This window comes from Microcoleus sp. Pol10D4 (genome assembly GCF_036701555.1).
Classification (GTDB): Bacteria; Cyanobacteriota; Cyanobacteriia; order Cyanobacteriales; family Microcoleaceae; genus Microcoleus.
Map to the genome: position 1 here is coordinate 1 of NZ_JAUBRA010000043.1, position 57,671 is coordinate 57,671.

General features: G+C 45.5%; 34 protein-coding genes, 1 pseudogene and 1 riboswitch (1 of these 36 running past the window's edge). Of the genes and pseudogenes, 11 read left to right on the top strand and 24 right to left on the bottom strand.

What is annotated here, in order from left to right; translation table 11 throughout:
* Positions 1 to 122 (top strand): annotated as a pseudogene (locus tag QUA36_RS20015) (IS630 family transposase); the annotation flags it as partial.
* A gap of 47 nt (positions 123 to 169) precedes the next feature.
* Here the strand turns inward: QUA36_RS20015 and QUA36_RS20020 are convergent.
* Positions 170 to 1,246, bottom strand: a complete 1,077-nt coding sequence (locus QUA36_RS20020) for a metal ABC transporter solute-binding protein, Zn/Mn family (protein WP_333458839.1) — start codon at positions 1,244 to 1,246, stop codon at positions 170 to 172.
* A 90-nt stretch (positions 1,247 to 1,336) separates the two neighbouring features.
* On the opposite strand from QUA36_RS20020, the gene QUA36_RS20025 reads away from it, so the two are divergent.
* Positions 1,337 to 2,056: a metal ABC transporter ATP-binding protein gene (locus QUA36_RS20025; RefSeq protein ID WP_333454593.1), complete on the top strand. Its 720-nt coding sequence runs from the start codon at positions 1,337 to 1,339 to the stop codon at positions 2,054 to 2,056.
* A 112-nt stretch (positions 2,057 to 2,168) separates the two neighbouring features.
* The gene (locus QUA36_RS20030) at positions 2,169 to 3,005 is read left to right on the top strand and encodes a metal ABC transporter permease (RefSeq protein ID WP_333458840.1); all 837 of its coding nucleotides are present in this window, start codon (positions 2,169 to 2,171) and stop codon (positions 3,003 to 3,005) included.
* A 157-nt stretch (positions 3,006 to 3,162) separates the two neighbouring features.
* On the opposite strand, the gene QUA36_RS20035 is transcribed toward QUA36_RS20030, so the two are convergent.
* The 4 genes from QUA36_RS20035 to QUA36_RS20050 all read right to left on the bottom strand — a co-directional run bounded on the left by QUA36_RS20035 (position 3,163) and on the right by QUA36_RS20050 (position 7,200).
* Positions 3,163 to 4,245: a WD40 repeat domain-containing protein gene (locus QUA36_RS20035; protein WP_333458841.1), complete on the bottom strand. Its 1,083-nt coding sequence runs from the start codon at positions 4,243 to 4,245 to the stop codon at positions 3,163 to 3,165.
* Positions 4,233 to 5,204, bottom strand: a complete 972-nt coding sequence (locus QUA36_RS20040; RefSeq protein ID WP_333458842.1) for a GTP-binding protein — start codon at positions 5,202 to 5,204, stop codon at positions 4,233 to 4,235. The genes QUA36_RS20035 and QUA36_RS20040 overlap by 13 nt, the downstream gene beginning before the upstream one ends.
* A 182-nt stretch (positions 5,205 to 5,386) precedes the next feature.
* On the bottom strand, positions 5,387 to 6,421 hold the full coding sequence (gene cobW, locus QUA36_RS20045) for a cobalamin biosynthesis protein CobW (protein ID WP_333204858.1): 1,035 nt from the start codon (positions 6,419 to 6,421) through the stop codon (positions 5,387 to 5,389).
* Between the two features lie 368 nt (positions 6,422 to 6,789).
* Positions 6,790 to 7,200 (bottom strand): DUF1636 domain-containing protein, encoded by a 411-nt coding sequence (locus QUA36_RS20050; protein WP_333458843.1) that lies wholly within the window; start codon positions 7,198 to 7,200, stop codon positions 6,790 to 6,792.
* A gap of 22 nt (positions 7,201 to 7,222) precedes the next feature.
* Positions 7,223 to 7,369, bottom strand: a riboswitch (cobalamin riboswitch).
* Positions 7,370 to 7,640: 271 nt separating this feature from the next.
* Between QUA36_RS20050 and QUA36_RS20055 the strand changes: the two genes are divergently transcribed.
* Both QUA36_RS20055 and QUA36_RS20060 read left to right on the top strand, forming a co-directional pair.
* Positions 7,641 to 9,689: a serine/threonine-protein kinase gene (locus QUA36_RS20055; RefSeq protein ID WP_333458844.1), complete on the top strand. Its 2,049-nt coding sequence runs from the start codon at positions 7,641 to 7,643 to the stop codon at positions 9,687 to 9,689.
* Between the two features lie 198 nt (positions 9,690 to 9,887).
* Positions 9,888 to 11,162 (top strand): protein kinase domain-containing protein, encoded by a 1,275-nt coding sequence (locus tag QUA36_RS20060; protein WP_333458845.1) that lies wholly within the window; start codon positions 9,888 to 9,890, stop codon positions 11,160 to 11,162.
* 15 nt (positions 11,163 to 11,177) lie between these two features.
* Here QUA36_RS20060 and QUA36_RS20065 read toward each other — a convergent pair whose 3' ends face one another.
* The 3 genes from QUA36_RS20065 to cynS all read right to left on the bottom strand — a co-directional run bounded on the left by QUA36_RS20065 (position 11,178) and on the right by cynS (position 13,886).
* A complete protein-coding gene (locus QUA36_RS20065) occupies positions 11,178 to 11,780 on the bottom strand; it encodes a type IV pilin-like G/H family protein (RefSeq protein ID WP_333458846.1) in 603 nt (200 codons plus the stop codon).
* A gap of 55 nt (positions 11,781 to 11,835) precedes the next feature.
* Positions 11,836 to 13,215 carry an ATP-dependent protease ATP-binding subunit ClpX gene (gene clpX, locus QUA36_RS20070; protein WP_333458847.1) on the bottom strand — a complete coding sequence of 460 codons (1,380 nt, stop codon included), beginning with the start codon at positions 13,213 to 13,215 and terminating at the stop codon, positions 11,836 to 11,838.
* 227 nt (positions 13,216 to 13,442) lie between these two features.
* Positions 13,443 to 13,886 carry a cyanase gene (gene cynS / locus QUA36_RS20075; protein WP_333458848.1) on the bottom strand — a complete coding sequence of 148 codons (444 nt, stop codon included), beginning with the start codon at positions 13,884 to 13,886 and terminating at the stop codon, positions 13,443 to 13,445.
* Between the two features lie 439 nt (positions 13,887 to 14,325).
* On the opposite strand from cynS, the gene QUA36_RS20080 reads away from it, so the two are divergent.
* The 4 genes from QUA36_RS20080 (at position 14,326) to QUA36_RS20095 (ending at position 20,493) form a co-directional block, all read left to right on the top strand.
* Positions 14,326 to 14,670, top strand: coding sequence for a slr1659 superfamily regulator (locus tag QUA36_RS20080; RefSeq protein ID WP_333450956.1), 345 nt, complete (start codon positions 14,326 to 14,328; stop codon positions 14,668 to 14,670).
* A gap of 147 nt (positions 14,671 to 14,817) precedes the next feature.
* The gene (locus QUA36_RS20085) at positions 14,818 to 16,956 is read left to right on the top strand and encodes an ATP-binding protein (RefSeq protein WP_333458849.1); all 2,139 of its coding nucleotides are present in this window, start codon (positions 14,818 to 14,820) and stop codon (positions 16,954 to 16,956) included.
* Positions 16,957 to 17,500: 544 nt separating this feature from the next.
* On the top strand, positions 17,501 to 17,776 hold the full coding sequence (locus QUA36_RS20090) for a hypothetical protein (protein ID WP_333458850.1): 276 nt from the start codon (positions 17,501 to 17,503) through the stop codon (positions 17,774 to 17,776).
* Positions 17,777 to 17,907: 131 nt separating this feature from the next.
* Entirely contained in the window at positions 17,908 to 20,493 is a 2,586-nt protein-coding gene (locus QUA36_RS20095) for a PAS domain S-box protein (protein ID WP_333458851.1), read from the top strand.
* Between the two features lie 93 nt (positions 20,494 to 20,586).
* Here QUA36_RS20095 and QUA36_RS20100 read toward each other — a convergent pair whose 3' ends face one another.
* From QUA36_RS20100 to QUA36_RS20155, 12 genes are all read right to left on the bottom strand, one after another.
* A complete protein-coding gene (locus tag QUA36_RS20100) occupies positions 20,587 to 21,048 on the bottom strand; it encodes a VOC family protein (protein WP_333234346.1) in 462 nt (153 codons plus the stop codon).
* 489 nt (positions 21,049 to 21,537) lie between these two features.
* On the bottom strand, positions 21,538 to 22,023 hold the full coding sequence (locus QUA36_RS20105) for a glutathione peroxidase (RefSeq protein WP_333246317.1): 486 nt from the start codon (positions 22,021 to 22,023) through the stop codon (positions 21,538 to 21,540).
* 290 nt (positions 22,024 to 22,313) lie between these two features.
* Complete coding sequence (locus tag QUA36_RS20110; RefSeq protein WP_333458852.1) at positions 22,314 to 23,207, bottom strand: DUF2382 domain-containing protein; 894 nt, start codon at positions 23,205 to 23,207, stop codon at positions 22,314 to 22,316.
* A 221-nt stretch (positions 23,208 to 23,428) separates the two neighbouring features.
* Positions 23,429 to 24,292: a DUF2382 domain-containing protein gene (locus QUA36_RS20115; protein WP_333458853.1), complete on the bottom strand. Its 864-nt coding sequence runs from the start codon at positions 24,290 to 24,292 to the stop codon at positions 23,429 to 23,431.
* A 396-nt stretch (positions 24,293 to 24,688) separates the two neighbouring features.
* Positions 24,689 to 25,204 carry a DUF1499 domain-containing protein gene (locus QUA36_RS20120; protein WP_333458854.1) on the bottom strand — a complete coding sequence of 172 codons (516 nt, stop codon included), beginning with the start codon at positions 25,202 to 25,204 and terminating at the stop codon, positions 24,689 to 24,691.
* Between the two features lie 68 nt (positions 25,205 to 25,272).
* Positions 25,273 to 26,931, bottom strand: a complete 1,659-nt coding sequence (locus QUA36_RS20125; protein ID WP_333161375.1) for an adenylate/guanylate cyclase domain-containing protein — start codon at positions 26,929 to 26,931, stop codon at positions 25,273 to 25,275.
* Positions 26,906 to 29,476, bottom strand: coding sequence for a response regulator (locus QUA36_RS20130; protein ID WP_333458855.1), 2,571 nt, complete (start codon positions 29,474 to 29,476; stop codon positions 26,906 to 26,908). Before QUA36_RS20130 ends, QUA36_RS20125 begins: the two co-directional genes overlap by 26 nt.
* Entirely contained in the window at positions 29,473 to 29,865 is a 393-nt protein-coding gene (locus QUA36_RS20135) for a response regulator (protein WP_333161371.1), read from the bottom strand. The genes QUA36_RS20130 and QUA36_RS20135 overlap by 4 nt, the downstream gene beginning before the upstream one ends.
* Positions 29,866 to 30,074: 209 nt before the next feature.
* Positions 30,075 to 31,499 (bottom strand): response regulator, encoded by a 1,425-nt coding sequence (locus QUA36_RS20140; protein WP_333458856.1) that lies wholly within the window; start codon positions 31,497 to 31,499, stop codon positions 30,075 to 30,077.
* A 7-nt stretch (positions 31,500 to 31,506) separates the two neighbouring features.
* The gene (locus tag QUA36_RS20145) at positions 31,507 to 35,451 is read right to left on the bottom strand and encodes a PAS domain S-box protein (RefSeq protein WP_333458857.1); all 3,945 of its coding nucleotides are present in this window, start codon (positions 35,449 to 35,451) and stop codon (positions 31,507 to 31,509) included.
* A 450-nt stretch (positions 35,452 to 35,901) separates the two neighbouring features.
* Positions 35,902 to 38,670, bottom strand: coding sequence for a family 10 glycosylhydrolase (locus tag QUA36_RS20150; protein WP_333458858.1), 2,769 nt, complete (start codon positions 38,668 to 38,670; stop codon positions 35,902 to 35,904).
* A gap of 342 nt (positions 38,671 to 39,012) precedes the next feature.
* A complete protein-coding gene (locus tag QUA36_RS20155; RefSeq protein WP_333161363.1) occupies positions 39,013 to 41,751 on the bottom strand; it encodes a DEAD/DEAH box helicase in 2,739 nt (912 codons plus the stop codon).
* 231 nt (positions 41,752 to 41,982) lie between these two features.
* On the opposite strand from QUA36_RS20155, the gene QUA36_RS20160 reads away from it, so the two are divergent.
* A complete protein-coding gene (locus QUA36_RS20160) occupies positions 41,983 to 43,116 on the top strand; it encodes a succinylglutamate desuccinylase/aspartoacylase domain-containing protein (protein WP_333458868.1) in 1,134 nt (377 codons plus the stop codon).
* 69 nt (positions 43,117 to 43,185) lie between these two features.
* On the opposite strand, the gene QUA36_RS20165 is transcribed toward QUA36_RS20160, so the two are convergent.
* The 3 genes from QUA36_RS20165 to QUA36_RS20175 form a co-directional block, all read right to left on the bottom strand.
* The gene (locus QUA36_RS20165; protein WP_333458859.1) at positions 43,186 to 43,368 is read right to left on the bottom strand and encodes a hypothetical protein; all 183 of its coding nucleotides are present in this window, start codon (positions 43,366 to 43,368) and stop codon (positions 43,186 to 43,188) included.
* A 155-nt stretch (positions 43,369 to 43,523) separates the two neighbouring features.
* The gene (locus QUA36_RS20170) at positions 43,524 to 45,656 is read right to left on the bottom strand and encodes a phosphodiester glycosidase family protein (protein WP_333458860.1); all 2,133 of its coding nucleotides are present in this window, start codon (positions 45,654 to 45,656) and stop codon (positions 43,524 to 43,526) included.
* A gap of 114 nt (positions 45,657 to 45,770) precedes the next feature.
* Positions 45,771 to 51,263, bottom strand: coding sequence for an AAA family ATPase (locus QUA36_RS20175; protein ID WP_333458861.1), 5,493 nt, complete (start codon positions 51,261 to 51,263; stop codon positions 45,771 to 45,773).
* A gap of 1,164 nt (positions 51,264 to 52,427) precedes the next feature.
* Here QUA36_RS20175 and QUA36_RS20180 point away from each other — a divergent pair.
* Positions 52,428 to 57,242, top strand: a complete 4,815-nt coding sequence (locus QUA36_RS20180; RefSeq protein WP_333458862.1) for a glutamate synthase-related protein — start codon at positions 52,428 to 52,430, stop codon at positions 57,240 to 57,242.
* Between the two features lie 82 nt (positions 57,243 to 57,324).
* Here QUA36_RS20180 and QUA36_RS20185 read toward each other — a convergent pair whose 3' ends face one another.
* A protein-coding gene (locus tag QUA36_RS20185) for an IS1 family transposase (RefSeq protein WP_333458869.1) crosses the window boundary here: on the bottom strand, positions 57,325 to 57,671 show its 3' end. The gene runs 391 nt beyond the window's last position; the window shows 347 of its 738 coding nt (coding positions 392-738); the start codon falls outside the window, past its right edge; the stop codon is at positions 57,325 to 57,327.

Consider the following 57,671-nt stretch of genomic DNA (forward strand, 5'->3'; position numbering starts at 1 on the left):
GATTATTTGAATCCCTTGAAAAACTAGAAGCACTGTTACATAAACTTTTAAATGAAGGAGGACTAATTATAAAATGGGACCGAAAAATAAAAAATAAAGGTAACTTAGTTAATGCAGTTTAGATGTCGAACAGCTTAAGATGCTTGCTAGTAGGGGAACTTTAGAAAGTCTATGGTTTGGGAGTTGGTGCAGTTTCTCCTGCAAAGGAAGTACAATTGCCACCGAGGCCAGAAATAATCGCGCAAGTATTAGTTTTCAGCATTCCCTGATATGTATCAGCACCTGTGCCAGGGCCGCCTAACTCGTCGCTGTAAAGTTCCTTGTCGGAAATTTCGACATTTGCCTCCCTCGCCACAGTCTCCATCAACTTCGGATTAGTTGTAGTTTCGGCAAAAATTGTTGGCACTCCTGCCGTCTTAATTTCTGAAGATAATTCGGCAATTCTTGCTGCCGTGGGCTGTTCCTCTGTTGTCACACCCTGCAAAGCTCCAGCCATCTCCAAACCGTAAGCATCGGCATAGTAACTCAGAGCGTCATGAGTGGTTACTAACTTGCGTTTTTGGGCTGGAATTGTCGCAATTTGAGCTTTTATCCAAGTATCTATTTTTTGCAACTCATCTGTTAAGCTGGCTGCATTTTTTGTAAAAAGTTGAGCATTGGTGGGGGAAACTTTGATCAATTCATCCCGAATTGTTTCTACCATACGGATGCCATTTTGAGGGTTATGCCAAACGTGAGGGTCAGGGACTTTTTCGCCTTCTGCATGGGGTTGGTTTTCCCCTTTCTCTTCGCCGTGTTCGTGCTCGTGTTCGCCTATCAGCGGTTTGGGAACTGCGAGTTCGTGTACGGCGATTTTGGGTGCGGAATTACTGCTAGATTCAATTAACTTAATGATGCTGGGTTCGTGGTTGTAGCCGCCGTATAAAATCAGATTTGCGGTTTCAATCGCTTTGCGGTCTTCCGGCTTGGTTTGATAGGCGTGGGGGTCGTCTCCCGGCTTGATGAGGCAGGTGGTGTCGATCGAACTTTGAGCGATTTCTTTAGTTATGTCGCAGATAACGCCAGTCGTGGCGACGACTTTGGGCAAGTTGGCGGCCCGACTGGCTGGAGTTTGAGTTGCGGCCGGACTCTCTGGCGTCCGATTGCTGGCGTTCTGTCCTCCACTGCACCCAACCAGTCCGCAGCCAATTGCCAAAACAGCCGCACCGCACAATCTGCCGCTTTTTCCAGCCCAGTTCTTTAACATTTTCACCTTTGGAACGATAATCGTTATTGCTTTTTCGAGTTATCCTATTCTAGTAGCTACGAACAAGAATCGTTCTCAAAAGCTTGAATTATGTTAGAAGTGCAAGACTTAGCTGTTAATTATCGAGGCATTTCGGCCCTCAACAGCGTGAATTTCCAGTTAGAATCGGGGCAATTAACCGGTGTGTTCGGCCCCAACGGCGCGGGGAAAAGCACGATGGTGAAAGCGATGCTGGGATTGATCCCGGCCTGTCGGGGTTTGGTGAAATATCAGGGACGGTTGTTGAAGCAGCAGTTGTCGCGGGTGGCTTATGTGCCGCAGCGATCGCAAATTGACTGGGATTATCCGATTACTGTGTGGAATGCGGTAATGATGGCGCGAACTGTCCAGACTGGTTGGTTTCGCAGCCCCTCGAAGCAGTCGCAAGAATTGGTGAAGGCTGCTTTGCTGCGGGTGGGAATGTGGGATTTGCGCGATCGGCAAATTGGCGAACTGTCTGGCGGACAGCAGCAGCGGATTTTCTTAGCAAGGTCGATCGCCCAACAAGCCGATTTATTCTTCTTCGACGAACCTTTTAACGCGATCGACAAAGCAACCGAAGAAATTATTTTCGATATTTTTGCCGAGCTCAAAGCCGCAAATAAAACATTGCTAGTAATCAGCCACGATTTAGGCGAAACTTTAAAACAGTACGATAATTTATTGTTGCTCAACAAGCAGTTAATTGCGACTGGTTCCTGCCGAGAAGTTCTCACCGCAGCCAATATTCAAAAAGCCTATGGATACGATTTAAGTTTAGTGTCAGCGTGAGTAGAAAAGATTTATTTTTAACCGCCGATGGACGCAAATAAACGCAGATAATTATCTTCTATCTGCGTTTATTTACGGTTAAAGCAATAAGATTATTGAGGTCAGTAATTAAATGTTAAATTTGCTAATTGAGCCGCTCAAATTCGAGTTTATGCGAAATGCGATCGGCGTCGGCGTTTTGCTAGGAATTCTCTGCGCCGTTGTCGGCTCCTATTTAATTGTACAGCAAATGGGAATGATGGTTGACATGATTGCCCATTCAGTATTAGCAGGATTACCGGTGGCTTTTTCTTTAGGTTTCAATATTTCGATCGGCGCGTTTATATCGGGAATTACCAGCGCTGTTATTATGGCGTGGATTCAATCACAATCTCGTCTAAAAATTGATGCTGTAATGGCATTAATTTTATCTACATTTTTAGCAATTAGCATCACCTTAATTAGCGTTTTGCGTACAACAAAATTAGACTTAGACGGTTTTTTATTCGGGAATATCTTGTCAGTTGCACCTGCTGACGTGCAGCAGACTTTGGCTATAACTTTGATAATTTTGGCGACAGTTAAAATGTTTTATAAAGAACTGCTATTTTATACTTTTGATCCTTTGGGGGCGCAAGCATCTGGTTTGCCTGTAAAATGGATTTATTTGGGGATGATTTCAGCGATTACGCTGACGATTGTTGCGAGTTTGCAAACTGTGGGAGCCCTGTTAGTAATTTCGCTATTAGTTGGACCGGGAATAACGGCGTATTTGTTGGTAAAAGAGCTACATTTAATGATGGGATTAGGAGCTTTTATTGGGATTATAGCTAGCGTAACTGGTATGTATCTCAGCTATTATTTGAATATGCCGTCTGGTGCGGCAATTGTATTAGTTGTTTTTGGGTTATTTTTAGTAGCTTTGCTGTTCAGTCCCAGTCAAGGGATTTTGACAAGAAAGAGGGGATAACACTCCAGGACACACTTCGACACTGAGAAACCGGGTTTTTTACTCGATACGGTCTCCAACGAAGTAGACGCTGGAAAAACCGGGTTTCTGGGTTCCGTGGGTAAGTCCTAAAGTTTTCAATTGTATATGTTTTGGTCAAGCGGGTGCGTATGCGAACTTAGCGTCGCCCGAAGCCTTTGTCGCGCCTAGACTTTGACCAAACAAGCAATTCGCCTCCACAGCCGCCAGCGGCGAGAAACTGGCCTTCGGGATGCCATGCGAGACAGGAAAAACCGCCCTCTGCACCTTCTAGAATTTGCAGCAATTGTTCTGCTTCGTCCCACAAACAAACTTGACCATCTGCGGCTGCGGAAGCTAATAAAAATGTGGTAGGTTGAAAGGCGATCGCATTTACAACTTTTTCATGCACTTCTAACCCCCAAGAATCCCAACCGACACTTTCATCAGCGTGTTTTTCCCACACTGAAATGCCTTTAGAACTCACAGCAGCTAACAAAGGCGCACCCAAGGAATTAGTTTTATCCGACCAAGCTAACTGCCGAACTTTGCCCGGAAAACCCTGCATTACCCACGGTTCAAAATTGCCCCATTCATTAACAATTAGAGTATTGTCCATATTGCCGCAAGCTAAATATTCCCCTTGTGGCGACCAAGAAACTGCACCTGTTGCAGAGGGTACTGATAAAATTTCCGGGTCTTCGTCCCAGTCTTCACCATGCCAAACTTTGACACCTTGATAGCCGCTAACTGCCAGATATTGAACCATCGGATGCCATGCTAAATCGAGGATAGATGATGACTCAAAATTCAGCGTTACTTCAACAACATTATCCTCAACATTCCAGACTTGAACGTAGCGGCCCATACTGAAAGCTAACTGGTTGCAGTTGGGACTCCAAGCTAACTTATCCACCCAGACACGCTGGTTATCCAAATCAGCAATTAATTCCCCAGAATTAACGCGCCAAATTCGCACTTTTCCATCTTGTCCGCCAGCAGCTAGGAATTGACTGTCGCGGGAAAAAGACAAGCAATCGGCTGATTTATCCGTAGCACTTTGTAGCGTTTGCAAGGACAATTCATTAACTGCCCCTACTGCAGCCAGCATCACTTCGCCCGCAGCAGAACAGATTGCTAAAGTTGTGCCATCCGGCGACCAAGTAACAGCAGTTACGTAGTCAGACAGCATGGCTTCGGCATGAAACTCCAGGGTTAGTTCGCTACTTTTTAAACCAGACATTTACGAAAATCCTCTCGCAATTGATTTTCGTTTAAGTTGCGACCGATGAATACAAGCTCATTTTTCGGAGTTTCGGTAGCTTTCCAAGGTCGATCTGGCCGGCCATCAAACACCATGTGTACTCCTTGGAAAACAAACCGCTTGTTGTCTCCGGCGACATTCAAAATGCCTTTTGTCCGAAAGATATTCGGGCCTTGAATTCGCAACAATTCCTCCATCCAATCGCTAAATTTGTTGCGGTCAATAGCGCCGGATTCTACTATGGCTACGGAGGTAACTGTTTCGTCGTGTTCGTGAGTATGTTCGCCCAAAAAGTCTGGTTCGATTTCTAATGCCCGGTTCAAATCAAATGCTTTGACGCCCAACAAAGCATCCATTGCTAATTCAGCGTTCCGGGTACGGTGAATTTTTGCCATTGCATTCATGGCACGAATTCGCTTTTCTAATTCTGCCAATTCTTTCTCAGTCACTAAATCAGTTTTGTTGAGCAAAACTACATCGGCGAAGGCAATTTGTTCTTGAGCTTCGTCTGCGTCCCAGTGCTGCCCGATGTGCTTGGCATCGACTACAGTGACAACTGCGTCTAGCAGCAATTTGTCCCGCATATCTTCGTCTACAAAAAATGTTTGAATTACGGGTGCGGGGTCGGCTAAACCTGTGGTTTCGATGACTATGTGATCGAATTTGTCTCGCCGCTTCATCAAGTTGCCGATAATCCGAATTAAATCGCCTCGGACTGTACAGCAAATGCAGCCGTTGTTCATCTCGAAAATTTCTTCATCGGCATCAATTATCAGTTGGTTGTCGATGCCTACTTCGCCGAATTCGTTGACGATGACTGCAACTTTTTTGCCGTGTTCCTGTGTTAAAATGCGGTTCAGTAGCGTGGTTTTGCCTGCACCCAGATAGCCCGTGAGAACGGTAACAGGAACTGATTCGATCGCCCCAGCAGTCACCATACTTGACCTCGATTATTGTACAATGATAACCATTATCGCTATTGTACACCAGACTTGCTGGCAGCGCCCACAATATTAAATAATGTTAATAAATTGTTCGTGAGAGCTTGTCGGGGCGAGTTTTACCAATAATATTTGCTGCAATTCAAAATATCGATAAACCCGCCCCTCTGAGAGGACAATTAGTTGTTAATCATAGCTGCAATTCGATCGCGCTCTAACTCTCGACCGATCAGCACTAATTTGGTTTGGCGGAGTTCGGAAGGTTGCCAAGGGCGATCGTAAAAATATTCTATGCGCGAACCCACACCTTGCAACACCATCCTCATCGGTTTCTTGGGAACCGCCACAAACCCTTTAATCCGATAGATTTCCTCCTGCTGCATCAAGGATTGCAGTTTTTTCACCAATGCTTCAGGTTCAAATTCGCGATCGGCAATAAAGTAAGTCGAGTTAATATCATCATCGTGTTCGTGTTCCTCCTCAGTGTCGTGGTGACTCGGACGAGACTCCAAATCATCCTCAACCGCCGCATTAAATCCCATTAGCACATCGGGGTTAATTTCGCCACCTTTGCAAGGCACAATTTTCACACTCGGACGCAACTCTTGCTGCAACCAGCTTTGGACTTTCTTGTGAGTTTCCGCATCTACGCGATCGACCTTCGTTAAAAGTACCATATCGGCACAGGCTAACTGGTCTTCAAACAATTCCTCGATCGGAGTTTCGTGATCTAAACTATCATCTGCTTGTCGCTGTGCCATCAAAGCATCGATATCACCGACAAAAGAACCGCTAGCAATAGCTTCGCAATCGACAACAGCAACAACACCGTCTACTGTAGCACCGGTGCGAATTTCCGGCCAGCGAAAAGCTTGAATCAAAGGTTTAGGAAGTGCGAGACCCGAAGTCTCAATTAAGATACAATCAATTTGTTCTCGGCGCTTCAACAATTCCTGCATAGTCGGCAAGAATTCCTCTTGAACAGTGCAGCAAAGACAACCATTTGTTAGTTCTACAATATTGCTGCTAACATTTTCTTCTTCGTCGCAAACTTGGCAATCGCGCAGCAGTTCTCCATCAATTCCGATTTCGCCAAATTCGTTCACCAGAACAGCAATGCGGCGACCTTGATTATTTTGCAATAAGTGGCGAATTAAGGTAGTTTTGCCGCTACCAAGAAAACCAGTGATGACAGTAACAGGGATTTTGTGCATTGATAATTTTGTGCTTATTTGATGGTGGGATATCTCGTTCCCAAGCTCTGCTTGGGAATGCTAATCTAGAGGCAGAGCCTCGCTGGAATAAACGAGCGCTTTTAATACGAGGCAGAGCCTCTGCATATGTGTTACCAGACCGAGATCGTAGGTGACAACTTAAGACTGAAATCTACAATAAAAGTCGCTTTTAAGCGAAGTCTAGATCCCCCTAAATCCCCCTTAAGAAGGGGGACTTTGAGAATATTTCTTGTCCCCCCTTTATTAAGGGGGGTTAGGGGGGATCTAGATTTCGATAACAACAAGAGAGACGATCGGTTTGACGTTAAGTTGTCACCAATGGGCAGAGCATGGTAACGAGAAAGGCTCTAATTTGCGAGCGGAGGAATCTTTGCTAAAACGCCTTTTTTCAGAGCTTGAGGGCGCTCAGACCAAGGCAACAAACCGTCCGGTTTAGAATAGTATTGACCCGCGCATTCGAGTACAGCCTCGACGCTTTCCAACTCATTTGCTGGTAAATCACCAAACAGATAAGTATACTTTCCAACAGCAGCAAAAGACACCGCACAAGAGTGACTGCAAGCACTCATGCACTCAACCTCTTGAATCTCAAACTTATCAGAAAACTCCCAATCTTTAGCGAGTTGGGACAAATTTTCCATAAATTGTTGACCGCCGCTTTTACCTTCGCGCTTGCCGTTTTTCCAAACACTAGCGCAAGCCGTGCAAACAAATAAACTGTGCTTTGTGCGTACAGCCGTGTTAATTCCATCCATCATCCGTACCTCGCAGATGCGTTCAAAAGTGAGTTAGATATCGGCGGGCATTCTGACTTGAGAAACCACAACGGTTTCATTACAGTTGCGGGACAGCGCCGGACTTGCACCGAACTTTCCCCGTTTCCTCTAACGGCTGCTCCCCGCTAGAACCGATCGCGAAATCACATCATACCGCACTTGCCGCCTTTTTGGAAAAAAGTTATGTTGGTAATGTCGATCCATCCCAAAAAAAAATAACTCTTTGTGGAACAGGCATCTTGCCTGTTGCTGACAGGATATAACCCATCTAAAAAAACTTCACTGTTTGTGTAACAGATATCTTGCCTGTTAATGACAGGATAGAAACCCATCAAAAAAAACTTCACTGTTTGTGTAACAGATATCTTGCCTGTTAATGACGGGCTCGAAGCCCATCCCACAAGAACATTACTACAAACTATATGAACCCCTTCCCCGATTTTTCCACTCACGGCTATCAGATTGAAAAAGAACTCGGACACAACAGTCTCGGCGGCCGAGTTACATACTTAGCGAAAAATACGAATACTCAAAAATTAGTTGTAATTAAGCAATTTCAATTCGCTCAATTAGGTGCTAGCTGGACAGAATACGAAGCTTACGAACAAGAAATTAAAGTTTTGCAAAATCTGGATTTTCCGGGCATTCCCCGCTATCTCGATTCTTTTCAAACGGACAGCGGTTTCTGCATGGTGCAGGAATACAAAAATGCCGAATCTGCTGTCGCGCGGACTTTTGCGCCGCCGGATATCAAGCAAATTGCGATCGCAACTTTAGACATTTTAGTTAACCTGCAAGCTCAGAAACCGCCGATAATTCACCGCGACATTAAGCCAGAAAACTTGTTAATAGATGACGAACTCAATGTTTATTTAGTAGACTTCGGTTTTGCTCGGCTAGGAGGTGGAAATATAGCGGCTAGCAGCGTCGTCAAAGGCACGATGGGATTCATGCCACCGGAACAAATGTTCAACCGAAAATTAACAAAAGCATCCGACCTTTACGGCTTGGGGATAACGCTGATTTGCTTGTTAACTGGGACAAAATCGGCGGATGTCGGTAATTTAGTTGATGCCAATTATGGCATTCATTTCCGGCATTTAGTACCGCCGTTGCAGCAGGGTTGGATGAATTGGTTGGAAAGGATGGTAGCGCCGAGAATTCAAGACAGATATCAGTCGGCTGCGGATGCTTTAACTGCGCTACAATCTTTGGATGTCCGCAGCTTGCCGAAAGTGAGAATTGAGCGCGATCGCATTCAATTCACCGCCACACAATATGGAGAAATCTTAACACAAACTATTGCCATTAGCAACCCAATTCCCGATACAATGCTTTGTGGCAGGTGGGAAGTCGCGCCCCATCCGAACGATCCGCCCCACACGCCCTACGACCACTCTTGGATCTCCTTTGAACCGCAGGCATTTGAAAGCAATAATATCGAGTGCACAATCGCAGTCGATACGAGTAAATTGCTGGCAAGTCAAACTTACAACCGCCAAATCATCTTGCGCGCAAACTCTGAACCCGAAACTCATACAATAGAATTGCAAGCTACAACAGCCCCGCTGCCCGTACCGCAAAAAACTAATTTTTTGTCGGTATTCAGGCTGACTTTTAGGTGCTGTTTGATCTTATTAGCAACTTTTATGTGCTGTTTGCTGTTCACACTTTTGATAGTTTTCTTGAGTGAAATTCCTACTTTTTTCTCTCCGATGGGTGGCTTCTTTTGGCATTTTGGGACTACTACTATCATGCTTCCCATCAGTGTTACGAGTGGCTTCTTGGGATTTTCAGTCGCCGAAATCGCCATTGCAGCCAAATTAAACAAATATGATTTTAATTGGTTTTTAGCTTTATGTGGAGGGTTAATAGGATTGATATTTTATAGTGTTATTAGCAGCAGATTAACCAGTATTCTTTTTGATATCGCGCAGGGTACGATCGATTATAAATTAATGAGATTTGTGTATGCTGGGTCAGTGCTGGTTTCGCTAGCAGTAACTTTACTGGGAGCCTTAATACTAGGAAGGATTACAAATGTTACGCTCAAAAATGTTACGATAGTAGCAGTTATTATGCTGCTTTTATCATTTTCATTGTATGCTGATAGCTTCTTTATAGTCTTCTGGATTCTAACGCTGGCATCCATAATTTACAACATAGTCAATTCGGTATTTAACAAGCTGATTGACCAGCAGATAGCCAGACAAATTCTTGAAGTAGATGCTACCAAAAGAGCTTTTCTTACTCCCGGATTTTGTATGAGTTTGTCAGTAGCATTTATAAACTTTTTAAACTTTAAATCTCAATTAGAATGGGTTGAACCAAGAGAAATATTAGTTGTAGGAGGAACGATAATGACATCTCTAGCCGTCACTGGAATTCCGTTAATTGACTCGATCGTTTTTAAACCAAAAAGAATGCTGGCCAACTATCGCAAATCCCGACCAAATTTAATTAAACCGTAAAAACTTGTTCGCAGCAAGGACTTTCAACCTCAATGACTGAAGTCCTCACGAAAAACCTTACCAAACATTAACCGTCTGCATTCCTGCCTGTTGTTGGCGGATTGTTTCGAGAGTTCGCTTTAAATCCAAATCTTAAAAACCTCGCTATTAACTATCACAACTCTCAATCACTAACTATAAACTATCAACTATTTACCTATGAATGCTTTTCCTGACTTTTCCAACTATGGCTATCAAATAACCCGCAAACTCGGACACAATCGCGCTGGCGGTAGAGTTACTTATCTCGCTACCGAAATTAATACCAAACGTTCCGTCGCCGTCAAACAATTTCAATTTGCCCAAACAGGCGCTAATTGGGCTCAATATCAAGCGTGCGAACAAGAAATTCGGATTTTGCGAGAACTCGACTATCCTAGCATTCCCCGCTATTTAGATTCCTTCCCAACTGCATCGGGTTTCTGCATGGTGCAAGAATACAAAAATGCCCCTTCCTTGGCAAATTCTCACCGCTGGAAGCCCCAACAAATCAAGCAAATTGCTATCTCTGTTTTAGAAATACTCAAATACCTGCAAAATCGGGTTCCGCCAGTCATCCACAGAGATTTAAAACCCGAAAATATTTTAGTAAATGACCGGATGAATGTCAGCCTTGTCGATTTCGGATTTGCTAGAATCGGCGGGGGAGAAGTGGCCGCCAGCAGCGTTGTTAAAGGCACTTTGGGCTTTATGCCGCCAGAACAAATGTTCAATCGGCAGCTAACTGTTGCATCGGATTTATACAGTCTCGGCGCGACGCTAATTTGCTTGCTAATCGGCATCAATTCTACCGAAGTTGGCAGTTTGATGGACGATACCGGGCGGATTAATTTTAAACATCGCTTGCTGCAGCTAACTCCCGAGTTTCTTGACTGGCTGCAAAAAATGGTAGAACCTAATTTCAAACACCGCTATCCTTCCGCAGATGCGGCCTTAAATGCTTTGATTCCCCTAGAGGTAGTTCAGCAGCGTAACAAGTCAAAACTCGCACTCATATCAGTCGGATTATTAACAGCAATTGCTGCTATTTTTATTCCTTTGCTCTGGAAATTTACCGAACCTCAAACAGCAGTCGATATCAAACCAGTAATCAACGCAGTAAAGTTAAATCCTCACACTCAAGAGATGTTAACTGACGAACTAGAATCGACAAAAACTAGAGATTTTTGGTCTTTGAAGCAAAACAAAAAAGTCTATTTTGCTGTCAGTGGTACTAAGTTGCCAAAAGGAGAATATAGAAGTTATTGTAAGGTTGTCAACCCTCAAGGACTATTCGCAGCCCAGAGTCAATCTTATTTAAAAACGACGGGCGATCGATTAAATACTTGGTGCTGGTACAATTTTAAACAAGATGACAAACCTGGCAATTGGCAGTTTCAATTTTACTTAGACGGTCAAAAAGTGACGCAAAAGAGTTTCAAGGTTTTACCTTAACGTTCGGGCTGGCAGTTAACGCTGTAACAACGTTGTTCCGGGCTGGCAGTGAATTTCTTTGCCGTCAAAAGTTGGCGGACTCCAAGTTTCTGCATAACTTGCGTTCTCCCGATCGCTCTCGCATATAGCACTAATAGTTCTTATTAGATTGCTACCCTTTTCTTTGTAAGCAAATACTGCGCCAGTGTAGGATTTCTCGCGGGGGTTCGTCTCCGTAGGTTTGGCGATCGCGATCGCGATCGCGCTTTCAAATTGTGCTGGTTCGCGGTGATTGTGCCTAGTTTGAACCGGGCCCATTGATGAGACGATCGTGTAATGATAGTTCTTGGTCTGTTCTTTAATTCCCAGACCCAATTCTGCAATGGAATCGCTAAATTGACCGTACTCTGCATAGTAAGCTTCCTGCCCTTTATTGATGGCATTAATATATTGTGGGTTTTCTGAATATCTCTTACCGCTTGACGAGCCGATCATATTGAGTTGGAAATCGTAAAATGACGCCATGATGCCAGCCACAACCGCGCTGTAAATTGCAATCCTCGGCAGCAAACTGGATACTGGCAATCTCGATTTTTTACTGGCTTTAGCTACATTGACTGACATTTTTTTAACTGTCATAAAGTAAATTTGCCAAGTTTGTAGGGTGCGCCACAAGCACCCTACAGATTACAAATTAAGCTGTTTCGTGCTTCCGCCATGCGGGATGCCACAGCAATTCAGCAGTCGATCGCTTCTCGACCATTTCGGGAGTAATCATACAGTTAGCCACATCCTTGCGAGAAGGCAACTCGTACATCACATCCAGCATTAACTCCTCTAAAATGCTGCGGAGAGCTCTCGCGCCAGTTTTGCGACGATAGGCCTCCTGGGCGATCGCCCGTAGCGCATCCGGCTCAAATTCCAACTCCACACTATCCATCTTCAACAGCTTCTGATACTGCTTCACCAGAGCATTTCGGGGCTCGGTCAATATCTGCATCAAAGCTGCCTCATCCAGCGGCGAAATCACCGTCACCACTGGAATCCGCCCGACAAACTCAGGAATCAAACCAAACTTAACTAAATCATCCGGCTGTACCTGCTGCAAAATATCAGCCGCCCGCTTATCCTTCGCCGGCAAAGTCGAGTTGCTTTCGGTTTCTGTTGGCTGAATAAAGCCCAAGGATTTTTTACCCAAACGCTGTTCAACTATTTTTTCTAAACCGACAAAAGCACCGCCGCAAATAAATAGAATCTTGCTAGTGTCAACTTGAATAAAATCTTGGTAAGGATGTTTGCGGCCACCTTGGGGAGGCACATTAACCACCGTTCCTTCCAACATTTTTAGCAGCGCTTGCTGCACTCCTTCTCCCGATACATCTCTGGTGATCGAAGTGTTTTCACTTTTGCGAGCAATCTTGTCAATTTCATCAATATAAATAATCCCGCGCTGTGCCGATTCCACATCAAAATCAGACATTTGCAACAGCCGCAGCAAAATATTTTCTACATCGTCGCCGACATATCCAGCTTCTGTCAGCGTCGTCGCATCGGCTACCGCAAACGGGACTTCGAGCATTTGCGCCAAACTTTGCGCTAACAAAGTTTTGCCACAACCTGTCGGCCCGACTAGCAGGATGTTGGATTTTTGCAATTCTACATCACTGTCAGGGGAAGACTTGTCGCTATCTTTAGCTTGGTCAACACTCAAGCGCTTGTAGTGGTTATAAACTGCTACAGAAAGGACTTTTTTTGCTGAATGCTGGCCGATGACGTGGTTGTCTAAATGCTGCTTAATCTCTGTCGGTTTTGGAATTTGAGCTAAAACAATTTTCGATTTGTTCGATCGACCTGGGCGCCGGGTTCCTTGTCCCTGAGACTCTCGCACCTCTGATTGGGGAATCTGTTGACCAATTGTTTTACTGGAGTCAAAGAACTCCTCCTCTAAAATTTCATTGCACAGTTCCACGCATTCATCGCAAATGTATACGCCGGGCCCAGCTATTAACTTGCGGACGTACTCTTGCGACTTGCCGCAAAAGGAGCATCTCAGATGGGAGTCATATTTTGACATATTTGCCTCTTAATTTACGGTTGCGGTTGCTTGTTTCGACTGGGGAAGTTGCCGCGGGAGCGACCTTAGCTTTGCCCTAGAAGGGTTTCCCGATCGGACACCCAAGCCAGTCAAGCTTCGCGATCTCTATTTCTAAGTTAACACTTTTGAGGCTTTAGTCATTAGTCATGAGTCATTCGAGCAAATTTGAATTTTTCATTTTCACTTGAAAATAAAGTGGCACGGGCTTACCATTTTTTGTATTCCAAAAATTTTCCAGACATAATTATTTTCACTCGATCGCCTTTTGGGTCTGCTTCTTTCTCCACATCCAAAGTAAAGTCGATCGCGCTCATAATCCCGTCACCAAATTTTTCGTGAATCACTGCTTTGAGTGGCATCCCGTAAACCTGCATAATTTCATAGAAACGATAAATCAGGGGGTCAACCGGGACCGAAGCCTCCAAAGAACCTTTTAACTGAGGTTCACAGAGAACCGAGGCCGTCTCGCTATCTAGTCCCAAAGCCGAGACAATTTTCTCCGCTTCATCTTCAGATGCGGTAGCTTGACGGTAAATAACCGCCGCAATCCAAACTTCGTCGCGCCCCAAAACTTTTTCCAAATCTGCAAAACTAATCCCCTTTGCTTTTTTAGCCGCCAAAAGCTTTTCTGTAATTCCTGAAATTGCCATTAAATATTCTCCCCTTCACTTCAGTGTCAGATGTGAAATATGTCTCACATTGTGGGGATTTTGTCAATACCAAATTGAGAAATAAAATCGAATTGATAGCTCGGAACTTCAGCAAAACCTGGTCTCGTTAACCCCCACAACTCATACAATTTGAGATTTGAGATTTGAAACGTTAGATTAGCAATGACTGATGACTACCAGGGTTGAGAGCTAGTCAACAGTTGCATTCTTTTTGCCAACTGGTATCACAACTGCTAAATCCTAAAATAACTCATAACTGCCCTGCGGCAATGGTACAGTTGGCAGTATATGTAATAAAAGTTACACACGCAAAGGCCTTCGGCATTCGGCTGAATTTTGATCGTGCTAGCCTGAAGCTCGATCCTCGCTCACGCAGCAAAAGCCCCTTTACCACTCAAAACCGGCAACTGACAAAAGTATGGAGATTCAGACCAAAGATTACACGATCCAGTACGATCGGGCTACGCAAACAGTCACCTGTAGCGGAGCGTTCCGACTCAGCCAGGTGGAAGAATACGCACCGATCGTCGATCTGCTCAACGAAGTGGCTGACTCCTGCCCAAACACGGTGACTCTAGACTTGCGAAAGCTAGAATTTTTAAATAGTTCTGGAATTAATATTGTCTCAAAATTTGTGATCAAAGTGCGCCAGCAAAAAAATATTCAAATCGCCATCAAAGGTTCTAAACAGATCCCCTGGCAGATAAAATCCCTGAAAAACTTGCAGCGGCTGATGCCTTCCTTGCACTTAGAATTGGAATAGTATCGAAAAAGGTAAACAGGAATCCGCTGCTAAGTCCGAGAACCAGGACGAGGGTGGCTGAAGTTAATCGGAATAAGTCATAGTTAAACTAGCACAAAACCCTAAAAAACTTCAGAACCGACTAAAAATTACCAATTTTCTATTGCTATGCAGGAAGAACCATCGACAGAACAGCTACTTTTCGACGTTCAGCGCCTGAGTGCGGAACTTGAAAACTTGAAGCGCGAAAAGGTTGACCTAGAACTTTTGCTGGAGACTACCACCGAACATTCAGATACGATGGAAGCTCACTTACTGAGCAAAGCTCAGTTGGCGCTGCGTTCAAGCGAAGAGCAGTTTCGGGCGATCGCCTCGGCAACTCCCGTGCCGATATTAGTTTCTCGCCTCTGTGACGGCTTAATTCTGTATGCGAACGCTCAATTGGCTTCTCTCCTGAACATACCCCTAGAAAAATTGATCGGCTGCAGCACTCCAGACTTTTACTTCAACCCCGCCGATCGCCCAAAGGTACTTGAGGCACTTGCTAAAGAGGGATACCTCCAAAACTACGAAATCCACTGCAAAAAATCAGACGGCACCGCTTTCTGGGCGATGATCTCGGTTCAGTCGCTGGTGTTTAACGGCGAGCCGACAGCATTGTGCGCCTTGTACGACCTCACCCAGCGCAAGGAAGCAGAACAAACCCTCCAAGAGAGCGAAAAGCGGCTCCGCCGCCAGAGTTTGGCTTTGTTGCAGCTAGGTCGCCAGAGGACTCTCAACAGCGGTGCGCTGAATGTGGGAATTCGCGAAATTACCGAAGCTGCAGCCCGGACTTTGGATGTGGAAAAAGTCAGCGTCTGGCTTTACAACCATGGAAGATTTGGAACTCGCTACCCCAGCGATCCCCAGCTAAATTTTACGGAGAGAGTGCTCGCCCAAAACCAAACAGAGGCACTCGATACAGAGACCGCTGCCCCAGAGCAACACGAGGGGGTGAATCATTCTAAGTTGAAAATCCCCAACCTCAAATTAGTTTGTCTCGACGTGTACGATCGCACCCAGGAGAATCATTTGAGCCGGGAGTCCATACCGGCAAGCGATTTAAATTTATCAATTTTAGATGTTGAAGGCGACGCACCGGGCGAAAATTTGCGATCGGACAATGGTTTAGAACCGACGACAAAGACTCAAAACTCTCTACAAACGAATTTGTCCCACTCATCTTCCCTAGCCGCAAATTCCGGTGTGCTGCCAAATGCCAGCAAGCCGAATTCATCCATATTAAATGTAGCAATTAGGCTCGGCGGCCAGATCGTGGGCATCCTCTCTCTCGAACATATGGGCGCGCCCCGCCAGTGGGCTCTAGAGGAGCGCACCTTCGCCGATTCTTTGGCAAATTTGGTAGCGCTGGCGATCGAAGGATTTGAGCGCCAGCGGGCTCAGGAAGCCCTTTCCAAAGCCAAAGCGCAGCTAGAAATGACCGTCGATCAGCGCACCGCTCAACTCACCGCCGCCAATAAGCTACTCCGCATCGAAATTGCCGAGCGCAAAAGAGCCGAAATAGCCTTGCAAGAAGCCTTACACAAAGCTGAAGCAGCTTCGAGAGCTAAAAGCACTTTTTTAGCCAATATGAGCCACGAGCTGCGGACGCCGCTCAACGCGATTATCGGTTACAGCGAAATGCTACAAGAAGAAGCACGGGAATCGGGACTCGAAGAGATCATTCCCGATACCCAAAAAATTTATAACGCCGGCAAACACTTGCTGACTTTAATAAACGATATTCTAGACCTTTCTAAGATAGAAGCCGGTCGGATGGAGCTTTATTTAGAAAAATTTGACCTCAGTAATTTAATAGAAGAAGTTGTTGCAACTTTGCACCCTTTGGTCGAAAAAAATCACAATCAATTGCAGGTTTCTTGCTCTGAAAATTTGGGAGTGATGTATGCAGATTTGACTAAAGTCCGGCAAATTCTGTTCAATTTGCTCTCGAATGCCCTGAAGTTTACCGAAAGTGGAACCGTTCTGTTAAGCGCGACTCGCGAACCAGCAGGCGACAGCGATTGGGTTTATTTGCAGGTATCTGATACGGGGATTGGAATGTCGGCCGAACAGCAGCAGGGTTTGTTTCAACCTTTTATTCAAGGGGACGCTTCGACTACTCGCAAGTACGGTGGCACCGGTTTAGGATTGGCCATTAGCCGCTTGTTTTGCCAGATGATGGGCGGCGATATCACTGTTGAGAGTGAGTTGGATGTTGGCTCTACTTTTACTGTTCATTTAAAGACAAAAGTTGAGATTAGTTAGAAGTAAGTTGAGCAACTAGCAATGTAGGGTTTTTAAGGGATTTAACGGGTGGGGGTTTTGCCAGGAATTGTGTACCGGATTTAACGGATTTAACGGATGGTAAAAGATGGAATAATTCCCCGATTACCCATTCCCCAATTACCAATTACCTATTACCAATTACCCATTCCCTTTTTTATTGTGACACCGATCGCGATCAACCTCTGTTGTCGATCACACAGTAACATTTTTTTTCAGCCTAGAATACCTATATTATTCCAAGATTGTCCTGCAGGCACGATCGGGCGCCTCGCTGCATTCACAAGTCCCACCTCAACCTAATTAAGGCGGTGGGGGGTTGCTTCCAGAAAGGCAATTTGGTAAAAGTAATGCTATGGTCGCGAAGCAGTAGAAGGGAAAAGTTAACAGGAAATCAGGAAGTTTCAAAAGTCTCAGGACGCAGAAACACAATTCTGCTTTTTACCTTCATACTGCTTCTACGGGCGAGATAGCACTGCTGCTGAAAGCAATGCACAATTTCTCAGAATCAAAGGAGTGCATCTACATGATTAAACCTTGCAGTCAACCGCTAAAAATAAACCCTTTTACTTGTTATCGCGATCCGGCTACAGGCAGGTGGACTACTGTAGTTACAAGTGTTCCAAACACTTGCGAAACAGACTCTAGTTTAAAAGCAGAAGCCGAAGGCGAAAACGAAGGTAAAGCAGAAAGGATCGTTTCTGCTTCGCCTGCTGTCTCGGTGTCGAAAAAAGTCCTTTCTTTCTCCGTGCCTCCGTTTAAACACCGTGCCCAAAAATCTGCTGTTAGTGTCAGCAGGTAGCTATCGCAGGGGTCTAATCTAGTTTCCACGGTTAGTCCCCGGCGCTCGTCAAACCAAACAAAACAAACTTATCCATAGCCTAAACTGCCAAAAAGCGATATACTGGCAGCAAACTTTCTCCTTCAATATCCGTGAAGTATTTGCTCGATCGCTGCCTCCACTTTGTATGGACAGACCGACCAATTCGCCAGCGGGGAACAATCATCGTTGCTATCCCCATTATTTTTCTGTTTGCTTCGCTGCTAGCAATTGCAGGCCTCCGCGATAGTACCCTACAGATAAGAAAGCGAGCAGATACTAATAAGGCAATACTTCAGGAAACTAACCGCTTGTTAACCCTCGTGGTGGATGCGGAAACGGGCCTTCGGGGTTACGGGTTGACAAAGCGCCGCGAATTTCTATCACCCTACTTAGAAGCCAAGAAGAGTTTGCCTGCGCTGCTGGCTAAACTCAAGGTTATGGTTCAAGAAAACAAACAGCAAGCTCAGCGATTTGCAGCTATAGAAAAAAGTACCGAACAGCATATAAATTTCTTGCAAAACACTTTGAATAAGCTCGATAGTTCGGCAACAAGCGTGCAGTCGCCGGAAATAATTGAGGTGTTCACTCAAGGCAAATTGAGGAGGGATAACCTTCGGGCAAAAATTAATGTGTTTGCTAATGCCGGCGAAGCCTACCAGAAAGCTGTTGATCGGAAAATACAGGAGTTGATAGATTTCATTAATTTCGTGCAATTTGCTGGTTTGCTTTTCGGGTGTTTGGGCGCAGGGGTTTCCTGGTATTTATTTGATAGTTTAGAGAAGGAATTGAGCAAGCGGGAAGCTGGCTTGGAAGAAAGTAAAAGTCGCATTCAAGCTGTGGTAGACAATGCGGCTGACGGTATTATTACTTTGGACGCACAGGGAAATATTGAGTCTTTTAATAGGGCAGCAGAAAAGATTTTTGGCGAGAAAGCCGATCGAATAATTGGCTCGAACCTGCGACGGCTGATAGCTCTACCGCAGCCGTACAGCAGCGCGGGGGATTATTCGATCGAATATTTTGTGTTAAATCCCAATGCTAAGCTGAAGGCTTACCAGCAAGAAACAGTTGGAGTTCGCAACGACGGAACTAAGTTTCCGATGGAGTTGGCTATCAGCGAAATGCGTCTGGCAAATCAACACTTGTTTATTGCGATTTGCCGCGATGCCAGAGGACGGAAACAAGCCGAGGAAACTCTGCGAAAGCAAGCGCAAATGCTGGATTTGGCGAACGATACGATCGCCGTACTAGACTTGAACGGGGCGATTTCTTATTGGAATTTGGGGGCGAAGTGGCTCTACGGGTGGCGGAAGTCGCAAGCAATAGGAAAAAATATTCACGAGCTTTTACAAACAGAATGGGCCCAACCTTTGGAGGCAATTCAAAAAGTGTTTTTCGAGAAAGGTTATTGGCAAGGGGAACTGGTACGCACCAAGGCAGATGGCACAAAAATAACGGTGGCAAGCCGATGGACTTTGCAGTACGACGATCAAGATCAACCGGTGGCTATTTTGGAAATTAGCAATGATATTAGCGATCGCAAGCGATCAGAAATTGCTTTAGCCCAAAGCGCGCAGCGGTTTCGCGCTACTTTTGAGCAGGCGGCCGTCGGCATGGCCCAAGTGACTGTGGAAGGCAAGTTTCTGTTAGTTAATCAAAAACTTTGCGAAATTTTGGGCTACAGCCGCCAAGAATTGGTGGAAAAAAGATTTCAGGAGATTACTTTGCCCGATGATTTGGAAAGCGAACTGAAATATTTGCGCCAATTGTTAGCAGGAGAAGTTGAAAATTACTGTATGGAAAAGCGCTACATCCGCAAAGACGGAGAGTTGGTGTGGGCAAACTTGACGGTTTCGCTGCTGCGAGAACAAGATGGCAGTCAATTTCTGATGGGTGTGGTAGAAGATATTAGGGAACGCAAACAAGCTGAGGAATCGCTGCGGTTGCACACTCAAGAATTGACTTGGACGGCGCAGATGTTGGCTCAAACGACGAATGTTTTGAGAAAGCGGAATCAAGAATTAGACCAGTTTGCTTATGTAGTTTCTCACGATTTGAAAGCGCCACTCAGGGCGATCGCAAATCTCAGCAGTTGGATAGAAGAAGACCTCAGCGAGTCGATGACAGAGGATACTCTGCACCAAATGAACCTGCTGCGCGGCAGAGTTCACCGCATGGAAGGTTTGATTGAGGGACTGCTGCAATATTCCCGCGTCGGACGGATTCAAGTCCCTTCAGAAATGGTAAAAATTGAGAATTTATTAGCAGAAATTATTGATTCGTTGGCGCCGCCGTCTGGATTTGAGGTGAAAGTTGAACCGGGAATGCCAACTTTTGTGACCGAAAAATTGCCGCTACAGCAGGTTTTTTCTAATTTAATTAGCAACGGAATTAAGCACAACCGAGCTGAATCGGGTCATATAACAATATCGGTTAAAGATTTAGATGATTTTTACGAGTTTTCTGTAGAGGATGACGGGCCGGGGATTGCTCCTCAATATCACGATAAAGTTTTTGTAATTTTTCAGACCTTGGAAGCTCGCGATAAAGTAGAAAATACTGGCATTGGTTTGTCGCTGGTGAAAAAAATTGTCGAAGGTCAAGGGGGCAGTATTTCCCTAGAATCTGCTGAAGGTGAGGGAGCAACTTTTCGGTTTACTTGGCCGAAGCAACCTATTAGCAAAGAGGGAAAATAAAACAAATTTAAAGGTAGGATGTTTAGGGCTCACCGCGCTCCAAAGAGTAAATGTAGGGTACACCCAAACTACCAAGAACCCGATAGCGACGGTTTAAACTGCATCACAACGGATTTCGATGATAAATCCATCAGGATCGTAAAAGTAAATGCCGCGTCCTGTAGCGCGAGTGACGGGGCCGCTGTCGATCGCAATTTGATTTGACTTTAGCACTTCCAGAGCGCGATCGAACAAATCCGGCTCGATATCGAAAGCTAAGTGGTTGGCGCGGGTAAAAGCTTTCTCCGGGTCGGGGTTGGGCGGTTCCAAGTCTGGCTGCCAAAATAAGTCAATCACAGTGCCGTCTGGGGTAACGAAATTAGCGACTTTACCAGCGGCTACCATTTCTGTTAAAGTTGCAGGAATTTCTGCACCTGTTAGTTCGTGCAGGCCGAGAATTGTACCGTAGAAGTGGCGGGAAGCTTTCATGTCACGCACGTTTAAAGCGATATGGTGAACGCGGCGCAAATTCCCCGGCGCGAGGGCAATTTTGACGTTGTTTTCCGTAGTTTGCATGATTGTCAATTGCGAATGTTAAAATTGAATGCAGTTTGATTTATTCAGATGGTGTCCTGTAAAATAAGCATTTTAAGTGGGGAGTCAGGACGGCAGACCTCCGATTTCTAGGAGAACTGAAGTCCTCACTACCAAGACTTTTATTCGGGTCGTGCGATCGCACATCATATCGATTAGTATTATTTTTCTTTAGGAAACGATGCCATGCCTACAAATAGCATGGCCAGACCACCTGCCAGAATTGCGAAGGCAAGTAAACCTACCACTAAATCTAATCCCGATGTATTTTCCATTAAATTAAACTGTTCTCCAATTAAATACAATCATCGGTATTTGTTCAGGGTCGAGTGTTTGCAAACAATGGGGAAGAGCAGAAAAAAATTAGATATCAACTTATTCTAAAAAAAGCATAATTAATTTTTTCCCTCTTCCCTAAACCGCCTCCGTTAAATCCGTTAAATCCTGTAGACAGCTTAATTGACGAACTTCTTATTTTGCCAATTCTCGATCGATAGCAGCGATCAGTTCGGGCGAATCGGGGCCAACACTGCTACGGAATCGGGCAACCACTTCACCCTGTTTGCTAACTAAGAATTTCTCAAAATTCCAGGAAACCTCACCCTTGGGATCGACTGCACTCGTAAGCTTAGCGTACAGCGGGTGCTGCTGAGTGCCTTTAGCGCGTACTTTGTCAAATAATTCAAAGGTGACGCCGTATTTGGTAGTACAGAAATTGACGATTTCTGGATTACTTCCGGGTTCTTGACCTCCGAAGTCGTTGCAGGGAAATCCTAAAACACGGAGTCCAGCCGCGCTGTACTTCTGGCTTAATTCTTCGAGTCCTTTGTATTGAGGTGTATAGCCACATTTGGAGGCTACATTAACTATCAAGAGTACCTGGCCAGCGTACTCTCCTAGCTGCTTGTCTTCGCCTGCGATCGTTTTTACTTTAATGTCGGAGATTGTGCTGGGCATTTCCAAATACTTTTAAATTTGACCACCACAATTTTACCGCAAGTCGGTACAATTTTGTCTAGAGGTCGATCGCTAAAAATATCACTATCCCGGTCGGGGCGGGTTTACGGATCTCGCGCTTATATTATAGATATTGGTTAACCGGCCGGTACCCAAATTACGGTTAATTTACCGAACATGATGTTAGTAGATGGCAATGAACTTTCTCCCCAGCAGGACTCGCCACAGTCCGCTCTTAGATTTAAGTTTCTCGCTAATAGCTAAAATATACACCGAAAAGGACGAATATTTTAACTCTCTGAGTGGTGTTCCGTCATCCATTTTTGGTAAGTATCCTCAAGTTGCTTGTCTTCGAGAACGAGTTCGAGGCGGACTTTGACGCAACCGTGACGGGGTTGAGATGCGATCGAATTTAAGATCTTGCTAGCTTTCTGCACAGAGGTAAATTCAGCCTTAACTGTCGGTTCTTGGCGATCGGTCTTAATCTCCGTCAAATCTATACCGGTGATGTTTCCCTCGCCTAAATCTATTTGTGCCAACACCTTCGGATCGTCGCCAACTTGTTCGACAATCAGCTTTTCCCACTGGATGGGTACTTGTACCATCCGAGTTTCAATTTCTTTACGCACTATGACTTCGCCGACTTTGCGCTTGCTGCGATTGATCACCAATCGTTCTTCTAGGAGGCGAATTACTTCTTGATCGACAATATCCAAGTTTTCCTCATCCTGATCAGGCTCCCAATTTGCATCTGTGCGATCGGCATCTGTTAGATTTGACATAACTGTTGAGGGATTTGTTAATTCACTGTTGCTAAATTCATTATCCGATTCCGAGGCATTTTCTAAATAAGGATGCTCGCCATTTGCCGAAACTACCGGCAGCATATCGACTTGAGCCGAATTAATAGTTACAAACAGCGCTTTTTGGTGATAATCGACTTTTTTGAGCAGCTTAACACTTAATAAAAAAATGCGGGGGTTTTCGCTCCCTAGCCCGGTCACCACAAAGTTTAACTGACCGTTAGCATCAAAATAGACATCTCTAACTTTGCCGACTAAGTGACCTTGGTTGTCTTTGACGGTAAAACTTTTTAGCTTAGTTCTGACTTTTTCAGGCACCCGGTTGAGACGGGTTATTGATTTGGCAGTTGCTATTTTTTCTGCGGATGCTTGACCGTTCATTTTTTAAACTTTCCTGCTTAGGGATTTTTATTATGAATTGGTAAGGGGAAATTGGTAAAGGCGGGGAAAGTTCATAAACGTTGCCAAAACTAGACAAGTTTTGTACCCCCCCCGCCGCTCACATAGGAATTGCACGATCGCTACCAATCCAATCAAACCTGCGCGGCGACAGAATTATGTCATTAAGGCGCAATTCCTATGCAATAGCTGTTGCGGTTGGTTTAGATTTTTTTATTTCTATTATTATCTACAACCGCAGTTCCATCAGTCTTAACGTCTAATTCTTCACGACGCAAGGTTTCTTCGCCTTCAACCGTGCTGCGAACAACTTCTTTTCTGACGTTGACTTCTTCCCGGACGAAAGCTTCCTTGTGAATGTCGGCAGTTTCTTCGTAGACTTCCATGCGTGCAACTTCCCCTGATTGGAAGTCAGCCTCACCGACTGAAACTACTCGACCCGCTTCTACCGGGGTTACTCGATCGATTACGACTCGTTCTTTTTCAATGGGTACTGAAGCTCGCGCTGTTTCAGTTTCCACGCGCTTGCCAACTGCTACTTCGCCTGTTTTTGCGCGGTGTTTGTTGGCAATCAAGCGTTCTTCATAAAGCTTGAGATTTTGGTGCTGCTGTTCGTTGGTTTCGTAAAGGGGGCGATCCATATCGTAGTTGTAGCTGCCGCGATCGTAGCTAGCAGGAGTTGCAGTGCGGGCAGCGGCAGTTCCTTGATTGCGGTAAACGCCTCTTACTTGTTCTTCGCGATCGTAATCTACTGGTTCTAAATCATTGTAAGCCGGCAATTGTTCTGCTTGAGCTTTGTTGCGAAGGCCTGTTGCGTATACCCGATGAGATCCATAATCGAAGCGAGCAGAACCGATTGGCAACAATACTTTTTTGCCAAAAATCCAAATACCGGTATCAATTACCAGATAGCGGAAACGACCAGTGTCATCAACCAAAGCGTCATAAACCGTGCCTACTTTTTCATCAGAGTCGCCAGCATAAACATCAAATCCCTTGATGTCGTCTCCAGCAAAGATTTCTTCCTGATAATTCGGATAAAAGTCTGCTAATTTTTGAAGTGCCATGTGTTTTTTCCTCTTTGCTCTACTTACATTAATAGTAGAAATTAATTCGTTCAGTTCCCTCTCCCTAAAGTCAGAAGTGTATAATTTAGGGTGTTTAATACTATAGGAATACTACGCCATCTCTTCTTCTGTGCTAGCGCGCTCAGCTATTTTAAAGATTGTAAAACTCTACAATCGTCAATCTTATAACAAGTATTAAAACTCAAAGCCAACCGTAGGGACACAGCAATGCCGTGTCCTACTCCCCTTGCAGGACACTCCTTTTCCTTTGCGCTGTACCTACTGTTAATAATTGTTAACTAGGTGGTGAAAAATCAACATTACATAGTAATAAACAAATATTAAAGCCCCTCATCTTGTAGGAGAGGGGCTTCAGGAAAGCTAGAAATTTTAAGTTCAGAGTTGATTGAATTGAGTTCTGATAGCTTCTATCCGACTGCGGTTAACTCCCAAATCCGACTGTCCCAGACGCGAAGCCGATCGCACATGGATGACTTTTGCTTCATCATCTACCAAAAATTCAACGTCATCAACAAACCCCATCAAAGCACTGGTAAACTCCGCATAGAGGTAATTATCAGTTGCAGTGATAATTTTAGTTTTTTTCAACGACTCGATCGCCCCTTTGAGCTTTGCCATCGCTTCACTCTGGGACGAAGTGTATACCAAAGGCTCAATTTTGTGTTCGGCATCTTGACTGAAGCTGCTGACGCAGTTGGGGGAACTCGGGCACGCTGCGAGTTTTCCTGACTGAATTCCGATATTGGCAGGTCTGGTTCCAGCAAACATTGTTTTTTCTCCGGGTATAGCGATAAAACTAGCGATCGACAGTACCGCTACTGCTAGCAGTGATATTAAAATAACCAGGACTTTTTTCCATACTGTCGGCGATTTTGTTTCAACTGTTTGCAAAGGATTAGCCCTCCTGAAAGTATAAATGCGGTCTACGTTTCATATTAATTGAAATTTACATAAAAATATTAAAAAGATTTCTTTTGTTCTTCAATTAACCAGTAAGTCAGCATTTTTCCTTTACCTTTAATCGGGATATGACCCCGTTCTTCCAAAACAAACTGCTCTTTCAAAAGCTCGTAAGTCGCCGCCGTTACTTGAATTTTACCAGGCAATCCGTTAGACTCCATGCGTGAAGCAACATTAACAGTATCCCCCCACAAATCATAGCTAAATTTACTAATCCCAATAATTCCAGCCACTACCGAACCGCTGTGAATTCCGAGTCGCAATTGAAAATTTTCTCCCATTTTGGCATTAAACCTCCTCAAAGCTGCCTGCATCTCCAAAGCTAAAAGTGCGATCGCCGAGGAGTGATCTTCCCGCGCTGTCGGCAAACCCCCAACCACCATGTAAGCATCCCCAATCGTCTTAATCTTTTCCAACCCGTGCAATTCAGACAACCTATCGAACTCCGAGAAAATTCCGTTCAAAATTTCTACCAACTGCGTCGGACTTTTGTGAGCCGAAAACTCTGTAAAACCCACCAAATCAGCAAACAAGACGCTCACCTCATCAAAATGATCCGCTATCAACTTTTGCTCTTTTTGCAAGCGATCCGCAATAGGTTTCGGTAAAATATTCAGCAGCAATTTCTCAGTTTGTCCTTGCTGCACTTTCAGCGCTGCTTCAGCTTGTTTCCGCTGAATCAACGAACCTAGCTGCGTAGCAACTGCGCTCACTAATTCCAACAAGCGAGGCTGACATTTAAGAACTTTTTCGCGATAAAAAATCAAAATAGCTAACACTTGATTATCCGCCAAAATTGGCACTCCAAAAGCAGCTTTTAAGCCCACACTTACCGCAATTTCCGCTCGTAAGAAAACTTGTTCCGGTGCAGTAGAAACATCATCTATCCATTCAGACTGCTGCGACTGCCAAATCCTACCTGGGAGTCCGACACCGGGAGCAAAAATCAACTGCCAACTTGTTTGTCGGAATTGGGCAAAACTAGAGTCACTGACGTACCTGCCGGTAGCGCATTTTAAAAACCCCTCACTGCAAGGAATCCAAGCTTCGCCCAGATTCCATTCAATAGTTTTGCAAATTAAACCTAAAATCACATCTATAGCCGACTCAAAATCCTCAGATTTGCTAATAGCTTGAGTTGCCTGCAGCAGCAATCTTGTTTCCATTTCCACCTGATGGCGTTCAGCTATCTCCTGGTGCAACTGGAGATTTTGAACGGTCAATTTTTGATTTTTCTCTTGCAATTGCATTTGCAATGAACGCACAGTAAGTTGATTGCTCACTCGCGCCAATACTTCTTTTACCTGAAAAGGTTTGGTTATATAATCCGCTCCGCCCACTTCAAAAGCTTTGGCTTTATTTATTCCTTCTTCTAGCGCACTAAGAAAAATGATGGGAATTTCCCTAAATTGTGACTGTGCTTTTAATCTTTTACATAGTTCGTACCCGTCAATATCCGGCATCATAATATCGAGTAAAATCAAATCTGGTGCGCTAGATTGAATTGCCTCTAACGCGGAAAAACCATTAGTAACTGGTCGAACTTTATAGCCATTCTTTTGCAAAATTCTAATCAACAAACGCAGATTGTCTGGCGTATCGTCAACTACTAAAATATCTGCTTGATAGTTTTCAGTTTGTTCCGCCTTCATCTGCATTATCTGATTCCTCTGCCTCGGCAATTACATTGAGAATTTTCTGGTAATCAAAATTATCGAGATGACCCTGGAGGATTTCCGCCAATTCAGGATGAGGCTCCCTTATTTCGTCGATTGTCCTGACAATTAAGTCAAAATCAGCACTGCGGATTACCTGCTTCATGTTGTCTATCCATTCTGCGGGAAGTGTAGATAAATAAGCTAGGGCAGCATTAGGGAGGGAGCCAGATAAATTATTTCGATCGCCTATTGAGATAAAGTCCGTTGAGTTAGAGTAGAGATACTTCACGCCCAAATGTTTGGTGATGGTATCAAATATATCTGTTTTGCGGAAAGGTTTGCTAATAAAATCGTCGCAGCCGACCAATAAAGCAAACGCTTGCCTCCCTTCAATTGTACTAGCTGTCAAAGCAATAATCTTTGGAATCGGGGAGTCGGGATGGGACATATTCTTTTCCCCCTTTCCTTGCTGCTCTTGCTCTCTCTGCTTGATTCTAGCCTTAATTTGTTTAGTAGCTTCGTAGCCGTCCATTACTGGCATTCGCACATCCATCAAAATTAAGTGCGGATGCCAGTTTTCCCACATTTCTATTGCTTCCTGGCCGTTGGTGGCTTGTTCCACCCCGAAACCCAAAGGAGAAAGCATTTTGACTAAAAGTTGGCGGTTGTCTTCGCGATCGTCCACAATTAAAATCCGATAGCACGGTTGATTGGGTTCCAACCCACTAACTTCGCGGTTAATTTCCGGATCTGGAAGCTCAGCAGGATAAACCGCACCGACTGGAATTTCAAATTTAAAAGTGGTACCGAGTTCCAGTTGACTTTCTACGACAATTTCTCCTCCCATCAGGCGGACAAATTGACGGCTGATCTTCAATCCTAAACCCGTGCCTTTCTGATGTTTTTGACCGGAAGCTGTTTGGACAAACGCCTTAAAAATATTGCCCAATTCTTCGGGAGCAATGCCAACTCCTGTATCTTCAATTTCAAATACAAGGAACAAACCCGGCATAGTTAAATCATCAACATCATGGCTGCATTCAACATTGGCAAAATCACTGCTAGTTCTCGAAAAATCCCGAATACTTCTTGTGGTATCAAAGCAAGCTTTCGGACTATCCAATAAATCCAAAAATGCCGATTTTTCTAACTTTATAGCTCTTAAGATAATTTCGCCTGTTTGGGTAAACTTAATCGCATTACTCAGAAGATTAATCAGCACTTGCCGCAGTTTAATATCATCGGTTCGCACGTACTGAGGAACGTCAGCATCGCGCTGGAAATGCAACTGCAATTCTTGATTATGTACTCGCAGTTGAAACATATCTTGCAAATCGTCAAGCAAGCGGTAGAGATCGAAGTTTTTTGGGTTGAGTGTCATCCGCCCCGCTTCGATTTTTGACAAGTCTAAGACTTCATTGATCAACGCCAGCAAGTGTTCGCCACTACGGCGAATAATTCTCATATTTTCTCGGTTTTCGACCGTCAGATCCGGGCTGGGTTCCATGATTTGTGCAAAGCCGAGTATAGAATTGAGAGGGGTGCGTAACTCGTGGCTCATATTGGCAATAAACGTGCTTTTAGCTTTGTTTGCTGCTTCAGCAGCTAAGGCGGCTTGTTGCAGTTGTTCTGTGCGTTCGTCAATTTGGGCTTCTAAGGTGTGGTGGTATTCTGCTAGTATTTTTTCGGCTTGTTTGCGATCGCTAATATCTTGAAAAGCTGCGATCGCATAAACAATATTTCCGCTAGCGTCAAAAATCGGCGTGGTATTGATCTCGATCGCAATTTTTTTGCCATTTTGACGGATTTCTACATCGTCAACCTTAACAGATTCTCCTTTCAGTGCCCGCAAAATTGGCAGATTATCCGGCGGGTACAACTCATCAGTATTGGCAACATAAAGTTGATAAGTGGCAGCTAATTGTTCCGCAGTGCTTTCCGGGATCGTGTCTGCACCCAGCAAATCCCGCGCTGCCTGGTTGAAATAGGCGATCGAGCCATCGGGATGATAAACAGATACCCCCACTGGCAAAGCTTCTAAAAATTGACTCAGGCGGCTTTCACTCGCAGACAGCGCCTCATTTACTAGCTTTAACTCCTCGTTTACTTCTTGGCGCTTATGAATTTCATCAGTTAACTTTTGATCTTGCAAATAACTGTGAACTGCTTCTACTACCGTTAATTTTAAATCTTCATTTTGCCAAGGTTTAGGAATATAACGGTACAATTTAGCATACTTGATAGCATTACTCAGGGCTTCCAAATCGGCTTGCCCCGTTAGCATAATGGTCAGCGTCTCCGGCGAGCTTTCGTGAATTCTTCTGAGCAGTTCATCCCCTTTAATATCCGGCATGATATAATCGGAAAGCACCAAAGCAATCTCATATTCATCTGCCTGCAAATCGGCCAGCAAATCTAAAGCATCAGCCCCCCCTTCAGCGGTTTCAATTATACACCGATCGCCGATCGCCTTTTTCAGTTCAATCTTTAAACTATTCAAAACGTCAGGTTCATCATCAATACAAACAATCACAGGTTTTTTCATAACTTAGCCAGCCCAGATTTTATAGTCTCTATTAAGTCTTTGCTTTGCCAGGGTTTGTACAAGCAACAGTATAAATCTGCTTCTTCTACTGCCCGCTGAACAGCCGCTGCATCGGCTTGTCCAGTCAACATCACTTTAATAATTTTAGGATATTTTTGGTGAACTTTAATTAAAAGTTCGTCACCTTTAATTCCCGGCATCAGCCAATCAGAAACAACCACAATCACCTGAGCTTTTTCTTGAAAGTCCTCCAATAAATCTAAAGCTTCCTCACCACTTTCAGCTAATTCATAAAAGTAATCATTTTTAAATTCCTTTTTGAGCTGAATCTTGAGAGTATTCAAGATATCAGGCTCATCATCAACGCAAAGAATTACAGGCTTATTCATCTTTTCCTCTCTGCTTAAATTTTAGTAGGTTTACCGACATGAGTTGCTTTTACGTTATTGATTTCGGGCAAGGATGCAGGATATCTGTTCCTATCTTATTTTAATAGGACTTCCGAAGATAAACCCAGTTTCTTGTAATAAATCTTGTATTTGTCAGAGAGACAGCGACGAGTGTCACCGGGAATCAGCCCCCTGCAGGTAAGTTGTGTTTAATAAATTGGCAGCGAGACGGTAAAAGTTGTCTGCCCCGGTACAGAATCTACAGCAATTGTGCCTTCGTGCTTTTCCACAATTTTTCTCACAATATCCAATCCCAAACCGCTACCTTCGCCCGCAGATTTAGTCGTAAAAAAGGGCTGAAAAATTTTAGGAATAATTTCTGAGGGAATACCTTTACCGTTATCAGTAAACTTGAGAAAAATCTTTGCCTCTTGCTGCCGAGTTTCAATCGTCAAACTACCTTTATAATCCATTGCTTGCAGGGCATTATGAAGGAGATTCGTCCAAACTTGATTTAAGTCATCGGGATAGCACATAATTTGGGGTAAATCTCCATAATTTTTTACTATTTCTATACCGTGTTTCAGTTGATTTTGATAAAGAGTTAACACCGTTTCAATGCCATCGTGTAAGTTCGCCGGGACTTTTTCTGGTTGGCTATCAAAATGAGCGTAGGTTTTTAAGGCAAATACTACTTTCCCAGACTTCGCTGTTGCTCGTTGGATCAGGCTAATACTTTTTTTAAAGCTCGCAAACTGGTAAGCACTATTTAAAACTACTTCCCAATCTGGCGATTTAAAAAGCGGCCATAGCTCTTCTATTTGTTCGTAAATTTCCATGTCAACTAAAGTATCCGCAATTTCCTCAGAATTTTCAACAGATTGTGCCATCAAATCCGCCGTCAACTGGTGCTTAAACTTGCGTTTCTCTCTGCTTGTGAATAAAACTTTTTGATGGGTGGCTCTGTACAATAAAGCTAAAAAATAAGCTTTGCTTTCCTCAGAAAGTTGTTGATAAATTTCAGGAAACTTTTCTAAAAACTCGTTGGAAAAATTAGCTATATTATTAATAGAAGAACCTATAATGCCCAGGGGGGTATTGATTTCGTGAGCAATACCGGCGATCAGTTGTCCCAGAGCTGCCATTTTTTCAGATTGAATCAAATGCTCTTGAGTGGTTTGCAGTTGGTAGAGCGCCGTTGCTAAATCTTGATTTTTTTCTTGCAAAGTTTGTTGCAGTGAACAAATTTTCAAATGAGTTTCTATCCGGGCCAAAACTTCTTCAACCTGAAACGGTTTAGTAATAAAGTCAACTCCGCCAACTGCAAAAGCTTTAACTTTATCCAGCACGTCATTGATCGCACTAATAAAAATAACAGGAATGTCTTTGGTAAATTCAGAAGCTTTGAGTTGCTGGCAAACTTGATAGCCGTCCATTTCCGGCATCATAATATCCAGCAGCACTAGATCCGGGGGTATTTTTTGAGCTGCAGACAATGCTAGCTTGCCATTGGGTACGGGGCGAACTTGATAGCCTTTTTCGCTCAAAATTCCGACCAGCAGCCGCAGGTTTTCTGGCGTATCGTCTACTACTAAAATATTAGCTCGATTGGTTTTAGGTGAAGTTGAAGTCATCGGGTATTTACTGTTTCTCGCTGAGTTCGATTATGTTCAAAATTCTGTCATATTCAAAATTATTAATACAATCTTGAAGCTTGCCCGCAAGAGAGGGATTGACAGTGTAGATTTGTGCGATCGAAGTTGCGATCGCCTCCATGTCTACACTCAAAATACTTTGCTTGAATTGGGCCATCCAGTCTGGAGAAAGAGAGGTGAAAGCCTCCGGTGTCAGCACCTCCTGACTTGACTCCTCTAAACCTGCGGCACTTACTGCGGTTGGATCTTCATAAATATAGCGTACTCCTAAATGTTTTCCCATTGCCACAAAGATATCCTCCTCTCGAAACGGTTTCCGCATAAAATCATCACAACCCGCCGAAAGAATCACCGCCCGTTCTTCCTCCAAAACGCTAGCAGTTAGGGCCACAATCGCCGTTGCTTGCCCGCCAGTTGTAGTTTTAATCTGTTTCGTTGCCTCATAGCCGTCCATGACAGGCATTCTCATGTCCATCCAAATCAGATGCGGTTCCCACTCCATAAAAATATCAACCGCTTCTTTACCGTTATTCGCTTCTCTCAACTCAAATCCGAGTGGGCTGAGAAGTTTTACTAACAGTTGGCGGTTCAAAGGTTTGTCGTCCACAATTAGCAAGCGATAACTCGGCTGATTCGGTTCGAGGGCAACAACTCGGCGTTGACTTTTTTTGCTTTCAATATCACTAGCTTCAACCAGATGAACTTGGATGTCAAACTGAAATACTGCCCCCTTTCCGATCTCGCTGCTAACAGTAATTTCACCTCCCATTAATTGCACAAACTGGCGACTAATAGCTAAACCTAAACCAGTTCCTTCCTGAGAATCTTTACCTGTCTTCGTCTGCACGAATGCTTCAAATAACTGATGGAGTTCCTCAGCAGCAATGCCTGCACCAGTATCTTGAACTTCAAAATGCAGCCAGTAGCGACCGGGCAATTGGTCAGTGCTGTTTTTATGTAGATTCCGCCTTCTTCCTTTGACTTGCACCGACACTCCCCCTTCTGAAGTAAATTTAATTGCATTATTGAGCAAATTAATTAAAACTTGTCGCAATTTAACTTCATCAGTACAAATGTAATGGGGAACTTCTGCGTCTCTGTCGAAGATTAATTGCAAATTTTTCTGCTCAGCTTTGAGAGCAAACATATCTTCTAAATCGTCGATTAGTTGGTGCAAATCGAAGCTTTTTGAATTAATAGTCGTGCGTCCGGCTTCGATTTTTGACAAGTCTAAAACTTGGTTAATTAAAGCCAGTAAATGTTCGCCACTCCGCAGGATAATTCCGACATCTTCTTGATTTTCCTGAGACAACGTTTTACTGCGAATCATGACTTGAGCAAAACCGATGACCGCGTTCAGGGGCGATCGCAATTCGTGGCTCATGTTGGCGAGAAAGGTACTCTTCGCTTTGTTTGCTGCTTCGGCCGCTTCTTTTGCCTGCTGCATTTTAATTTCCGCTTGTTTATTATCAGTAATGTCTTTAATAAAACCTTCGTAGTAAAGTAGAGTTCCTGCTTCATCGCAGACAGCGCGACAATTTTCCGAAATCCAGATTATGCTGCCATCTTTGCGGTAAATTTCCGATTCAAAGTTTGATAGTATCCCGTACTCGTTCATCAGCGCTGCAAATTCGTCGTGGCGGTTGGATTTCACGTAAAGCTGATTATTGAAATTCGGCTGTACTGCCATTAATTCTGCAGGCGAGTCGTAACCGTAGATGTTAGCTAAAGCGGGGTTAGCGCTGATATATTTCCCGTCAATAGCAGTTTGAAAAATTCCATTCAAAGCATTTTCATAAATATTGCGGTACTTCTCTTCTGCTTCCCGGAGTGCAGTTTCTGCTTTTTGCCGCTCAGTAATATCGCTAGAAATCGACAAAAAACAAGCTTCTCCGTCAATATCGATGGTTTCTATCGACAGCAGTGCCGTTCTTTCTGTACCCTTTTTATTGCGAAACCTCAGCTCATAATTGTGAAGAGCCGTCTTATTTTTTAACATTTTAATCATGCGATCGCGCTCTCCCAAACTAGCCCAAAAATTAAGTTCTACTGCTGTTTTTCCAATAATTTCTTCGTGACTGTACCCCATCATCCGACAAAAGCTCTCATTGGCTTCTATGTGGCGGCCATCGCTAATTCTAGTCAGGGTAATCGCATTAGGACTTAAACGGAAAGCTTTAGAAAACTTTTCTTTTGCCTTGGCAAGATCGGCGGTACGTTCTGCAACTTGCGCTGCTAAATTGTCGTTGTATTCCTTTAATACTTTCTCGGCTAGTTTGCGTTCTGTAATATCTTGAAAAGCGCACATCCCGTAGATAATATTTCCTTGAGCGTCATAAATAGGAGTTCCCCAAACTTGTAAGGGAACAGTTTTGTCAGTCGATGAGATTTCAATGTCATCAACAGTTACACTTTTACCCTGCAAAGCATTTAAAATTGGGTCGCGATCCGCCGGGTAAATTTCCTGAGTGCCCGCTAAATAAACTCGGTAGGATTGACGTAAACTTTCGGAATCGGCTGGTACAATTCCTTGAGATAAAAGTTGCTCTCCGGTAGGGTTAATGTAGTAAGGTTGACCGTTGGTTTCTGCAATAAAAATCCCTAGTGGTACTGCATTGAAAAATTGTTTTACTCTGTTTTCACTTTCCGAGAGAGAAGTAAATGAATGCTGCAATTGCTCGGCCATGCTGTTAAAAGCAGTGGCAAGTTCTCCGAGTTCATCTTCGCGATTCAGAGTGAGCTTTGTATCCCATTCATTCCGCGCCAAAGCTTTAGCCGCAGCATTCAATTTTAAAATAGGCTGAACTACCCATTTAGCAGTAAGAATCCCCAGAATTGTCGCCCCCATCAAGGCTGCAATCGACAGTAAAAAAGTCGTGCGCGTGTTGAGGTTAATTTGCTCCATAAAGTCAGACTCGGGTACAACTACTACAATCAGCCAATCCAACCCTCGATCGTCTTTAAAAGGAGCTACCTGAACAAAATTTCGCTTGCCATCAACATCAAAAGTAAGTTGTTGAGAATTAGTGATTTTAGCTAAGCTATTGTAGGATTTATCTAGATGCTGTGCAGTTTGGCGAATTACCGGATTCTCGCTTTGTGAAGCTTTAATGCGCCTTGTTTCTTTACCTTCCACCAGGAATTCTGGACTCGCCGTTGAAGTGGCAATTAACATCCCCGATCGCTCCATGACAAAAGTTTGTCCTGATTTGCCAATTTTGAGGCTAACCAGAAATTCTTTGATGCGGGAAAACAGCAAATCGCTGCCAGCTACTCCTAACAATTTGCCAGCATCGTCGTAGATAGGCAAAGCAGCAGTAATTGCCAGTTCCCTAGTCAAAAAATCTGTATAAATAGGAGTCCAAATAGGTTTTTTTCCCGCAGCCGCAGCTATGTACCAAGGACGAGTTCGCGGGTCGTAAATATTGGCTGAAATTTGCACTAATTGAACGCGGTTCCCCTGCGAGTCCGCAGTATATCGAGCTAATTTATTGCCAGTAGAGCTGTCAGCAGCCGATATCAAAATCCCCTCCTTAGTGCGGATTGCTCCCGAATGTTCTCCATTTTCTTTGCCTGTGTAAATGATGCTGATAGAATCAAAATATTGAATTTGTTCTAGGAAATGATGTTCTAGTTTTTGCTGGTTTTCTAGGTTCAACTGCCCCAATTTTATGCCTTGAACGTTCAGGTGATTGACAATGTGGGGAATTGACATATAATGTTCCATGCGGTCTTTGATGCGATCGCTAATTTCTCCCCGCAACTGAGCGGCAACATCGTTGACCGCCCGCTGACCGTTTTGGAACGACAGCCAACCTACAACTCCTACGATGCCGACAATTTGCACTAAAAAAGGAACCACTAGCACCGTTTGTAATGGAGCTTTGCCGATAATTTTTGTAGCCAAACGATTGAGTGGTTTAGGAAACATATTCATCCTCAGAGGAATTGGGCATTGGGAATTGGGCATTGGTAATTGTTGGGAGTTTTAAGTGTAAATTATGTTCCCTTTTCCCTTCCTTTTCTCCTTATGCTGTAGTTTACTGACGACAGTACCGTCGATCAATTCATATCAAAATAGCGTATTTCTACTCAGAGTTTTTTCGTAACTATTGATACAGATCATTGGGCGCGATCGACCTAAGTCGAAATCATCTGATCTATTGCACCATTCTCAATTACTTATTTAGGAACAGGCTTTTCGGCCTGTTCCACAAGAGATGAATTTTATTGTGGAACAGGCAAGATCCCTGTTCCACAACAAGTACATTTTATTGTGGCGTGGGCATCCTGCCCGCCCAGGGAAGGGTTATTGAGAATGGTGCAACATCTCAGTTTGAACAAACAGTAGCTAACAAGCACACACCCAAAAAATCTGTATTTACCTGCGATTCAACTCCATCCTTTCGCCGTAACGTAAAAGCATATCCAAACTCTCCAAACGATTTTGCCAAGTTTGCACCTGATAGCTATTTTCGGCAGAATGCAAGCGCATCGAAGATTGAAATTGAGATTGAAAACTCCCCAACAATCTTTTAGCAGTTGCTAAACTTTCTCTAGAAGGATTTGCCGCCAACTTGCTCAAAGCTTGCGCCAATTCATCCGCCCGACTTTGCAAAACTTTCAGTTCAGATTCCGACACCCGCAACTGATTGTTAGCCAACAAAAAACTCCATTCCTGCTTGAGAGCAGTATACCGCGAAGCCGCCGCCGCAAACGGCTGTCGGTAAGGAATCGGCTCCGCAGCAGAAGTGGAACGCACTGGCGTGCCTTGAGTGCGGTTAAAAAACCCCTGCATCCCGCTGCTGATACTTTCCACCGCAAAAATAGCATAGCCCCCTGTCGGCAAATCGCGCAAAGCTTGAATTTGGTCGATCGCCACAACTTCCGGGAGAGTCAACAACTTAACCGCCGGAGAAATCAAAGCCGAACCCAGAATTTGTTCATTTACCAGCGGTTCGGTGATGCGCTGAAGTCGGTTCGTATCCAAAGCATAAGTCATCGGCACAATCAAATCTACAATGCCTTGACGAGCCCAAACTTCCCAATTTTGCTGGATTTTGTAAATCCGCTGACTTTCCGGGTGCGGAAACACTGCCACCGAAAGAATTGTGCGCGGATAATTCTGTCGCAAAAGCTGAGAAACTTCAGCTACAAAACTATTAATTTGATTAGTTTTAAACTCAACCCACTGCCGCCACAAACTGCCGTTCCTAGGGGAAATATTCACCGGGTCTGCACCAGTCAACTGCTTAAATTGCTGCCTCCCCGCAATACCGTAACCGTAAGTAAAATTCGCATTATCATCTTGAAAAGGATAGCGAATATAGTCTAACTGTACCCCATCTACTTTGTAGTTATTGGCAATTTCGCTGACGATTCGCAGCAAATAATTCCGCGCTTCCGGGTTCGCTGGATCTAGATAAAATTTACCATCGTTAGGATTTTGCGTGCGTCCTTTATTGTCAATATTTGCCCACTGTGGATGAGCGGAAAGCACTGGGCCGGGATAAGAACTAGGCTGGCCAATTAAAGTATTGTGGCGCTTATTTCCTGTGGCAAAAACCCAGACCCAAGCGTGCAGTTCTATGCCTCGCTCGTGGGCTAATTTAACCGCAGATGCTAGCGGGTCCCAGCCAACAGTCAGGGGATTTTGTTGCGGTGCAACTTGACTGGGATAAATCGTATATCCGGCATTCAATGTTTCAAAGAAAACAGTATTGATACCGGCGGCGGCGAGTCGATCGAACACTGCGGCCAAACCCTGTTCTGATCGCGCTGCGACGATCGTCCCGCGATCGAGCCAAACCGCGCGAATTTCCGCCCCAACGCGCTGTCCTTCCTTCGGGTAATTTTCCCACAGCAACTGCCGCGCTTCCACCCACTGCGATCTCGCCTCCGCGTAGTTTTTCTCTTGCAGGAGTTGGTCGAAAGTTTGCAAAACCTGCCGCGCTTGGGCGATCGCCCGTCCCCTGATCGCTTGCAGAACAGGGGGGCGGCTGGCTGCCGGGCCGCCTCCGCCCTGTTCTGCCGCCACCAGTTGAGGGGAGCTAGCAACATTGAGATTGATGGCGGTATTGGCTGAATTAGATGCTGTTAGGGCGCTTTCAAACCGGCCGAGGAGGTTAGTGAGTTCTTGGCGCATCAAGTACGCTTCAATGCTGACGATCGGCTTATTGGAATTTGGCTGCACGTCCAAACCCGGTGGCGCCGACTGATCCGAAGGGTCCGTAAAAGTTGCAGGAACTGAATCGGGAAGCGATCCAGATGGAGAAACTCGGCTCAGTGGGGTACTGCGCGGTGAACTAGGGGTGTTTCTAGTGACTCTGGAGGGGGGATTTGGTAGCGGGGTCGCGGCAGCAGTGGGCGGCGCTACAGGCCCAGAAGCAATTGTGCCTCCCCAGCGGGCGATCGAGGCTTGCAGCCAAGCCTTATCTAAATTTGCCGAACCGTCGCTACCCCAGCGCCAGCCGAGATAGGTAGCGCGATCGGTGGCGATGGCTGCGGAGGAACCTGAACTATCTTTCCAAGTAGCAATAGTTTGACTGTTCGCATCAGCCGGAATCAAGACACCGCCTTGGACTGAGGCATTTTTTTGTTCTGGGGGCATCCAACTGCTAGAAGTAGTGCAAGCCAGATCCCGACAGCGGCTGCGCGGTTGCGGGGTTGCCAGTTGGGTTAACGGAAAAGCCCAATAGGCCCCAAGGAGCGATCGCAAAGATTGACGCACCAAGGCCGGGGAACTGCGGCCGACGGGGCCCGAAGCAATCAAGCGGCCACCCTGGGAGGCCCAAGCTTCTAAAACTTTAATTTGTGCCGGAGTCAAAGTTTCAATGTTGGGCAAAAACAGCACGTTAACGCCTGTTAAATCCGCCGTACTTTTGATTTCTTCGAGATTGATTGGTTTGTAAGCAATGCCGCTTTCCCAGAGGCGCGTGGTAATCTTTACCCAGTCGGGAGAATTCTCGGAACTGCGAACAACGCCCAGAACTACTTCTGCGAAACTCGGAGAGGGAAATAGGATGAAGAGATTGAGTAATGTACTCGCTAGAGTTCCAATTAAGACTCTTTGCAAGAAAGTGAAAAAGCGCAATTTTTTAGCCTGGGAGCAGGCATCCGGCAGTTGATCAGGCTTATTGATTTGTTGCATAAATATGAGAATTACTCACCACACCGCTAAAGAAAAATTTAATAACAATTAAGAGCGAGCGATCCGCACCATACAATTGTCTATCCTGCCCTGCAACCTGAATCAGGAAAAAGTGCGATCGATCGATTTTAGATTTTGGATTTTAGATTTTGGATTTTGGATTTTAGATTTTGGATCTATTCCTCATGACAGTTGACAGTTGACTGTTTGGACATTTTGGCATTTGAACAATACCGATGCCACCGGAAACGATTTTAGATTACAAACCTGGGTGCATTTGGGTTGAAAAACCAAAAATACAATTTAGATGCCAACAGCCAACAGTCAACAGCCAACAATTTTCTAAGTTGCAGCTTCATTCACCGGGAATCTATCGATTAACTGCATCGCCCGACAAGCATTCCTCCGCAAAGAATCGGAAACATGAGGAACATGAGGAATCTGAGACAAGAAATCCAAAGTCCGGCGCAAAATCCGCACCACATCCCCTTCATCCAAACTCGTATGGCTAATCAGTTCCAGCCATTCAACGCCTAGAGCCCACTGCTCGACTAAAGTCACTAAATCCCGTTCCAGCCAAATCGGGATTGCAGAATCGTGCTTGCGCTGCACTTGAAACAATCGGCGGCGCAAGCCTTTTTGCAGATTGTCCAAAGGTGCCAAAACTTCTGGCGACAGCGAGTAGTGAGTCCAACTGTCGGGCCGAGAAACTTCTGTAACTAAGGCCGCGCAAGCAGCAGCGAGGTGGTGGGGGTCGAGTTCGTCAAACTCTGCAGACATCAGGGACAAACCCAGCCACAGTTCGTTATCGCCGCGAATGGCGGCGCAAGCTTGGCCCAAGATTGTGGGTACCAACCTGCCGGAGGAGTCATCTCGCTTTACATTTGCCGAAACTACTCTTTCCAAGCAGCCGAAATTCAGCAGGATGTCGATTAAGTTGAGAAATTCCTCCCAGTAGCGAGCTCTCTGCTTTTCTAAGTCTTCTTCGCTTTTGCGGATTTCTTTTTTCAATTCTTCCCGGCGGCGCTGGCGTTTGAGCAAAGTACCGGGATTGCCCCATTCTAAAACCGGGTGAGTTTCTAGCTTAGCTTCTACGGCTGCGATTTTCCGCTGTTGCTCGATCGCCTCTGGGCTCGGTTCCGGTGTCGGCAATTGTGGGATCGATGCAGCAATTGAAGCAGTTTCTTCAGTTCCCAAGCGGCACTGGCCCAGTCTCAGGGGCATTTCCGACGGCGGGTTCAAGGTATCTGCAACGCTCAAGCGGGGTAATTCGGCGTGCAGGCTAGCGACATCGCTAATGGCGACGACATACCAACGGTTATCTTTGCCCAAGCACACCAAATTTGGTGCTTGGCCGGAACCTGCGATTTTGGCAACCAGTACGGCGGGTACAGGATTTGTGTGCGATCGTTTAGCTGTCGGAACGTGCTTACCTTTGAGACTCAGAACCGTGCCGAGCACTGCAAAAGCCACAGCTACTGACATTTCCTTAAATCTGGCTTCTTCAGCTTGCTGCAATAAAGTTTTCAGCAAACGTTTGTCTTCTTTGAGTCTTCCCTGCAATTTTTCGTAATGGGCGAGCTCTTTTTCCAGGGTGGAGACATTTCCTCCTGCCGCCAGGGACTTTTCCAGCACCGCCAATTCTGTTTGCAATCGGTCTAATTCTTCTTGCTGCGGCTGCAAGTACAAGGTAGACAGGTATTGACCGAAACTCCGCTCTACCAACTCTTGAGCTTCATCGAGAGTGTGTGTTTGCAGCAAATTCAGCACCATGCCGTAGCTCGGAGTAAACTGACTGGCGAGGGGGTCGGCTTTGGCTGTTGCCAAATACGAGGCTTCTTTTGCGCCTTCAAAGCGCGTCTGAACTGCGACCACGTGCCCCAGCTTGTCCATGCCCCGCCGACCCGCCCGACCGGCCATTTGCAGGAATTCTGAAGCGTTTAGCAGTCGGTGTCCCTTGTCCGTGCGCTTGGACAGGGTGGAAATAACTGTGGTGCGAGCGGGCATATTAATCCCGGCTGCTAGGGTTTCGGTGGCAAATACGACTTTAATCAAACCTCTGCCAAAGAGTTCTTCTACTAAACCTTTCCAAGCGGGCAAAATGCCTGCGTGGTGGGCCGCGATGCCTTTTAAAAGTGCTTCTTTTTGACCGAAGCGTTCTGCTTCTGGGTTTCGCTGTAAAAAATCGTCAATGATGCGTTTGAGTTCGGCTGTTTCGGCTTCGTTAACCAGGGAGAAATTGCCGACTTCTGCGACTGCTTGGTCGCACCCGCGACGGCTGAAGATGAAGTAAATTGCTGGTAGCATATCTCGATCGTCCAACCGCGCCAAAACATCGGTCAAACTCGGAGTGGGGATGCTGCCTCTTTCTACTTTTTGCCCCTTCTTTTTGGGGACTAACCGGACATTCGCTCTTTTGCCGGTCTCGTCTAGCAGGGGAAATATCCCTTTTTGGTTGGCGAAGTGGAATTGCAGGGGTACTGGCCGAAAGTCTGAGTAGACGAGCTCTGTGGGCCCGTGGACTTTGTTAATCCAGTCTGTGAGTTGGTCGCTATTGGCAACGGTTGCTGAGAGGGCGAGAAGTTGAATTTCGCTCGAACAGTAGATGATCGATTCTTCCCAAACGGTACCGCGCTGGCGATCGTTCATGTAGTGACACTCGTCGAGCACCACGGTTTCGACTCCGGTGAGGGAAGTACCGACTGCTCCGATCGGCGTACCGTAGAGCATATTCCGAAATATTTCGGTAGTCATCACCAAAATGGGCGCATCTCGATTGACGGAGATGTCGCCCGTCAGCAAACCTACGTTGTCGTCTCCAAATTGACTGCGGAAGTCGCGCAGCTTTTGGTTAGACAGAGCTTTGAGGGGAGTTGTGTAGAAGACGCGCCGCTTCCTGGAGAGTGCTTGATGGATGGCGTATTCCCCGATTAATGTTTTCCCAGAGCCTGTGGGAGCGCACACAACAACGGATTTACCTGCATCGAGGGCGGCGATCGCCTCTCTCTGAAAGTTATCTAGCTCGAATGGAAATATGGTCTTCAGATCCAGCTCTGGGCGGTTCTGGGCAGTGTCTGGCACAAGAATTATTATAAGGTTGCAGGGTAAGTATGCTTAAATCTTGCTGAAAGCAAGTCAGCAGAGGACTGTATTGATTTTAGACCAACGCCCGCAAATCGGCTATGAAGTCATTAGTCATTAGTCATTAGTCATTAGTCATTAGTCATTAGTCATTAGTAACAATTACCAGTTACCAATGCCCAATGCCCCATGCCCCATGCCCCATGCCCAATTCCCCAAGTTTCCTTCTCTATGATTCCTGTTATTTCGATTATTCCTGTGGTGCAGCTTGCTTCGGGCGATCGGCTTTCACTGCAAGTCTATCAGTTCCAAGGTGCGATTCCCGGCAAAAAAGCTTATCTGCAATCTAACCTGCACGGCGCTGAGATTAGCGGTAATGCTGTGATTCACCAATTAATTGAGTTTTTAATGTCTTTGGACAGCAGCCAGTTAAGCGGGGAAATTTTGCTAGTTCCTGTTTGTAATCCTGTGGGTGTCAGTCAGCGATCGCACCATTTTTCCCCTGGTCGCTACAATCTTTATGATGGGGTAAATTGGAACCGGATTTTCTGGGATTTTGAAAAACAAGGGGAAGATATTCTGGGTTTTGCTAAGTCTCACATCCATCTCGATGCCGATACTGTCAAAGTTAATTACAGAAAAGCGATTGCTTTGAGTTTTGCGAAAGAGTTGGCAAAAATTAACGCTCCTAGTTGCCGCCCTTACAGCGAACTTTACCGATATCAGCTACAATCTTTGTGTTTGGATGCTGACTATGTGCTGGATTTGCACAGTTCTACGAATCAAAGTTTAGATTACCTTTACTGTTTTAATTCCCGCGAGGAGAGTGCAAAAGCTTTTTTGCTCGATCGGGCAATCTTGATGAACGAGTACGATGGCGATGCTTTTGACGAGGCGTTTCTCAAGCCTTGGCTAGCTTTGGAGAAGATTTTGGCCGAGTTGGGAAGTACACTCAAATTTGACGTGGAAGCTTGGACTTTAGAATTAGGTTCGGGGATGGAAATGAATACCGAGTCGGTGGCGAATGGCTTGCGGGGCATCAAAAATTACTTAGCAAGTAAGGGTTTATTGAAAATAGATAGATTTCCTCTCCCGGAAACAGCGAATCATCAAGTTATTTTCACCCCCAAGAATTTGGTGTTCAAATACTACGCGCCGGCGGGCGGGATGATTCAAAATCGAGTGCAATTGGGGAGTTATGTCAAAAAGGGCGATCGGCTTTATCAAATTCTCAGCTTTAATAAGAATGGGGAATTTCCGAGTTCAGTGGATGTTTGTGCTGAGTCAGATGTTTTCATTTTTGATGTTTCCACAAATCAGTCAGTAAATCAAGGAGAGTATGTGTTGTCGGTGATGGCCGATTGAGAATACCAAGAAACCCGGTTTATTGAAGAAACCGGGTTTCTGAAAACCTATTGCTAGTCGAACCATAAATTACGATATACGATTGAATAGGGCTTGTTTAAATTCCGCTGCACTTTTATAATAAATTTCAGGATTGTCAATTAAAGCGCGATCGATAACTGTGGCTAGCGGTTGAGGAATCGCAGAAGTGCGATCGGGCACAGGAACCCCATCATTTTGCAAAACCGCCAAAAACTGGTCTTGATCCTGCAAATTGCGCGGGGAATATCCCGTTATCATCACATACAAAGAAGCCGCCCTGCCTTAATAAGGAGGGGACAAGAGTTTGTCAGGTGCCCCGGTGCGGAGATTCTCAATTTTTGAGAAGATAACGGACGCTGACGCACCCTACAATTTAACGTGACGGTTTATGGTTGAATGAAAATACCGATCGCATTATGGACTCTCGCAGCAGTTGACGGAGGTCGATCGAGCAAACTCCCTCCCAAATACAAACTCGTCGAACTTCCCCCATCCAAATTTAAAGCATCCACAGCACCCATTTGCTGCAATATCTGCGCCAGTTCTACGAAATTTGGCCCCGCCCCGCCCGCGCGATTGTGCACGGCTACAATCAGCAAATTCCCCGCAGCAGTTCGCCCGATCGCACTTCTAATTGCTGTCTGTCGAACATACGCATCGCTAAACCCTTCCGCCTTAGCATCCAGCACAACTTGACTGTTTTGTACCAACACCGGCCCGCCGCCGAGAATGTACGGAAAACGGTTGAAATCAGCAGGAAAAGTGTTATTTTCTAGACGCAATAATGTACCGGTAGTGAATTGAGAGGCAGGGGAAAAATCGGCACGCAAAGCCAAAATATAACCGTTAGCTGGAATGGGAAAACTTGTTGTTCCCGGCGCACCTCCGGGGGATTGGCTGACAACTCTATCGCCCGCAACTGTCACAACTATTTCATTGCCAGACAACGGAGTATAAGTTGTTCCCCAATCAGAATTGTAGCGACCGATTCCCGGTTGTACGTAGGCACTATTGAGATGAGAAACGGGCAAAGGTTGATTTGCCGGAGTTATCACAGTTTCTTGCAAAGTTAAACGATCGATCGCAAATTCTCCGCGATCGTTCCAGGCGATCGCCCCCCGGTTTAATATCGGCCCGGAAAGCCATTTATTGTCGCGCCGAATTGCCCCTAAAGCTAAGCGATTTATCCGATTGAAAAAACCTGCATTAATTGCAGCCGCCACACCCGACACTTCGGCTGTTTGCAATAAAGGTTCAGTGCCTTGATTGGCAGGCGGATTGCTGAGAATTGGTCGAATTTTTACACCCGCTTGACGCGGATTAACTTCTAACCAAACTACTGGAAAACGAGCCGTTCCTAAATTCTGATACTGCTGCCGCCACTGCACACCAGGAGCCCAAACAATGTTTTTTTCTACTAACGAATCTGGTCGAATGTCGATTACTAATCGATTGGGATTTCCCAGGCTGAAAACTTGTGGCCGCCAACCTAAAGGAATCGTCACTTTGACTTTGGTTTGAACGCCGTCAGGTTCGACTTTTAGTGATAGCAATTGTTTGCTGGTTGAGAAAGTCTGCTGAATTATGGCGGGTGCGGCTTTGGCATCGATCGCGATCGACCATTCTTGACCGGCGATCGGCGCTGCGGGCGTTATTGGCAGCGGGAGAGCGGGTTTGGTCGGGTCGTCTGGTGTTTCGAGGTTTGGCGCTGCGCGGAGGTTTTGCAGTGGGATAGCGGGCTTTGTGGGGTCGTCCGGGGGGTTGGGTGTCGGTGTCGGCGACGGGATTGGTTTATCGACAAAGTTGACTTGCCAGGGATTTGGCCGATCGAGATCTACAACAATGCGATCGCCCGCTTCTATTTGTGCTTGCCGAATTCCGGTAACACTTGCAGTTTGAGAAGTAATTTTTAGAATATTCCCATCAGCAGATATCTCCCAGCCCGCAAGTCTAGCAAAATCTGTAACATCTAAGTAACGATACGGGCCTGTTGCCCGTGCTGCTAAGCTTTGAGCGCCGGTTAAAGAGACCGAAAACCACTGCACCGGTTGTTTGATACTGTCGGCGCTGCTAAGCAAATCCACTCCCGCACCTTGCATCAATCCAACGTCAGCAATCCAAGTTCGGAAATTCCCAGAAGTGCTGTTTGCAGGCTGCTGAGTCCAAGTTAGGGGGAGAATGCGGCCGTTTAGAGACACTTGGCGGCCTTGTCTAATTATCGAAGAGGGCGGTACAGATTGAGCCAAAAACCTATAGTCCCATACGGGTTGAAACCCCTGTCTCATAGCTGAAGTTCTCTCAAGAGAACTATCGGTCAATATTTCAGTCGGTTTTAACCGACTTTCGCTATCAGCCAGGGAATTCATTCCCTGGCGAGCTCTCGAAGCATGAATCAGCCCAGCCCTCTCCCCCTGTTGTGCTCTTGCGGGTTGATTCCAGACTAAAGACGGGGCGATCGCCAGTACGGGTAAAATCGAGACTGACAATATTAGACGCCAATAGAAAAAATTACGTTTCACAGCTTACAACTCACTATTTCACTTCTAAACGCATGGGTGTCTAGAAACCCGGAATATCCGTATGTTTCTTCTTACTAAACTGAGCTAATTGCGCTAAACCCTACTACGAAATGCTCACCCCGGAATAGAAATCACAAACTCCGAACCATGACCCAGGGAAGAATTCACGAGTAACGTACCTCCATGTTTTTCCAGAACAATTTGGTGAGCGATCGACAATCCTAACCCGGTTCCTTGACCCACAGGCTTGGTTGTGAATAAGTGGTTAAAGATGTTTTCTTGGACTTCCGGCGACATCCCCACTCCATTATCCTTAATCCGAATCAAAACCTGATTTTTGGATTCGCTCAGAGCAGTTTGAACCGTAATTTGATTAGGTAGGGCTTTAATTTCACTAAAACTGCGATCCTTATTTGACTCTTCCAGAGCGTCAATGGCATTAGCCAGCACATTCATAAATACCTGGTTCAACTGTCCGGGAAAGCATTTCACTAGGGGCAAGTTACCATACTCTTTCACAACTTCAATCGCAGGGCGGAACTCGCTCGCTTTTAAACGGTGCTTGAGAATCAGCAGAGTGCTGTCGAGTCCATCATGAATATTGAAAGAAACGGGTCGATCGCTATCTGCCCTGGAAAACGTTCTCAAACTCGTACTGATATTGCGGATGCGTTCGACCCCCTCTTTCATCGAGCCAATCAATTTGGGCAAATCTTCTCGCAAATACTCTAAGTCCATGTCCTCAATTTCTGCTTCAATTTCCACTCCCGGATTGGGAAATTTTTCTTGATACAAATCAATCAAATTGAATAAATCCCCCACGTATTCTTGAGCAGGTTGCAAATTGCCGGCGATAAAGCCTACGGGATTATTAATTTCGTGGGCTACCCCTGCGACTAAATTTCCCAGAGCAGACATCTTCTCACCCTGCACTAATTGCAACTGCATCTGTTTGAGATCCTTGATAGAGTGCTCTAGTTTTTGACCGTAATCCTGAGATTGTTGATAAAGCTGTTGAGATTGCTGATACAAGCGGGCGTTTTCCAGCGAGATGGCAGCTTGGGAGCAGAGGATGTTAAGGAGGGTGACGCGATCGCCAGTGAATGCCCCTGTCGTCAGATTATTTTCCAAATACAGAATTGCCATCATTTTGCCTTGATGGATAATCGGAGTACATAGGATGCTCTTAGGTTGGTGCTGCTTGATATAGGGATCAGAAGCAAATATTAATTCAGTCTTGACATCATCGAAAACTAGCGTTTTCTGGGTGCGTTTGACGTAATTAATGACTGTCTGGGGAATTGATTCGCTCTCCTCAATCCCAATAGTTTTTTGCAGAAGACAGCCTTGGCGATCGCTACAGTGGACGGCGATTGTCCAGTTGTCCTCTTCTTTCAAAATTAATACTCCTGTTTGAGCGCCTGCATTCTGAAGCGCCACTTCCATCAGGGTAGTGAGCAATTGTTCAAGCTTAATTTCGCTCGACAAAGCTTGATAAGCTTTGATAACAGTTGGTAAATCTATTACTGTGGTACTCGTACTGCCAGCAATTGTTTGGCGATGACTAGAAATCAATGAATTCTCATGGGATGTAGTACCTTTCTCGAACGAACGAGCATTTTCCTGTTTCAAGATAGAAGCCAGAAGTTCGGGATAGCGTTGTTCTAGATCGTCGATTTTTGCTTTTGCTCCCCAACGAGCATAAGCATAGTAAGCATCTCTTAGATATACCTGGGCAACTTTTTCTTTCCCCCATGCCAAGTAAAATTTAGCAGCCAATTCATTCGCCAAAGCTTGCTCGTTGAGATAATCGTTTTCTTTAGCCAGAAAAATGGCGCGATCGTATGCCTCCATCGCCTGCAAATTTTCACCCAACACTCGGAACATTTCGGCTTCCACTAGGTAACATTTGTGCGAGAAATTCATGGGGGCGTGATGTGCCCATTTATGAAGGGTTTCTTGGTTGCTTTTCACTTTTTCCAGATGTTCTTGTTTCTCTTCCGATGAATCCACCTCGCTACACACTCCCAGCCGTGCTAGAGAGTCATAAAAGTAGAACATCGGCACATTGAGCATACCCGTCACTGCGTCTAAATACTGTTCGGCTTGCCGAGCATTTTCTAAAGCTTGCTCGGTTTCTCCAAACAGGTAACACACAAGCAGTTTATGGAAGTAAAAATAGTGGAGTCCGTTACGATCGTTGGCTTGGATGTGAAAAGGGAGCATTGTTTCTTCATTGTAGGCATCTCCCACAAATTGACAGGGATTTTGCGATTTCCCCAGCAGATTTAATAAAGCCTGATGAACGATTTGAGTATAATTTAACGCTGCTTCTTGTTTAAATTGAACCAGCGCAGTGCAGTAGGTCGCCACCTCCTCTTCGAGTCCCGCAATTTCCCGACCGATTAAATATGAATATTGAGAGATTTCTTTGGCTGAATATCCTAATTCTAGTTCTCCTGTTTCCAGTCCTCTGGCGTAACCCTCTTTTAAAAGAGGGATGGTTTCTTTAACATGATGTTTACCATGTATGATGTGAACGCCGACTGTATAATACACTTTGGTTTTGAGGTAATTAGCATTAAATAAATCCACAATATTTAACGCCAACTGCCCAAATTCAAACCCTGTTTCAATGTCTTGAATTACACCGCTTAATACCAATCCATACAAGCCGTAAGCAAAAGCAGATAAGGGAGCATTCCCATAACTAACCGACAACTGAACCATTTCGACAATAACCAGTGGCAGGAGAAGTGGAGCAGTGATGTAGGCTGGAGAAACTATAGCTGATAAAATTCGCAAGGCTGCTTGCTTTTGGAGATTTTCCATTTCTGGCAAATCAATAAAATCCGCGATTTTTTTACCTGCAAAAAGTGACGCGGTTTGCTCTAGTCCTTGCTGAATATCTGCAGGTGTAGGATTTTCTGGAAAACAGATTCCCAAGAGTTTGAGAACTGCTAAGCCCATTTCAACGGCTTGTTGAGGTTTGACTTGCGCCGTACAAGCAGAAAGCTCGATTTCATAAACTTTGACCTTATCCAGCAGCGTTCTGGCATTGTGCAAGACTAAAGCTGCTAATTCCTCCATTTCCTGAAAATCATAGCTCAGGTATGCAGTTTCTGCCGCTAATACGTGCAGTTCCAGGGCTGTTTCATAGTGAGTTTGCCAGCTATCGGCAGCTAGGATTTGCCTGCCAAAACTTAAATATTTGCGTGCTGCAGCATAAGCAGTAGCAGTCTTCGCCTTGCGTCCCGCGATCAAATTCAACTCAGCCAGTTGGTAACGCTCGGTTGGCTCCGTAATTAAATCAACACCATAATTGAACTGGTTGACTATATTAAAAATTTTCTCTTCCCTTTCGGTTGTTGGAGTATTAGTCAACAAAAGTTGACCAATATTGAGGTGAGTGGATTGTTTATGAGATTCTGGGATCAAAACGTAAGCTGCTTGCTGTACGCGATCGTGCAGAAATTTGTAATAACAGGAGTCGGAATTCTGGAACCACGAGTCAGAAGTATTGCTTTCTCCTTCTGCATCCTGATTTCTGAATTCAAACTCGTCTGAAGTAAAAAACTTATAAACTTCAGTCAGTGGGAGAATCAACCCTGCTTGCAAAGCTGGCCACAAATTTGCTGCCGTCTCGGACGAAGATTTTTCACAAACTACCGCCAGCGTTGCCAAATCGAATTCGTTGCCAATGCAGGCAGCTAACTTTAAAACTTCTTGCGTATCGAGTGGCAACTTTTGCAATTGAAGCGCCATGAACTCTACAACATCATCTGTCAGGGCTAAGGTTCTCACTGTGGCGAGATCGCACTGCCAATACCGCTCCTCAAAATTAAAGGTAATTAGCCCATCTTCATGCAAAGATTTGAGAAATTGCGTGCTAAAAAACGGATTACCTTGGGTTTTTTGATCGATCAGTTCTGTTAAGGGCATAGCCAACGCTCTAGAACAAACTAAAGTATCGGCAATCAAGCAATTCAAATTGAAGCAATCGAGCGGTGCGAGGGTAATGGTGTTTACCGTAGCTCCGGTTTGTTGAATGTCGGATAATGTCAGCACTAAAGGGTGTACGGGACTGACTTCGTTATCTCGATACGCTCCAATTAATAAGAGATAGTGCCGATCGCGATCGCTCATCAAAAGTTGAATCAAGTTCAATGAGGCTGAGTCGGCCCATTGCAAGTCGTCTAAGAAGATGACGAGGGGATGTTCTTGGGTGGCGAAGAGTTGAATGAACTTCTCTAATAACCGATTGAAGCGATTTTGGGCAGCACTGCCCGAAAGTTCTGGTGCGGGTGGTTGCTCTCCGATAATCCGTTCTAGTTCAGGAATTACCTCAACGATTACCTGAGCATTCTCGCCCAATGCTGTCATAATTTGAGTTTTCCACTGCTCAACTTTAGCGTCGGTTTCACTCAACAATTGACCCATTAGATCGCGAAAAGCTTGTACAAAAGCTGAGAAGGGTTGGCTGCGTCCAAATTGGTCGAATTTGCCTTTGATGAAGTAGCCTCTAGCTGCGACAATGGGTTTGTGAACTTCGTTGACAACGGCGGTTTTGCCAATGCCTGAGAAGCCAGCCACCAGCATCATTTCCGCGCTTCCTGCACTCACGCGATCGAAGGCTGTCACTAGGGAGAATACTTCGATCTCTCTACCATATAATTTTTCGGGAATGATGAAGCGATCGCACAAATCTCGCTGCCCTAGTTTAAAAGAGGCGATTTCTCCAGTTTGTTGCCACTGGTACAAACAAGTTTCCAAATCAAACTTGAGTCCGATCGCACTTTGATACCTATCTTCAGCATTCTTCGCCATCAGTTTGCTAACAATTTCAGATAGGACCAATGGAACGTTATTGTTGAGGTGATGAACTGGAATAGGCTGCTTGGCAAGGTGACAGTGTACTAACTCTATCGGATCTTCGCTTTGGAAAGGCAACTGTCTCGCGAGCAGTTCGTAGAATGTAACTCCCAGAGAGTAGAAATCTGTGCGGTAATCAATGCCTCGGTTCATTCGCCCAGTTTGTTCGGGAGATATGTAAGGTAAAGTGCCTTCGAGGAGGTTGGGATTTTGAATTTCTTGGGTTTGGCGCGGCAACAGAGAAGCGATGCTGAAGTCAATCAACTTAACTTGTTTGCTGACAGGGTTAATTAAAATGTTCGCCGGTTTGAGGTCTTTATGGATGATGTGGTGGCGATAAAGTCCATCAAGCGAGTTGGCAATTTGAATTGCAATGGGAAGAAACTCGTTAATGGGCAAGCCTTCCAGAGGTTCCTTGCTGGCGAACACTAAACTAGCGAGGTAGCTATTTAAGGAAATTCCGCCAAAGTCTTCCATCACCAGAGCATAGTGGTTATGGTAAGTTTCCAGGCTGTATGCCTTGACAGTGCCGGGTATCTCTAAGTTTTTAGTAATGACAAACTGATTGCGGAAGTGAACCAGTTCGTGGAAGCGGGGAAAGTCATTTCGCAGCAGTTTTATCACTACGGGCTGCTGATCGGAAGACCGACGGGCACGATAAACTAGAGTTCGATTGCCTGCGTATATTTGCTCGTTAATCTGATATCCTCGAAAAATATTTGTTATGCTAGCCATATCTACGTATTCCTACTGCTTCTGTCAAGCCTGAAGCTTTTTAGAGTTACTATCTACTATTTTCGCTCTATCGGCCGTGCTATTGATTAACTATACTTAGTTTAATCTACTTTGTACCTCAAATTATGAAAACGCCATTTTAAAAATAAGACTTAATATTTTAGGTAAGAGATATTGATACAGGAGTTGAGGCTAAGTAGAAAATGAAGGAGTATAACGCTGATTGAATGACAGCCGTTCATTGAAGAGGAAGTTAAGAATCTAATTAATAGGATAAAAAATAGGGGGAAAAATTCTTGCCTAGCTAAGTTAATTAACGATGCGTCTTGGTATTAGTTCAATGTCTGATTTGAATACTTAGACCAAGTATTTAATTCAGACAGGGTTACGGTTAGAAATCCTGCATCAGCAAATCGCCTCAACGAATCAAGAATCAAGCGCGTCTGTAGACCGGAGAGTGTCAAAAACGTTTGTGGGTAAAAAAATACAAAATAGGCTTAGGGAAAACTGTCAACCTTTTTCTGCTAGGCATCTTAGCCTGGGTTCTGGACGATCGCTTATAAGACTTGCACCCCAACTCTGACTGTAATGGGTGAAATTTTATCAGTTTCTTGATAGAATTGATGTTCGCGGCCCGAGAGTTGACTGCACAATAAGACAAGTTTCACCAGTTGTGAACCGCGCTGCTACATTGCACCTACCGACTGAGCCGGCAGGTGGGTTTTGTGTCTGCAGGCGCTGACGAAAGCAACTCAACAGCGCAGCAAGCAAAATAACGCTAAAGTTACTATCTACCTGTGTTCGCTGCAAGGCTACCCTTGCGGACTCAGGAAAAACACACACAAAAAACTCGTGAAGCGCAGCTATCCCGTAGGGAATCGCCAGCAATGTATCTATTTGCAGGGCGGCGATTTCCCAAAGAATCACTGCTTTTTAACAGCAGGGTATTCTAGGAGACATCTCCGAGACGATGCGAGCGAGATAATTTAAAATCTGCAAACAGGGTTTCAGTGCTAAGTACAGGCAGCATCGACGTAAATTTTTATCAAATCAGCTTCCAATATGCTGTTTTAAAATTTACTAGGCTCCCACCGCTCGGCAGCCTTCTCTCCGAGCTATAAAAACGCATCAACCACACAATCACGGAAATAACATTCAATTAACATGGGTAACACGATCGATCCAAACAGAAACGTGCATCAGACTGAGCGAGGAACTCCCTATGCCGGCCAAAGCTGGTTAGTGGAAGAAAGAGATGCCTGCGGTGTGGGGTTTATTGCCAACCAAAGCGGCGAAGCGACCCACTCGATTATTGAAAAAGCACTCCCAGCTTTAACTTGTTTAGAACACCGTGGCGGTTGCAGCGCCGACCAAGATTCCGGCGACGGTGCGGGTTTAATGACCGCGATTCCTTGGGAATTGCTGGATGCTTGGTTTGCCGAACAAGGAATTGTGCCTCCGGCGCGGGAAAACTGCGGCGTGGGAATGCTGTTTCTGTCTCAAGATAAATTTCAAGCAACTATAGCGCGGCAGGTGGTTGAGCAAGTTCTGACCGATCGCGGGCTAACAGTTGTGGGATGGCGCAAAGTTCCCATTGTACCGTCGGTTTTGGGCGAGCAAGCGCTAGAACATCAACCTCAAATCGAACAAGTAATAGTCAGTTCACCGCACTTAGCCGGAGACGAACTCGACAGAAACCTATTTCTGGCGCGCCGCACGATCGGACACGCCCTGTCAAATCGCCCCAACTTCACCCGCCGAGAATTTTATACTTGCTCTTTCTCTTGCCGCACGATCGTCTATAAAGGCATGGTGCGATCGGCCGTACTGGCAGAATTTTACCAAGACCTGAAAAATCCCGCTTATAAAAGCTCCTTTGCCGTTTATCACCGGCGCTTCAGTACCAACACGATGCCCCGCTGGCACTTAGCCCAGCCGATGCGCTTGCTGGGACACAACGGGGAAATTAACACGCTGTTGGGCAATCTTACCTGGATGACGGCGCGGCAAGCCAATTTAGCTCACCCGAATTGGAGTCAAGCGGACATCGACACGTTCAACCCAATTGTCAAATCCGAAAGCAGCGATTCGGCAAACTTGGACAACGTGATGGAATTGTTGGTGCACTCCGGCCGCACCCCCCTAGAATCCCTGACAATTATGGTGCCCGAAGCCTACAAAAATCAGCCGGATTTGGCTCCTTATCCAGAAATTGTCGATTTTTACGAATATTACAGCGGCATTCAAGAACCTTGGGACGGCCCGGCACTGCTGGTGTTCAGCGACGGCAAACAAGTAGGTGCTACGCTCGATCGCAACGGTTTGCGGCCGGCCCGCTACTGCATTACTAAAGACGGTTTGGTAATTGTGGCTTCCGAAGCCGGAGTTGTCGATATTCCCGAAGCAGATATTGTCGAAAAAGGCCGTTTGGGGCCCGGACAAATGATTGCAGTTGACCTGCAAACCAACGAAATTCTCAAAAATTGGCAACTCAAGCAGCGCATTGCTAAGCGGCATCCCTACGGCGAATGGCTGAAACAAAACCGCGAAATCTTGCAGCCGCAGCCTTTTGCGGAAACCGCAACCCTCGACTCGCAAACGCTGTTGGCCACCCAAACTGCTTTCGGCTACACGGCCGAAGATTTGGACATGGTGATCGTCGAGATGGCGAGCTCTGGGAAAGAACCGACTTTCTGCATGGGCGACGACGTTCCCTTAGCTGTGTTGTCAGAAAAGCCTCAGTTGCTGTACAACTATTTCAAACAGCGGTTCGCTCAAGTGACAAATCCGCCGATTGACCCCCTGCGCGAGGGGATGGTGATGTCGCTGACGATGAGTGTGGGTCTGCGGGGCAATTTACTGCAAGCAGTGCCGGAAAATGCCAAGCGGCTGAAAATTGATTCCCCCGTACTCAACGACGCTGAACTGTATTTCTTGAAAGAGCAAAAGTCTTTCCCGGCTACCGAATTGTCAACGCTTTACAAAATTGCTGCCGGGCCTGGAGGTTTGAAAACCGCAGTCGAGCAACTTTGTCAAGAGGCGGCTCAAGCGGTGCGCGAGGGTTCGAGAATTCTGATTTTGAGCGATCGAGCTTTGAAGGAAGAAGGAAGAAGGAAGAAGGAAGAAGGAAGAGGGGAGAAGGAAGAAGGAGATGTATCTTCTGCTGTGGGATTGAGTGCTGAATATACTTACATTCCGCCCTTCCTGGCAGTTGGCGCGGTTCACCACCACTTAATTAGCGTCGGGCTGCGGATGCAAACTTCGCTGGTTGTCGATACGGCCCAGTGCTGGAGCACTCACCACTTCGCTTGTTTGCTCGGTTACGGGGCGGTGGCTGTTTGCCCTTACTTGGCATTGGAAAGCGTGCGCGCCTGGTGGTCTGACGCCAAGACTCAAAACTTGATGCAGCACGGCAAAGTTCCCAATATTACCGTGACACAATCTCAAGCTAGATACCGCACAGCGGTGGAAAACGGCTTGCTGAAGATTATGTCGAAAATGGGGATTTCGCTGCTGTCTAGCTATCAAGGAGGGCAAATCTTTGAGGCGATCGGCATTGGCGGCGATTTGCTCGATTTGGGTTTCAAAGGCACTGTTTCCCGCATCGGCGGTTTGAGTGTGGCGGAACTGGCTAACGAGGTAATGTCTTTCCACAGTCAGGCTTTCCCAGAATTGCACCTCAAAAAGCTGGAAAATTACGGCTTTGTGCAGTACCGCCGGGGCGGTGAATATCACATGAACAGCCCGGAAATGGCGAAGGCTTTGCACAAGGCTGTGACTACTTTTAACGAAGGAAAAAGAAAGAAGGAAGAAGGAAGAAGGCAAGAGGAAGAAGGAAGCAACGGTAACGGTAATTCAGTCCTTGGCGCGAGCGGGGACGATCGCACTGAGGCAAAAACGGCTTACGATCACTACGAGGTTTACAAGCAACAGCTCGAAAATCGCCCGGTAACGGCTTTGCGGGATTTGCTCGATTTCCAGAGCGATCGCCCTCCCATTGCGATCGAAGATGTAGAATCTGTAGCAGATATTGTCAAGCGGTTCGCCACCGGCGGTATGTCCCTCGGCGCTTTGTCCCCGGAAGCCCACGAAACGCTAGCGATTGCGATGAACCGCATCGGCGGCAAATCCAACTCCGGCGAGGGCGGCGAAGACCCGGTGCGCTACAAAGTGCTAAACGATGTGAGCGCAGCCGGTTTGTCACAAACGCTACCTCACTTGAAAGGTTTGCAGAACGGCGATACAGCTTCTTCATCAATCAAACAGGTAGCTTCGGGACGTTTCGGCGTGACTCCTGAGTACCTGATGAACGCCCAACAAATTGAAATTAAAATCGCACAAGGTGCGAAACCGGGTGAAGGCGGTCAATTGCCGGGGCCGAAAGTAAGCGAGTATATTGCTTATTTGCGCCGATCGAAACCGGGTGTGACGCTGATTTCGCCTCCTCCTCACCACGACATTTATTCGATCGAGGATTTGGCGCAGTTGATTTTTGACTTGCACCAAATCAATCCGAAAGCAGGAGTTTCGGTGAAGTTGGTGTCGGAAGTCGGCATCGGGACTGTAGCCGCTGGTGTCGCCAAGGCAAATGCTGATGTGATTCAAATTTCCGGTCACGATGGCGGCACTGGTGCTTCTCCATTGAGTTCGATTAAGCACGCAGGTTCTCCGTGGGAACTCGGATTGACAGAAGTTCACCGGGTGCTGATGGAAAATAAATTGCGCGATCGAGTTTTGCTGCGCGTTGACGGTGGCTTTAAAAGCGGCTGGGACGTGATTGTAGGCGCTTTGATGGGTGGCGAAGAGTACGGTTTCGGCACGGTGGCAATGATTGCAGAAGGCTGCATTATGGCTCGCGTTTGCCACATGAATAGTTGTCCGGTGGGTGTGACTACTCAACAAGAACACTTGCGGAAACGGTTCCCCGGAACGCCGGAACACGTTGTTAATTTCTTCTATTTCGTAGCACAAGAAGTGCGGAGTTTGTTGGCGAAATTGGGTTATAAGTCGATCGCAGATATCATCGGCCGTGCGGATTTGCTGAAAATGCGCGATGGGGTGAAACTAACTAAAACTCAAGCGATTAATTTGGATTGTTTGACGAAGTTACCGGATACTAAGAGCGATCGAGCTTTCTTGATCCACGGCGACGTAAACACCAACGGGCCTGTGTTAGACGACGATTTGCTGGCGGATGCTGAGATTCAAAGTGCGATCGCCAATCACGGCACTGTTAGCAAGAATGTAAAATTGGTGAATACCGATCGCACTGTAGGCGCAAGAATCAGTGGTGCGATCGCACAGCAACACGGTAACACCGGCTTTAGCGGTCAAATCACCCTCAACTTCACTGGTAGCGCGGGCCAAAGCTTCGGCGCGTTCAATTTGCCGGGGATGACGCTGGTACTGTCAGGCCAAGCCAATGACTACGTTGGTAAAGGAATGCACGGCGGCGAAATCGCGATCGCACCGCCGGCTGGTGCGACTTATGATGCTTCTGAAAATGCGATCGTCGGTAACACTTGTTTGTATGGTGCGACGGGCGGAACTCTGTTGGCTGCGGGTAAAGCTGGCGAACGGTTTGCGGTGCGTAACTCGATGGCGAAAGCTGTGATTGAAGGTGCGGGCGATCACTGCTGCGAGTACATGACTGGCGGCGCGATCGTCGTGTTAGGAAAAGTCGGCCGCAACGTCGGCGCTGGAATGACTGGCGGCTTGGCTTATTTCCTCGATGAAGATGGCAGTTTCCCGGCTCATGTCAACGGGGAGATTGTGAAGATGCAGCGGGTTTGTACGGCGGCTGGGGAGGCGCAATTGAAGGAGTTGATTGAGGCTCAGTGCGATCGAACTGGCAGCAAGAAAGCTGAGAAGATTTTAGCAAATTGGTCGGAATATTTGCCTAAGTTCTGGCAAGTTGTGCCGCCAAGTGAAGCGAATTCGCCGGAGGCTTCGGAACAAAAGATTGCTGTGGAAGTGTAATTTTACAGTTGCTTAAATAGATGAGGGGCGACGCGAGTTGCCCCTTTTTTAATCAACTTTGCTGAATCAAGGTATGATAAACTTATAGTGCGATCGCAGACAAGCGAAAATGATTTATTTGATTTTGATACGGAACTGGAACATCTGCAAATTTTAGATAGTGAATTAGTAACTGAATTGAATATCTTAGCAACTTGCTGTTTAATTTAGAATAACAAAGACTTTTTCGTTTTAGGCGAGCCAAATAATGCCTTAATCTTGTCTTCTCACCCTCAACTCTTATCATATATGTTTTGCTAATAATCTGATCTCCATCGGGAATAAACTTTGGGTAAACTTTCCATCCATCTGTCACATAAAAATTGCATTTCCATTTATTAACAATCTCCCATAGTGGTTCAAAGGTTTTGGCACTATGGCCGCCTAAAA

Excerpts from the sequence above, each read along its gene's own strand:
- QUA36_RS20065 (WP_333458846.1), bottom strand. The coding sequence starts at position 11,780 with ATGACAGTTAAAAAAATGTCAGTCAATGTAGCTAAAGCCAGTAAAAAA.
- cynS (WP_333458848.1), bottom strand. The coding sequence starts at position 13,886 with ATGGCAATTTCAGGAATTACAGAAAAGCTTTTGGCGGCTAAAAAAGCA.
- QUA36_RS20105 (WP_333246317.1), bottom strand. The coding sequence starts at position 22,023 with ATGCCCAGCACAATCTCCGACATTAAAGTAAAAACGATCGCAGGCGAA.
- QUA36_RS20150 (WP_333458858.1), bottom strand. The coding sequence starts at position 38,670 with ATGCAACAAATCAATAAGCCTGATCAACTGCCGGATGCCTGCTCCCAG.
- QUA36_RS20085 (WP_333458849.1), top strand. The coding sequence starts at position 14,818 with ATGCAGGAAGAACCATCGACAGAACAGCTACTTTTCGACGTTCAGCGC.
- QUA36_RS20030 (WP_333458840.1), top strand. The coding sequence starts at position 2,169 with ATGTTAAATTTGCTAATTGAGCCGCTCAAATTCGAGTTTATGCGAAAT.
- QUA36_RS20060 (WP_333458845.1), top strand. The coding sequence starts at position 9,888 with ATGAATGCTTTTCCTGACTTTTCCAACTATGGCTATCAAATAACCCGC.
- QUA36_RS20110 (WP_333458852.1), bottom strand. The coding sequence starts at position 23,207 with ATGAACGGTCAAGCATCCGCAGAAAAAATAGCAACTGCCAAATCAATA.
- QUA36_RS20100 (WP_333234346.1), bottom strand. The coding sequence starts at position 21,048 with ATGCAAACTACGGAAAACAACGTCAAAATTGCCCTCGCGCCGGGGAAT.
- QUA36_RS20130 (WP_333458855.1), bottom strand. The coding sequence starts at position 29,476 with ATGAAAAAACCTGTGATTGTTTGTATTGATGATGAACCTGACGTTTTG.
- QUA36_RS20040 (WP_333458842.1), bottom strand. The coding sequence starts at position 5,204 with ATGGTGACTGCTGGGGCGATCGAATCAGTTCCTGTTACCGTTCTCACG.
- QUA36_RS20020 (WP_333458839.1), bottom strand. The coding sequence starts at position 1,246 with ATGTTAAAGAACTGGGCTGGAAAAAGCGGCAGATTGTGCGGTGCGGCT.
- QUA36_RS20050 (WP_333458843.1), bottom strand. The coding sequence starts at position 7,200 with ATGATGGATGGAATTAACACGGCTGTACGCACAAAGCACAGTTTATTT.
- clpX (WP_333458847.1), bottom strand. The coding sequence starts at position 13,215 with ATGTCAAAATATGACTCCCATCTGAGATGCTCCTTTTGCGGCAAGTCG.
- QUA36_RS20145 (WP_333458857.1), bottom strand. The coding sequence starts at position 35,451 with ATGTTTCCTAAACCACTCAATCGTTTGGCTACAAAAATTATCGGCAAA.
- QUA36_RS20090 (WP_333458850.1), top strand. The coding sequence starts at position 17,501 with ATGATTAAACCTTGCAGTCAACCGCTAAAAATAAACCCTTTTACTTGT.
- QUA36_RS20080 (WP_333450956.1), top strand. The coding sequence starts at position 14,326 with ATGGAGATTCAGACCAAAGATTACACGATCCAGTACGATCGGGCTACG.
- cobW (WP_333204858.1), bottom strand. The coding sequence starts at position 6,421 with ATGCACAAAATCCCTGTTACTGTCATCACTGGTTTTCTTGGTAGCGGC.
- QUA36_RS20125 (WP_333161375.1), bottom strand. The coding sequence starts at position 26,931 with ATGCAGATGAAGGCGGAACAAACTGAAAACTATCAAGCAGATATTTTA.
- QUA36_RS20035 (WP_333458841.1), bottom strand. The coding sequence starts at position 4,245 with ATGTCTGGTTTAAAAAGTAGCGAACTAACCCTGGAGTTTCATGCCGAA.
- QUA36_RS20175 (WP_333458861.1), bottom strand. The coding sequence starts at position 51,263 with ATGGCTAGCATAACAAATATTTTTCGAGGATATCAGATTAACGAGCAA.
- QUA36_RS20025 (WP_333454593.1), top strand. The coding sequence starts at position 1,337 with ATGTTAGAAGTGCAAGACTTAGCTGTTAATTATCGAGGCATTTCGGCC.
- QUA36_RS20115 (WP_333458853.1), bottom strand. The coding sequence starts at position 24,292 with ATGGCACTTCAAAAATTAGCAGACTTTTATCCGAATTATCAGGAAGAA.
- QUA36_RS20140 (WP_333458856.1), bottom strand. The coding sequence starts at position 31,499 with ATGACTTCAACTTCACCTAAAACCAATCGAGCTAATATTTTAGTAGTA.
- QUA36_RS20180 (WP_333458862.1), top strand. The coding sequence starts at position 52,428 with ATGGGTAACACGATCGATCCAAACAGAAACGTGCATCAGACTGAGCGA.
- QUA36_RS20160 (WP_333458868.1), top strand. The coding sequence starts at position 41,983 with ATGATTCCTGTTATTTCGATTATTCCTGTGGTGCAGCTTGCTTCGGGC.
- QUA36_RS20055 (WP_333458844.1), top strand. The coding sequence starts at position 7,641 with ATGAACCCCTTCCCCGATTTTTCCACTCACGGCTATCAGATTGAAAAA.
- QUA36_RS20135 (WP_333161371.1), bottom strand. The coding sequence starts at position 29,865 with ATGAATAAGCCTGTAATTCTTTGCGTTGATGATGAGCCTGATATCTTG.